At 59.5% G+C, this 57,671-nt stretch carries 46 protein-coding genes, 4 tRNA genes and 1 riboswitch (1 of these 51 running past the window's edge); of the genes, 20 read left to right on the top strand and 30 right to left on the bottom strand.

The features are described 5' to 3' along the window. The 6 genes from OKC41_RS13635 to OKC41_RS13610 form a co-directional block, all read right to left on the bottom strand. On the bottom strand, positions 1-3,292 hold the 5' portion of the coding sequence (locus OKC41_RS13635; RefSeq protein ID WP_270672088.1) for a hypothetical protein. It extends 1,394 nt beyond the left edge of the window; the window shows 3,292 of its 4,686 coding nt (coding positions 1-3,292); the start codon lies at positions 3,290-3,292; its stop codon lies beyond the left edge, outside the window. A 347-nt stretch (positions 3,293-3,639) separates the two neighbouring features. Continuing rightward, positions 3,640-4,989 carry a glutathione-disulfide reductase gene (gene gorA, locus OKC41_RS13630; RefSeq protein ID WP_270672087.1) on the bottom strand — a complete coding sequence of 450 codons (1,350 nt, stop codon included), beginning with the start codon at positions 4,987-4,989 and terminating at the stop codon, positions 3,640-3,642. 76 nt (positions 4,990-5,065) lie between these two features. Then, positions 5,066-7,024, bottom strand: a complete 1,959-nt coding sequence (locus tag OKC41_RS13625) for an ATP-binding protein (RefSeq protein WP_270672086.1) — start codon at positions 7,022-7,024, stop codon at positions 5,066-5,068. Between the two features lie 120 nt (positions 7,025-7,144). Further along, positions 7,145-10,225: a multidrug efflux RND transporter permease subunit gene (locus OKC41_RS13620; RefSeq protein ID WP_270672085.1), complete on the bottom strand. Its 3,081-nt coding sequence runs from the start codon at positions 10,223-10,225 to the stop codon at positions 7,145-7,147. Positions 10,226-10,240: 15 nt separating this feature from the next. Continuing rightward, a complete protein-coding gene (locus OKC41_RS13615; RefSeq protein WP_039040661.1) occupies positions 10,241-11,347 on the bottom strand; it encodes an efflux RND transporter periplasmic adaptor subunit in 1,107 nt (368 codons plus the stop codon). After that, the gene (locus OKC41_RS13610; RefSeq protein ID WP_042016162.1) at positions 11,344-11,934 is read right to left on the bottom strand and encodes a TetR/AcrR family transcriptional regulator; all 591 of its coding nucleotides are present in this window, start codon (positions 11,932-11,934) and stop codon (positions 11,344-11,346) included. Before OKC41_RS13610 ends, OKC41_RS13615 begins: the two co-directional genes overlap by 4 nt. A 263-nt stretch (positions 11,935-12,197) precedes the next feature. On the opposite strand from OKC41_RS13610, the gene OKC41_RS13605 reads away from it, so the two are divergent. The 5 genes from OKC41_RS13605 to OKC41_RS13585 all read left to right on the top strand — a co-directional run bounded on the left by OKC41_RS13605 (position 12,198) and on the right by OKC41_RS13585 (position 13,332). Next, positions 12,198-12,274: transfer RNA gene (locus OKC41_RS13605), tRNA-Arg, on the top strand. Positions 12,275-12,324: 50 nt separating this feature from the next. Then, positions 12,325-12,400 (top strand) — tRNA-His (locus OKC41_RS13600). Positions 12,401-12,420: 20 nt separating this feature from the next. Beyond that, positions 12,421-12,506 (top strand) — tRNA-Leu (locus OKC41_RS13595). Between the two features lie 59 nt (positions 12,507-12,565). Next, positions 12,566-12,642, top strand: a tRNA-Pro gene (locus OKC41_RS13590). Positions 12,643-12,813: 171 nt separating this feature from the next. After that, positions 12,814-13,332, top strand: coding sequence for an RICIN domain-containing protein (locus OKC41_RS13585; RefSeq protein WP_041214197.1), 519 nt, complete (start codon positions 12,814-12,816; stop codon positions 13,330-13,332). A gap of 70 nt (positions 13,333-13,402) precedes the next feature. Here OKC41_RS13585 and OKC41_RS13580 read toward each other — a convergent pair whose 3' ends face one another. The 8 genes from OKC41_RS13580 to OKC41_RS13545 all read right to left on the bottom strand — a co-directional run bounded on the left by OKC41_RS13580 (position 13,403) and on the right by OKC41_RS13545 (position 21,442). Further along, positions 13,403-14,206 (bottom strand): Cof-type HAD-IIB family hydrolase, encoded by an 804-nt coding sequence (locus OKC41_RS13580; protein WP_042016195.1) that lies wholly within the window; start codon positions 14,204-14,206, stop codon positions 13,403-13,405. A gap of 103 nt (positions 14,207-14,309) precedes the next feature. Further along, a complete protein-coding gene (locus OKC41_RS13575) occupies positions 14,310-15,350 on the bottom strand; it encodes an alpha/beta fold hydrolase (RefSeq protein ID WP_270672084.1) in 1,041 nt (346 codons plus the stop codon). Then, the gene (locus tag OKC41_RS13570) at positions 15,347-16,012 is read right to left on the bottom strand and encodes a CatB-related O-acetyltransferase (RefSeq protein ID WP_270672098.1); all 666 of its coding nucleotides are present in this window, start codon (positions 16,010-16,012) and stop codon (positions 15,347-15,349) included. Before OKC41_RS13570 ends, OKC41_RS13575 begins: the two co-directional genes overlap by 4 nt. Next, positions 16,012-16,743, bottom strand: coding sequence for a tRNA (guanosine(18)-2'-O)-methyltransferase TrmH (gene trmH / locus OKC41_RS13565; RefSeq protein ID WP_183149140.1), 732 nt, complete (start codon positions 16,741-16,743; stop codon positions 16,012-16,014). The genes OKC41_RS13570 and trmH overlap by 1 nt, the downstream gene beginning before the upstream one ends. A 107-nt stretch (positions 16,744-16,850) precedes the next feature. Then, the gene (spoT, locus tag OKC41_RS13560; protein ID WP_039040667.1) at positions 16,851-18,968 is read right to left on the bottom strand and encodes a bifunctional GTP diphosphokinase/guanosine-3',5'-bis pyrophosphate 3'-pyrophosphohydrolase; all 2,118 of its coding nucleotides are present in this window, start codon (positions 18,966-18,968) and stop codon (positions 16,851-16,853) included. Between the two features lie 135 nt (positions 18,969-19,103). After that, the gene (gene rpoZ / locus OKC41_RS13555) at positions 19,104-19,379 is read right to left on the bottom strand and encodes a DNA-directed RNA polymerase subunit omega (protein WP_005307060.1); all 276 of its coding nucleotides are present in this window, start codon (positions 19,377-19,379) and stop codon (positions 19,104-19,106) included. Between the two features lie 79 nt (positions 19,380-19,458). Next, positions 19,459-20,085, bottom strand: coding sequence for a guanylate kinase (gene gmk / locus OKC41_RS13550; RefSeq protein WP_270672082.1), 627 nt, complete (start codon positions 20,083-20,085; stop codon positions 19,459-19,461). Positions 20,086-20,341: 256 nt separating this feature from the next. Next, entirely contained in the window at positions 20,342-21,442 is a 1,101-nt protein-coding gene (locus OKC41_RS13545; RefSeq protein ID WP_041201412.1) for a glycosyltransferase family 9 protein, read from the bottom strand. Positions 21,443-21,580: 138 nt separating this feature from the next. Between OKC41_RS13545 and OKC41_RS13540 the strand changes: the two genes are divergently transcribed. Next, entirely contained in the window at positions 21,581-22,294 is a 714-nt protein-coding gene (locus OKC41_RS13540) for a 3-deoxy-D-manno-octulosonic acid kinase (RefSeq protein WP_270672081.1), read from the top strand. A gap of 169 nt (positions 22,295-22,463) precedes the next feature. Then, on the top strand, positions 22,464-23,327 hold the full coding sequence (locus tag OKC41_RS13535; protein ID WP_029313392.1) for a sensor domain-containing diguanylate cyclase: 864 nt from the start codon (positions 22,464-22,466) through the stop codon (positions 23,325-23,327). A gap of 63 nt (positions 23,328-23,390) precedes the next feature. On the opposite strand, the gene OKC41_RS13530 is transcribed toward OKC41_RS13535, so the two are convergent. Then, on the bottom strand, positions 23,391-24,245 hold the full coding sequence (locus OKC41_RS13530; protein WP_270672080.1) for a DMT family transporter: 855 nt from the start codon (positions 24,243-24,245) through the stop codon (positions 23,391-23,393). Positions 24,246-24,287: 42 nt separating this feature from the next. On the opposite strand from OKC41_RS13530, the gene OKC41_RS13525 reads away from it, so the two are divergent. Beyond that, positions 24,288-24,758 carry a DUF6314 family protein gene (locus OKC41_RS13525; RefSeq protein ID WP_029313393.1) on the top strand — a complete coding sequence of 157 codons (471 nt, stop codon included), beginning with the start codon at positions 24,288-24,290 and terminating at the stop codon, positions 24,756-24,758. A gap of 105 nt (positions 24,759-24,863) precedes the next feature. Here the strand turns inward: OKC41_RS13525 and OKC41_RS13520 are convergent, their stop codons facing one another. Both OKC41_RS13520 and OKC41_RS13515 read right to left on the bottom strand, forming a co-directional pair. Continuing rightward, on the bottom strand, positions 24,864-25,025 hold the full coding sequence (locus tag OKC41_RS13520) for a hypothetical protein (protein WP_010672325.1): 162 nt from the start codon (positions 25,023-25,025) through the stop codon (positions 24,864-24,866). Next, complete coding sequence (locus tag OKC41_RS13515; protein ID WP_010672326.1) at positions 25,010-25,909, bottom strand: DMT family transporter; 900 nt, start codon at positions 25,907-25,909, stop codon at positions 25,010-25,012. The genes OKC41_RS13520 and OKC41_RS13515 overlap by 16 nt, the downstream gene beginning before the upstream one ends. 91 nt (positions 25,910-26,000) lie before the next feature. Between OKC41_RS13515 and OKC41_RS13510 the strand changes: the two genes are divergently transcribed. Continuing rightward, a complete protein-coding gene (locus tag OKC41_RS13510; RefSeq protein WP_010672327.1) occupies positions 26,001-26,975 on the top strand; it encodes a LysR family transcriptional regulator in 975 nt (324 codons plus the stop codon). Here OKC41_RS13510 and trpS read toward each other — a convergent pair. Both trpS and OKC41_RS13500 read right to left on the bottom strand, forming a co-directional pair. After that, positions 26,954-27,967 carry a tryptophan--tRNA ligase gene (gene trpS, locus OKC41_RS13505; protein WP_201895169.1) on the bottom strand — a complete coding sequence of 338 codons (1,014 nt, stop codon included), beginning with the start codon at positions 27,965-27,967 and terminating at the stop codon, positions 26,954-26,956. The two genes, OKC41_RS13510 and trpS, sit on opposite strands and share 22 nt — an antisense overlap. A 191-nt stretch (positions 27,968-28,158) precedes the next feature. After that, positions 28,159-28,593 (bottom strand): universal stress protein, encoded by a 435-nt coding sequence (locus OKC41_RS13500; protein ID WP_010672329.1) that lies wholly within the window; start codon positions 28,591-28,593, stop codon positions 28,159-28,161. Between the two features lie 452 nt (positions 28,594-29,045). On the opposite strand from OKC41_RS13500, the gene fabV reads away from it, so the two are divergent. Then, on the top strand, positions 29,046-30,233 hold the full coding sequence (gene fabV, locus OKC41_RS13495; RefSeq protein ID WP_010672331.1) for an enoyl-ACP reductase FabV: 1,188 nt from the start codon (positions 29,046-29,048) through the stop codon (positions 30,231-30,233). A gap of 18 nt (positions 30,234-30,251) precedes the next feature. Here fabV and OKC41_RS13490 read toward each other — a convergent pair whose 3' ends face one another. Then, the gene (locus OKC41_RS13490) at positions 30,252-32,036 is read right to left on the bottom strand and encodes a diguanylate cyclase (RefSeq protein WP_201895179.1); all 1,785 of its coding nucleotides are present in this window, start codon (positions 32,034-32,036) and stop codon (positions 30,252-30,254) included. A 209-nt stretch (positions 32,037-32,245) separates the two neighbouring features. Between OKC41_RS13490 and ftnA the strand changes: the two genes are divergently transcribed. After that, positions 32,246-32,770 carry a non-heme ferritin gene (gene ftnA / locus OKC41_RS13485; RefSeq protein WP_010672333.1) on the top strand — a complete coding sequence of 175 codons (525 nt, stop codon included), beginning with the start codon at positions 32,246-32,248 and terminating at the stop codon, positions 32,768-32,770. A gap of 162 nt (positions 32,771-32,932) precedes the next feature. Next, positions 32,933-34,117 carry an NAD(P)/FAD-dependent oxidoreductase gene (locus OKC41_RS13480; protein ID WP_151027504.1) on the top strand — a complete coding sequence of 395 codons (1,185 nt, stop codon included), beginning with the start codon at positions 32,933-32,935 and terminating at the stop codon, positions 34,115-34,117. A 225-nt stretch (positions 34,118-34,342) separates the two neighbouring features. Here OKC41_RS13480 and OKC41_RS13475 read toward each other — a convergent pair whose 3' ends face one another. Next, the gene (locus OKC41_RS13475) at positions 34,343-35,563 is read right to left on the bottom strand and encodes an MFS transporter (RefSeq protein WP_041214206.1); all 1,221 of its coding nucleotides are present in this window, start codon (positions 35,561-35,563) and stop codon (positions 34,343-34,345) included. A 211-nt stretch (positions 35,564-35,774) separates the two neighbouring features. Here OKC41_RS13475 and leuE point away from each other — a divergent pair, with 211 nt between their 5' ends. Then, positions 35,775-36,413: a leucine efflux protein LeuE gene (gene leuE, locus OKC41_RS13470; protein ID WP_010672336.1), complete on the top strand. Its 639-nt coding sequence runs from the start codon at positions 35,775-35,777 to the stop codon at positions 36,411-36,413. 34 nt (positions 36,414-36,447) lie between these two features. On the opposite strand, the gene OKC41_RS13465 is transcribed toward leuE, so the two are convergent. The 5 genes from OKC41_RS13465 to OKC41_RS13445 all read right to left on the bottom strand — a co-directional run bounded on the left by OKC41_RS13465 (position 36,448) and on the right by OKC41_RS13445 (position 42,574). After that, positions 36,448-37,122 carry a fimbria/pilus periplasmic chaperone gene (locus tag OKC41_RS13465; RefSeq protein WP_234922342.1) on the bottom strand — a complete coding sequence of 225 codons (675 nt, stop codon included), beginning with the start codon at positions 37,120-37,122 and terminating at the stop codon, positions 36,448-36,450. Between the two features lie 14 nt (positions 37,123-37,136). Continuing rightward, complete coding sequence (locus OKC41_RS13460; protein WP_201895171.1) at positions 37,137-38,753, bottom strand: hypothetical protein; 1,617 nt, start codon at positions 38,751-38,753, stop codon at positions 37,137-37,139. Between the two features lie 2 nt (positions 38,754-38,755). Beyond that, complete coding sequence (locus tag OKC41_RS13455; RefSeq protein ID WP_234922343.1) at positions 38,756-41,203, bottom strand: fimbrial biogenesis outer membrane usher protein; 2,448 nt, start codon at positions 41,201-41,203, stop codon at positions 38,756-38,758. Positions 41,204-41,281: 78 nt separating this feature from the next. Continuing rightward, positions 41,282-41,941 (bottom strand): fimbria/pilus periplasmic chaperone, encoded by a 660-nt coding sequence (locus OKC41_RS13450; protein ID WP_010672340.1) that lies wholly within the window; start codon positions 41,939-41,941, stop codon positions 41,282-41,284. Between the two features lie 60 nt (positions 41,942-42,001). Next, positions 42,002-42,574, bottom strand: a complete 573-nt coding sequence (locus tag OKC41_RS13445; RefSeq protein ID WP_010672341.1) for a common pilus major fimbrillin subunit EcpA — start codon at positions 42,572-42,574, stop codon at positions 42,002-42,004. A 584-nt stretch (positions 42,575-43,158) separates the two neighbouring features. On the opposite strand from OKC41_RS13445, the gene OKC41_RS13440 reads away from it, so the two are divergent. Next, complete coding sequence (locus OKC41_RS13440) at positions 43,159-43,782, top strand: response regulator transcription factor (protein ID WP_201895173.1); 624 nt, start codon at positions 43,159-43,161, stop codon at positions 43,780-43,782. A gap of 53 nt (positions 43,783-43,835) precedes the next feature. Then, positions 43,836-47,378 (top strand): transporter substrate-binding domain-containing protein, encoded by a 3,543-nt coding sequence (locus OKC41_RS13435; RefSeq protein WP_270672097.1) that lies wholly within the window; start codon positions 43,836-43,838, stop codon positions 47,376-47,378. A gap of 31 nt (positions 47,379-47,409) precedes the next feature. Here the strand turns inward: OKC41_RS13435 and OKC41_RS13430 are convergent, their stop codons facing one another. After that, positions 47,410-47,850 (bottom strand): hypothetical protein, encoded by a 441-nt coding sequence (locus OKC41_RS13430; protein ID WP_041212096.1) that lies wholly within the window; start codon positions 47,848-47,850, stop codon positions 47,410-47,412. A gap of 161 nt (positions 47,851-48,011) precedes the next feature. Between OKC41_RS13430 and OKC41_RS13425 the strand changes: the two genes are divergently transcribed. From OKC41_RS13425 to OKC41_RS13415, 3 genes are all read left to right on the top strand, one after another. Further along, complete coding sequence (locus OKC41_RS13425; RefSeq protein ID WP_201895174.1) at positions 48,012-49,685, top strand: sensor histidine kinase; 1,674 nt, start codon at positions 48,012-48,014, stop codon at positions 49,683-49,685. A gap of 76 nt (positions 49,686-49,761) precedes the next feature. After that, a complete protein-coding gene (locus OKC41_RS13420; RefSeq protein ID WP_039040685.1) occupies positions 49,762-50,490 on the top strand; it encodes a LytTR family DNA-binding domain-containing protein in 729 nt (242 codons plus the stop codon). A 109-nt stretch (positions 50,491-50,599) separates the two neighbouring features. Beyond that, positions 50,600-51,793, top strand: coding sequence for an MFS transporter (locus OKC41_RS13415; RefSeq protein ID WP_201895175.1), 1,194 nt, complete (start codon positions 50,600-50,602; stop codon positions 51,791-51,793). A gap of 72 nt (positions 51,794-51,865) precedes the next feature. Here OKC41_RS13415 and OKC41_RS13410 read toward each other — a convergent pair whose 3' ends face one another. Both OKC41_RS13410 and purE read right to left on the bottom strand, forming a co-directional pair. Then, positions 51,866-52,990, bottom strand: a complete 1,125-nt coding sequence (locus OKC41_RS13410) for a 5-(carboxyamino)imidazole ribonucleotide synthase (protein WP_201895176.1) — start codon at positions 52,988-52,990, stop codon at positions 51,866-51,868. Continuing rightward, positions 52,987-53,496: a 5-(carboxyamino)imidazole ribonucleotide mutase gene (purE, locus tag OKC41_RS13405; protein WP_029313402.1), complete on the bottom strand. Its 510-nt coding sequence runs from the start codon at positions 53,494-53,496 to the stop codon at positions 52,987-52,989. The genes OKC41_RS13410 and purE overlap by 4 nt, the downstream gene beginning before the upstream one ends. A gap of 207 nt (positions 53,497-53,703) precedes the next feature. Next, positions 53,704-53,882, top strand: a riboswitch (cobalamin riboswitch). A gap of 51 nt (positions 53,883-53,933) precedes the next feature. On the opposite strand from purE, the gene OKC41_RS13400 reads away from it, so the two are divergent. Together OKC41_RS13400 and murI are read left to right on the top strand one after the other, a co-directional pair. Then, positions 53,934-55,799 carry a TonB-dependent receptor gene (locus OKC41_RS13400; RefSeq protein WP_201895177.1) on the top strand — a complete coding sequence of 622 codons (1,866 nt, stop codon included), beginning with the start codon at positions 53,934-53,936 and terminating at the stop codon, positions 55,797-55,799. A 108-nt stretch (positions 55,800-55,907) separates the two neighbouring features. Next, a complete protein-coding gene (gene murI / locus OKC41_RS13395; protein ID WP_010672351.1) occupies positions 55,908-56,696 on the top strand; it encodes a glutamate racemase in 789 nt (262 codons plus the stop codon). A 3-nt stretch (positions 56,697-56,699) separates the two neighbouring features. Here murI and OKC41_RS13390 read toward each other — a convergent pair whose 3' ends face one another. Continuing rightward, positions 56,700-57,191: an RNA-binding protein gene (locus OKC41_RS13390; RefSeq protein WP_029313407.1), complete on the bottom strand. Its 492-nt coding sequence runs from the start codon at positions 57,189-57,191 to the stop codon at positions 56,700-56,702. Positions 57,192-57,671: the final 480 nt, after the last annotated feature.

Raw genomic sequence — 57,671 nt, 5'->3', positions numbered from 1 at the left:
GAACAACTTGCTTGCCTGCTTGACGCCAAGTTTTCCTATTGGTTCTCTCTTTGGGAGTTAAAATCAACTTAGTCCAAGTAAGGTTTGATAAAATATTACCTAATGGAAGTGGTGAAGTTACCATGCCTCCTGAGCGCCTTAAATGGAAAGCACGACAAAAGTCTCTTTCTGTGTATTCAATAAATTTTCTATTCAAAACGCCGATTAACTGATTTGATTTTTCAGAGCGTCTTGATTGCGATAGCTTAGGTAATAAGAAGTATTGAAGCTCACCCCAATATGAATAATAAATACCTTTTCGGCTGCACTCTAAGCGCCATTTATAGTCATCAATAGATCTATTGGGTGTGTAGTTGTAAATTTTTTCTTCTAACTGTAGGAATAAGTCTTCACTACAATGGGGAGAAAATTTCTCAACTAACTCACCTGGTAGTTTCCATTCCGGTTCAATATAGGTATTTCCACAATTCAATCTTTTTTTCGGGGTATAGAGCAACCAACTAACAACTGTGTCGGCTTCACTAGTGGGGTAACATTTTAGAGCTTTTGCTATCAGGTGGTTCAATACTGGGCTTGCAGAGTTTAAGTGTGTAGCAATCGCTTCAGCGAGCTTTTCAGGTTGCTCTTTAAGGCATTCTGCGGATCGCTCTATCACTGAAAAAACACAATGAGTAATGCTTTCAACGGCATCGTAGTTTGATTGCCTGTCTTGGCAAAGCCATGCCTCATGTATTTGCTCATCATCAATATCGCGAACAATAGAATGGACTATATTAAGTAAGCGCTTTAATGCTTCAAAAGGTATTTGGTTTGAAATTTTTCCAATACCTTCTAAGTCAGACTCGGTAAATATATCTCGGTGAGATATAGCATCGACTTTATCTCTAGATGTATATTTATTTTCACCCAAGACTTCCTTGTAATTATTAAGAAGTATTTCGAGAAGATCTAAGGTTCGTATAGGTGTTTTCTTAGCTAACATTTTCCAGTGTATGAAATGAGCGTTTACGCCTGCCGTTAATAGCTGTTTTCGGATCTCAAACATATCATCAGAATCGTTTTCAATATCCCAGCATAAGGACTCATAAACTCTATTGTTCCATTCTTGGGATTTTCCAATGTATGGAACTACCGTTTTCAACACAACGTCAGGCTTTTGATCTGCTATAGACCTTAAGATTCGCAGTGATTTCGATACAAGATCTTTATCTGTAGCATTATCCAACCATTCGTTTAGAGCGCCTTGCTCTGACAAATAATGAACTAACTCAGGATTTGAGTAGCATGTTGATGATAATAGATGGGGTAAAAGTTCAGGTGATTTAACAATGCCTTCAACTAAATTTTTTGCTGGAGCGTTAAAGTTTTTTATTTCTTTAAGTGAGTTAAATATCAAATATTTTAAGTGAAACCTAATGTTTTTACTTTGAAGTAGTGAAGACGCTATTTTGCAAAAATCTTTTTGGCTTTCTGTAAGCAACATGCTCATTGCGTACTTTAAGTGCTCTCTTCTTGTTAATGTTTGTTGGGAAAAGTCACCAATCTCTTCTAGAAGTTTATCGAATGAATCCTGTGCGGCGATAAATAACCTGACACCTACTTGATAATCGAAGAGTGCTTGATGGCTGAAACTTATTTGCTTGTTTTGTTTTGTAACCAAACCGACAGACAGCAATGCGCTCAATGCAGTTAGCGATATATTATGTAGGGATGTTTCTGATACAGATAACTTTGATTTACTGATCATTTGATGTAAAAGTTCATTTATCACCAACAAGTTTTGGTTGGGATCCGTTATTTTATTTGCCTCTGATACTCTGTTGTCCCAATAGCGTTTAACAAGTTCAAGCTTGTTCGTAAAGTCAGGGGCGCGTTCTTCCGAAAGAGCTATAGATATGTATATGCCAAGCCAAAGAGGAATTTTAAGTGTATCTTGTTGCTCTGCTGATAAAGTCTCATATTTCTCATAAGGTTGAACTAATTCTTTAACCGTTTCGTCTGAAAGACTAGATAGTTTTACTGTGTTTAACTTATCATTTATCGAACTTAACCAAGCATTTAAAGCCACATCTTCGCTGATATCAAAATCTCTTGAGGAAAATACTATACTAATATCGACATTAGAATTCCTGAGTGTTAATACTTGTCTTACGATTTCTTGACACACATGAAGAGCATTGTCTGAATGAGCAGCTGTCCACCTAATGGCATCTAATTGGTCTAACACTAGTACAATTTTATTATTCAAAGCATATTTTGCTAGAGAATACGTTGGAGTATATGAAAAACCTAATGCTCGGCCAAAAGCATCAGCACTAGTTTCTACCTTACATCTGTCTAGCCTAATTGGTACAACAATTGCACCTTGCAACTCCAGCTCATTCTTTAATTCGAGCAATAGGGCACTTTTACCCATTCCAGCCTCAGCCATTAAAAGAGTTATTGCGTGGCTTTGCGTAGACTGAATGAGCTCATCTAGTTCAGGTCTATGAATATTGGTATTTGCAATCAAATAAGGGGTTATTGACTGTTCGAAGTTGGCGTTTAAATTGTTAATTATTGGCGATATTCTATCATCAGCTTCAAGTACTTTAGCTTCAAAGCCTGATTTTTGTAGATCTTGAAAAAGGTCGTGAGCGGTTATCTTAGTTCTCAATTTGTCGTCATTGTCAGCGTAGTGTTTTAGAAAGCTGACAAGTTTGACTGGATTTCCTACGAATAGCTTATTTGCATAATCGTTGAGCTGTTCATTAGAGTGGGTGTCGATTGTGTATGGGAGTACATGAAACTTTGCGAGGAATTGACGAGCACTATCTAAATGCAATTCATTATTAGTATTTAATCCTAACTTGTCGCAAATATAGTCAAAGTCTTTTTTACGAGTTTTGCTTGTTGATATTTGATGCTCGTAATATTGATTGACATCTTCTGGACTATTTCGGGAACTATCCTTTAAATCGGACATCTGTTTTGATGGGAGTGGAGAAATTATATAAAACTCTCGTTTTCCTCTTTCAATTTGTTCAAAGGCATTTTTTAGTATCCCTTTCTCATAAAGAAGCGCAACACTCCAATGTTCCGCATCGCCAGCACCAACTTTACATTGATGATGTTCAAGGCTTGCGTCTGAATTTTCAACTATGACATCGGTACCAACTTCATCATTACCTAATGGTTCGACCGTTACAGATGCTATCTTTTCGTCCAACAAACGCAGTAACTGATAAGCAACCCAATTTGCTTCGTAGCGATTACCTAATTTTTCGGCATACCCGCCTGCTTCCATTGCCATGTTAATCTCCAAAGAGCAGTTGCATCGGCTTAACTTATTTCACTCTAAGCCATTAATAGTAGACACTTTGTATCATTACTAAAATTCGGTCAACTCAGTATGCCAGAGTCAGCCTCAAGTTACTCTGCTAACTAGAAATGGGGCATAAACGTGTTAGAAGAGGCAGTAGTGTATCGATGAGTTGATAAATAAAGGCCAGAGAATCTCTGGCCTCTAAGTTTTTCTACAGCACGAACGTGGGTAGGTGGGTTTTCTACATTATCCCCTCATAATAAAAAAATCTTCCGTGCAGGTCGGATGGGTAGTGGGAACGCAGTGGCCGGTTTGACCTCTATGCCCCAGCTCCCTCAACGCATAGTGACAAACTCTTCCGCGCTGGTTGGATGAATGGCGACGCAGTTGTCGAAGTCCGCCTTGGTGGCGCCCATCTTCATGGCGACGCCGAAGCCTTGCAGGATCTCGTCCATGGCGAAGCCGATGCCGTGCAGGCCGACCACCTTCTCTTCCGGCCCGACGCAGACCAGTTTCATCCGGGTGGGCTGGCGATGCTGGGTCAGGGCCGAGTACATGGCGGTGAACTGGCTGCGGTAGACCTTCACCTGATCTTCCCCGTATTCGGCGACGGCTTCCGGCTCGGTCAGGCCGATGGTGCCGATGGGCGGGTGGCTGAACACCACGGTCGGCACCAGATCGTAGTTGAGGTGCTCGTTTGGCTTGTTGTTGAACAGCCGCTCCGAGAGGCGGCGGCCTGCCGCGACAGCCACCGGGGTGAGCTGGATGCGGCCGGTGTTGTCACCGACGGCATAGAGGTTGGCGACGGCGGTGTTCTGGAACTTGTCGGTCGGGATAAAGCCCTTCTCGTCCAGGGTGATGCCGGCGGCAGCCAGATTGAGGTTGTCGGTGGCAGGCACGCGACCGATGGCCCAGATGAGGCAGTCCACGGTGAGGTGGCGACCATCTTCCAGTTGCAGGGTCAGGCTGTCGTCTGCGTTCTTGATGATGGCCTTGGGAATGGCGTGGGTGTGCAGCTTGGGCCCTTCCTGCGCCATGATCTCCACCAGGGTCTCGTGGATCATGGGGTCGAAGTTGCGCAGCGGCGCATGCTTGCGCACCACCAGATGGGTCTCGGAGCCAAGTGCCTGCATCACGCCTGCGATCTCCACGGCGATATAGCCGGCACCTACCACGGCAACCCGTTTGGGCTGGCTTTGCAGGTCGAAAAAGCCGTCGGAGTCGATACCCAGTTCGGCGCCCGGAATGGTCGGGACCTCGGGGCGGCCGCCGGTGGCAATCAGGATGTGATCGGCGCTGTAGTGCTCGCCGTTCACCTCGACGGTATGGCTGTCGACGAAGCGGGCGAAGCCCTTGATGACAGTGATCTGGTTCTTGCCCAGCACGTTCTGGTAGGACTGGTGAATGCGCCCGATATAGGCCTGACGGGATTCGACCAGCTTGGCCCAGCTGAAGTGGTTGAGCGTTGTGTCGAAGCCGTAGTCGGCGCCATATTTCAGGGCATCGGCGATCTGGCCTGCATACCACATGGCCTTCTTCGGTACGCAGCCGACGTTGACGCAGGTGCCACCCAGCTCTTTGGCTTCGATCAGGGCGACTTTCTTGCCGTACATGGCTGCCCGGTTGGCCGAGGCGATGCCGCCGCTGCCGCCACCGATGGCGATGTAGTCAAAATGCTGTGCCATTGCGAGGTTCTCCGCTCGTTAAGAATGCAGTCACAGCATGATGGGGACAAAGCGGCCGGCCCACAAGAGCCGGTGCTCAGTTCTGCTGGATGGGCAGACGAATGTGGAACTGGGCACCCTGGCCCGGTTCGCTGGCGCAGTGGATGCGGCCGCGCAGCAGCTGGACCACCAGGTTGTAGATGATGTGAGTGCCGAGCCCGCTGCCGCCATGGCCCCGCTTGGAGGTGACGAAGGGATCGAAGATGCGCGGCAGTATCTCCGGCGGGATGCCGCGACCGTTGTCGCTGTAGTCGATGACCAGCTCGTCTCCCTGCTGCGCCACCTTGATGGTGATCTTTCTGGGTCTGTCCCAGTCATCGAAACCGTGATGGATGGAGTTGAGGATCAGGTTGGAATAGATCTGGGTGAAGCTGCCAGGGAAGGAGTAGAGGGTCAGCTTGGGATCGCATTGAATGTCGACCTCGCACTGGGCCTTCTTCAGCTTGTAGCCGAGGGAGACCACCACCTGGTGCAGGTTGTCGGCGAGGCTGAAGTTGTAGCGCGCCTCGGACGACTGATCGACCGCCACCTGCTTGAAGCTGGCGATAAGCTCGGAGGCCCGCCTCAGGTTGCCTTGCAGCAGCTGCATCGACTCGTCGAGATTCTGGGTGAACTCGTTGAGGTAGGAGCGGGAGAGCTGCTTGGCCTCGAGGTGCTGCTTGAAGTCGGCGACTCGCTCCTGCAGATAGGAGGAAGCGGTCACGCTGATGCCGATGGGGGTGTTGATCTCGTGGGCCACGCCGGCGACAAGGGATCCGAGGGAGGCCATTTTCTCCGATTCCACCAGGGTCTGCTGGGCCTGCTTGAGATCGTCGTAGGCCTTGCCGAGCTGCTCGTTGGCATCGCTCAGGCTGCGGGTACGCTCCGCCACCTTGCCTTCCAGCTGCTCGTTGAACAGGGTGATCTCCCGCTCCACCTTCTTGAGGGGGGTGATGTCGTAGCCAAAGCCGATCAGGTACTTGAGATTGGGTCCCTCGTAGAAGGGGGCGAAGGTCCACTGCAGGACCAGCTCGTTGCCCTGCTGGTCGTGCATGGTGATCTCCCTGTCCTCCAGCGCCCCCTGTTCGGTCAGGATGGCGGCCAGCTCGTCACGCTGCTCCTGGCTGACGAAGAGATCCAGCCAGTTGTGCTGCAGCAGCTCCTCATGGTGATAGCCGGTCAGCAGTATGGCCGCCGGGTTGATGCTGGCGATGTTGAGATCCGGCTCCATGCAGCAGATGACCATGTTGGCGGAGTTGATCAGGGTGGCGGAGAAGTCCCACTCCTGTTGCAGCTGATCGGCGGCCTGGTGGCGGGCCGTGAATTCGTCGTTCAGCCGGGTGCGCATCTGGTTGAGGGTGGCGGCCAGCGCATCGAACTCGTCCGGATGCTTGCGGGGCAGGGGGCGCCCCTCCAGGGTCAGCTCGACCGCCAGGCGATCCAGGCTCAGTTTCTGGGCGTAGCTGACGATGCGGTTGATATGACGGATCACCAGATAGTAGATGATGACCAGGATGCAGAAGGAGACCACCAGGGTCTTGATGGTCTGGCTGACCAGGATCAGCACGGACTTCTCGATGAGGCGCTGATAGACCTGATCCAGGGAGGCGGCGACGAACAGCTTGCCGACCACTTCCCCCTGGTAGCTGAGGGTGAATTCGCGGGAGATGTCGTACTGGGCCTGCTCCACTCCCTGGGTCAGCAGTGGCACCTCGGAGTTGCCCAGCATCTCCTTGACCATGACGAACTGCATGTTGGGCAGGTTCATGATGCCCTCGATCTTCACCTTGACCTGCTCTTCATCCAGGTTCCACAGGCTGGCGGAGATGGGCTGCAGGAAGGAGGCCTCGATCTGGTCGATGTTGGCCTCGATGACGGTCACGTCCTTGTTGTAGTCCCAGGCGAGCTGCAGCACAGTGATGGCCAGCGCCAGCAACGTGCTGCAGATCAGAATGTAGGAAAGCAGACGATATGAGAGTCCGTTAAGGCCGACGGCCTTGGAGAAGAGTCCTGACATGGCGTCCTTGCGGTCTGGATTGAGAACGGTTTAGTGTAACTGCTTCATGGACTTGTGTCGTGTGTCATCCAATGGATAAAAATAAGGCCCCTTTCGGAGCCTTATTTGTGTGGGCAGGGATCAGTGACCGCCCTTGGCCTTGGCCGGAATGGACTCGTCGAATTCCGGCAGCGGCTTGTGCTCGGATGCCAGGAAGGTGTAGATCACCGGCAGCACGAACAGGGTGAACAGGGTGCCGATGGCCAGCCCCGCCACGATGACGATGCCGATGCTGAAGCGCTGGGCCGCCCCCGCCCCCGAGGCATAGAGCAGGGGGATCAGACCGGCGATCATGGCTGCCGTGGTCATCAGGATGGGACGCAGACGCACCTTGGCGGCCTGCATCACGGCCTGCATCCGGTTCAGGCCGTGCAGCAGCTGCTCCTCCTTCGCCACCTCGCAGATCAGAATACCGTGCTTGGTAATCAGACCGACCAGGGTGATGAGACCGACCTGGGAGTAGATGTTCATGGTGGCCATGCCCCATGCCAGGGCGATCAGCGCGCCGCTGATGGCGAGCGGCACCGACACCATGATCACCAGGGGATCGCGCACCGATTCGAACTGGATCGCCAGCACCAGGAAGATGATGGCCAGGGCCAGGGCGAAGGTGGCGTAGAGCGCATTGCCTTCGGTCACGAACTGGCGGGCTTCCCCCATGAAGTCATAACGATAGCCTTGGGGCAGCTTCTCTTCCGCGGTCGCCTTGAACCAGTTGATCGCATCCCCCATGGCCACGCCCGGTGCCGGAACGGCGCCTATGGTGGCGGAGTTCAGCTGGTTGAAGTGGGGCAGGGCACGGGGCTCGCCCACCACCTCAATCTTGATCAGGCTGCCCAGCGGGATCGACTTGCCGTCGGCGGCACGCACGTAGTAGCCCTTGATGGACTCGGGGTTGAGACGGAACTTGCGCTCCACCTGCGGGATCACCTCGTAGGAGCGGCCATCCAGGTCGATACGGTTGACGTAACCGTCCGCCATCATGGTGCCCATGGTGATGCCGATGTCCTGCATGGTGATGCCGTAGGCACCCGCCTTGTCCTTGTCGATGCTGATCTTCATGGTGGCCGAGTCGTAGTTCAGATCGAGATCCGAATAGACGAACTGGCCGTTGGCCTGGGTTGCCGCCAGCATCTCACCCGCGATCAGGAACAGGCTCTCGAAGCTGTTCGGGGTGGTGATGACGAACTGGATGGGCAGACCGCTCGACGCCCCCGGCAGTTCCGGGAACTGGAAGGTGGTGATGGCCATCCCGGGGATGTCCTTCACCAGACCGGCAACCCGATCCAGCACCTCTTTCTGGCTCGCTTCACGCTGGCTCCAGGGCACCATGGAGGCGATACCGAACGCCTGGTTGGAGTTGAACACCCCCGAGAAGACCTGGGAGTAAGCAATCTCCGGCTGGTCGTCCAGGACTTTGTTCACGTCCGCCATGGTGTTTTCGATGTAGTCCAGGTTGGCGTTGGAAGGGGCCGTCCCCAGCACCGCCATGACGCCTTTGTCCTCGGACGGGGCCAGCTCGCTCGGAATGAACTTGAACAGCAGCGGCAGGCTGGCGAACACGATGACGGCAAACAGGATGACCACGATGCGCTTTTGCATCACCGCATGGAGCATGGCGTCGTAGCGGGCCGTCATCCGGTCCAGCAGATCGTGTACGGTACGCTCGAACTTGCCGGGCTCCTCGTTGGCCCTGAGCATCTTGGCGCACATCATGGGCGACAGGGTCAGGGCGATGATGCCCGAGACGAACACGGCGCCCGCCAGGGTCAGCGCGAACTCCTTGAACAGGGAGCCGGTGATGCCCCCCATCAGGGCGATGGGCGCATACACCGCCGCCAGGGTGACCGTCATGGCGATGACGGGCACGGCGATCTCCCGGGTACCTATGATGGCGGCCCGGAACGGCTCTTCCCCTTCCTTGATGTGACGGTCGACGTTCTCCAGCACCACGATGGCGTCATCCACCACCAGACCGATGGCCAGCACCATCGCCAGCAGGGTCATGAGGTTTATGGAGAAGCCGAACATGTCCATCATCATCACCACGCCGATGAGGCTCAGGGGAATGGTGATGATGGGGATGATGACCGCCCGGAACGAACCGAGGAACAGGGTGATCACCACCAGTACGATGGCGGCCGCCTCCAGTATGGTCTTGATGACCTCGTGGATGGATTCGTTGATGGCGATGGTGGAGTCATACAGGACGTTCACCTGCATGGTGCTCGGCATGTTGCGCTTCAGGCTCGGCAGCAGCTCCAGCACATCGTGGGCGATGTTGATGGGGTTGGCTGTCGGGGCTGCGTTGATGGCCAGAACTACGGCCTCGCGGCCGTTGGCGCTGGCGCGATAGATGTCGTGGCTTTTCTCCAGGGAGACCTTGGCGATGTCGGAGAGACGGATCACCTTGCTGTCGCGGGTGGCGACCACCAGACGCTTGAGCTCTTCGATGTTGCCGACCTGGGTCTCGGCGTTGCCGTTGAACAGGGTGAAATAGCCGGTGGCCTGGCCGGTCGCGGACTGATAGTTGTTGCTGTTGAGCACCGTCATCACGTCGCTTGAGGTCAGGTCAAAGGCGGCCATCTTGGCCGGATCCAGCCACACCCGCAGGGCGAATTCGACACCGCCATACAGATCCACCTTGGAGACCCCGCCCACAGTAAACAGCTGGGGCTTGATGACCCGCTCCAGGTAGTCGGTGATCTGGCTGGAGTTGAGCTCCGGGCTGGTGAAGCCCATGTAGAGCACCGCCGTGGTGGAGCCGGTGGAGGAGGTGACCGAAGGGTCTTCCGCCTCTTTGGGCAACTGGGAACGCACCGAGTTGACCTTGGCCAGGATGTCGGACAGCGCGGCGTTCGGATCGGTGTTGAGCTTCATGTACGCCGTCACCGTGGAACTGCCCAGCTGGCTCGAGGAGGTCATGAAGTCGATGTTGTCGGCCTGGGCGACCGCCTGCTCCAGGGGCTGGGTGATGAAGCCCTGGATCAGATCCGCACTGGCGCCATAGTAGCTGGTGTTGACCGTGATGACGGTGTTGATCACCTCGGGGTATTCACGCACCTGCATCTTGAAGATGGCCTGGAAGCCCAGCAGGGCTATCAGGAAGCTGAGCGAGATCGCCAGCACAGGCCGTTTTATGAATATGTCAGTAAATCGCATCGCAGCTCTCCGCGCTTACAGCATCGGGGTTTGTGCCGGAACGGCAAGGGCATCGTTCTCGACCACGTGCACCTTGGTATCGTTGCTCAGGCGAACCTGACCCGACAGCACGATTTGATCGCCAGCCTTGATGCCGGACAGCACATGGACATCGTTGCCGCGACGCTCACCCGCCTTGACCACCACCTGCTTGGCACGTTTCACGCCGTCAGCCTCGTGAATGACGTAGACGTTCTCGCCATAGAGGGTGAAGGAGATGGCGGACTGCGGGATCACGATCTGGTCTTTCACCGTGGGCAGTATGATGCTGGCGCGGGCGAACATGCCGGAACGGAGCTGGCCGTCGTTGTTCGGAATGTCTGCCTGCACCTGGATCAGGCCGCTCTGATAGTTGACCGCGGGCTCGATGGCCGTGATCTGGCCGTCAAACTGGGTCTGGGGATAGGCATCCACGTTGATCTTGATGGTCTGTCCCAGGGTGATTTTGGAGATGTCGGTCTGGGGCACGGTGAAGCGCAGGCGCATCACGCTGGTGTCTTCGAGGCGCACAATCTGGGTACCCGGTTCCAGATACTGGCCGAGGAAGACGTTGCGCAGGCCCACGGCGCCGCTGAAGGGGGCACGCACCTCACGACGGGCGATGGTGGCCTTCAGACTGTCGATGTCCGCCTCCAGGGAGCGGTAGCTTGCCTCGGCATCATCCAGCTGGTCCCGGGAGATGGAGTTCTTCTGATAGAGGTTCTTGTAGCGCTCGAACTTGGCCCTGGCTGCCGGCAGTCTGGCCTGGGAGGAGTTCAGATTGGCTTTTTCCACACTGGAGTCCAGGCTCAGCAGCAGTTGATCCGCTTTGACATGTGCCCCGGATTCGAACCGGATGCTGTCGATGGTGCCTGACAGCTCGCTGGAGAGGGTGACCCCCTGGTTCGGCTCGATGAAGCCGATGGCTTCAATGGTGGGGACCCAGTCCTGCGCCTTGGTGACCATGGCGGTGACCGGGAACTCAGGCTCGGGCCGATTGGCCATGAACTCTGCAATCTTCTTCTGCTTGAACATATTGAAGCCGATGACACTGCCAAACAGGGCGAGTGCTATCAGCAACATGATGGCCATCCACTTTTTCATGAACAGGCTCCTGTGATGGAAACATTAGGGTTTAAAATGGCATTCCAGCTGGCCCGGATGACCGTCTCCAGCTGTTCCTGCGTCAATTCGAAATCGTGAACCCGGCGCTGCTGTGCCAGGTTGGCCACGCAATCCAGACTCAATGCTTGCAACACCAGAATGGGGAGATCGATGAAGAGTCCCTGTTGGCGTCCTTGCTCAAAGAAGCGCTCAAGTGGCGCCCACGTCGCCATTATGACCGGATCCCGCTCCAATTCAGCCCCCAATGGAGAACTTTCGTACTGCAATTTGCACTTGAGTGCATTGGGGTAGCTGGTGAAGATGGCATCGATGTTGAGCCAGAGGCGCCGATACTGCTCATAGGACACCTCTTCTATCTGCACACCTTCCATGACCAGGGGATGAAACTTGAGGATAGTGTGCTGATAGAGCTGGCGGATCAGGTCATCCTTGTCGCTGAAATAGCGATAGATGGTGCCTGCCGCCACCTTGGCTTTCTTGGCGACCACGGCAATGGAAAGGCCGTAGAAGCCCTGCTCGCCGAGGATCTCGTGAGCTGCTTCGAAAATGCGTTCTTTCTTATCCATGGTTATCAGAGGTCAACGACTGAATGAACGTTCATTCATTCTAGGTGGGCGCAAAGGCAAGTCAAGCATTGCCCATCATCTTTGACCCTATGGGGTGAGGGATTCAAAAAGTAGTGGGGAATTGCTGGATCCAGCCTGAACAAAACAAAAATAGTTGAAAAGGGTCGGAAGTGATTGAAAAACAGGCACTTGATTCTTTGTGTCAAAAAAAGAGTAGACAAGGTCGGCATCATCATCAATAATGCGCCCCGTTCGACAGCGTAGCGCCCGTAGCTCAGCTGGATAGAGCGCTGCCCTCCGGAGGCAGAGGTCACAGGTTCGAATCCTGTCGGGCGCACCATCAAAAGTGCGCCGGTTAAACGGGCGTGTTGAAGAACGAAAACAGCTGTGGTGGCTGTAGCTCAGTTGGTAGAGTCCCGGATTGTGATTCCGGTTGTCGTGGGTTCGAGCCCCATCAGCCACCCCATTTTACAGCTTGTCAGGTACGCGAAGGTGGCGGAATTGGTAGACGCGCTAGCTTCAGGTGTTAGTGCCCCCCGGGTGTGAGGGTTCGAGTCCCTCTCTTCGCACCATACTTGCTGTATGACGAGGATGACCATATGGTCATCTTTGTGTTTTTGGAATACCCCCTCGGTGATTAGCGCAGCCCGGTAGCGCATCTGGTTTGGGACCAGAGGGTCAAAGGTTCGAATCCTTTATCACCGACCACATTTGAAAACCCCGCTCAGGCGGGGTTTTTGCTTTTTGGCATTTCTCTTTCGCTTTTTCCTGTCACGTCTTTTTACACTTCTTCAGGCGCCTGTTCGCCACGAGTTCGCTATGCTGGGGCCCGGAGCCGCGAGACAGGGGACGCTCGGGCACGGACCAGATACAAGGCCTATGCATCACCATATCACTTCTCTTCAACTCTCCGTGCTGGCCATGGCCGCACTGCTGCTGGGTGGTTGCGCCCTGCAGCCGAAACCGGAAGATCTTCTGATGGGCGCCGCCCCCAAGCCAAAGGCCGAACTCGAGGCCACCTTGGTAACCAGTGGTGGCTTCTGCGTGACCTTGAGCGAGCAGGGCCGTCTGCTGACTCAGCCCTGCGATCAGCAATCGAACCAATCATTCAGCTGGGATGTCGGTGCCCTGCAACTGGCCGGGGATTGCCTGGTCGCCAAAGGGGAGGATGGTCTGGGGATGGAGGCGTGCCGGGAGGAGAGCCATCAATGGCTGTGGCAGGGGGATCGTCTGTTCAATCGGCAGGTGTCACTGTGCCTGGATGTGGCGGGTCGCCGTCACAAGCCGGCCGTCCCCCTGCGCCTCGCCGAATGCTATGGCGGCGCCAACCAGAGCTTTGAGTGGACGCCATCCGGCACGCTGTTGAACCGTCTGGTGCGCCCAGCTCTGGCGTGGTGACAAGAGAGCGAGAAACAAAAAGGGTGGCCACATGGGCCACCCTTTTTCGATCCGCGATGGGGATGCCTTATCAGCGGGTCTGGGAGGCGAACAGTTTCTCCAGATAGACGGCAACGCCATCTTCATCGGAAGTGAGGGTCTGTTCATGCTCTGGCAGGGCCTGTTTGAGGCGATCGTGGGCGTTGCCCATGACCACGCCACGGCCCACCATGCTCAGCATCTCGAAGTCGTTCATGCCATCGCCAAAGGCCACTGCCTGGGACATCTCCAGCCCGTGCTGCTCCAGCACGGCGCGCACGGCATTGCCCTTGTGCACGCCGGCGTGCATCACCTCGAGGCAGTCAGGCAGGGAGAAGGTGACGTTGATCCGATCACCATATTGCTGGTTGAGGTGCGCCTCTATCTTCAGCAGCTTGTCGTGGTCACCGATGTAGAACACCTTGTTGACCCTGTCCTTCGGGTGGTTGGCCAGATCCGCCAGGCGGTAGCTGAAGCCGGAGTCGTGATGGAACTGCAGCAACCAGGGCAGCTCCTCTTCCACCAGCCACTCGTCGCCGTAGTAGACGTTGATGTGGATGGACGGGTCGCGTTCCATGGCGATCAGCTCGGCCGCCACCGTGCTCGGCAGCGCCTGGTTGTAGACCAGCTGATCCTGCTTGTCGTGTACCACGGCGCCGTTGGAGGTAATGAGGTAGATATCCAGCCCCAGTGCATCGCGGATGCTGCGTACATCCACATGGTGACGGCCGGTGGCGACCACGAACTTGACGCCCTGATCGACCAGACGGTGCAGGGTATCCCGGGTGCGGGAGGAGATCTGGTGCTGCCCGTTGAGCAGGGTACCATCGAGATCGGACACAACTACCTTGAACATCATTACCTCGACTTCAATTGAACGCCGGGGGAGTGTACCCCAGCGTCTGCCGTCACCCCATTTATTTAGGGATCCAAAAAATAACCAGCCCCTTCTGGTCGCGTCAGTAGCGTGCGAAGAAGGCCAGGGTTGCATTGAGCGCGGCCTGGCGCTGGGGATCCGCCTCGATAAAGAGCTCGTGCCAGGCCCCTTCGATGCGCAGCGGCTTGCTCCCATCACATTGGGCCTTGGCGCAGAAGGCCTCCTGGGCGGCGTTGTCCACCACGCTGTCCTCGCCGGCCTGCAGCAGCAGCAGCGGCGTCTTGATGGCGCCTGCGTCGGCTACGGCCGCGTCCGATCCTGTGATGGCCTGATGGATCCAGTGGGCGGTGGCGCCCCCCAGCCTGACCTGGGGACGCTGTTCGTAGATCTGGCGGAAGGCCTGATAACGCGCCGTGCTGTGGGTCAGCTCGTTGTCGGCAAAGCCGTGATCCTCATAGGGTCCCTGACCCGGGCCGTAGGGGGGCTCGCCCACCCAGCCACCGACCGTGCCGATGGTGGCCGCCAACCCCTTGGCCAGCCACTTGGGCAGGCCGCCGAGGTTGATGCCCATCATGGGGGAGGAGAGCACCGCCGCCTGGATGTCGTTCGGCCAACGTTCCAGATAGCGGGCCGAGATGGCCCCCCCCATGGAGTGGGCCAGCAGGAACAGCTTGGCGGGTTGGTCCTGGGCGATCACTTCGTCATGAAACTGTTTGAGATCGGCGACATAGTCGTCGAACTGGTCGACATACCCCTTCTCTTTGTCGGCCAGCATGCGGTCTGACATTCCCTGGCCGCGATGATCGATGAGGTAGAGGCTGTAACCCTGGCGCCAGAGATCCCAGGCCAGCTCCTGATACTTGAGGTAGCTCTCGACCCGGCCGTTGACGATGAGGATGACGCGATCGATCTTGGGCTGGCGCAGGGCGGCATAGCGGAGGGTGACCCCGTCCTTGCCCTGGAACTCCCCCTCGACGGCATGCTGGCGCCAGAAGTCGGGCAGGGTCTGCTGATAGAGGGCGGGAACGTCGGCTTCAGTGGTCAGCTGGTAAGGATTGTTCACGGCAAGGGCTCCGGCAGAAAACAGGGTCAGGGCCAGCAGGGAAAGGGAGGCAGGTTTCATCGGGCAAGCTCCTCGCGCCAGTGGTGGTAGAGCGCAGTGATATCGTTCGAGCAGAGCAGGGGCATGGCGGCTTGCAGGCTGGGCAGCGGCCAGTCCCACCACTGCATGGCTTGCAGCATGGCGACCTGCTCCTCGTCAAAGCGGGGGCGGATCGGCCTGGCCGGGTTGCCGCCCACTATGGAGTAGGGGGCCACATCCCGGGTGACCACGGCCCGGGTGGCAATGACGGCGCCATCGCCGATGGTGATGCCGGGCATGATCATGGCTTCCGAGCCGATCCAGACATCGTTGCCGATCCGGGTGTCTCCCTTGCGCAGAAAACCGTCCTGCACGCCATCACCGAAGCGGGCGGCATCGAAGGGGAAGGTGGATACCCAGTCCATCCGGTGACCCTGGTTGCCCGCCAGCATGAAGGTGGCGCCGGAGGCGATGGAGCAGAACTTGCCGATGATCAGACGGTCAACTTCCTTACCCCACTGGCCACTGTCCCAGGACTCTCGCGTCGAGCCATCGCCGAGCAGGTAGCGCACGCAATGATCCTCGAACGGCTTGCCATGGTAGTAGCCGGAGTAATAGCTGTACTCCCCGGCCTCGATATTGGGGTTGGTCAGATGATCCCGTATGACCTGGGATTCCAGCCAGCTGCCGAACGGATTCTCCATCACTGATCCTGCCATTCATCTTCTTCCTGTTGTGCGGCCCATCCTTTGCGCGTCAGCTGCATCTGCTGCCACCAGCGTTCGTCCGCCAGGATCTCGCCGGCCGGACCGAGCTGGGGGTAGGGCATCTCTTTCTCCTTGCAGAGCTGGGCATAGACGGGATAGCCCCCCTCGAACAAGATGGTGTTCTGTTCTTCGGGTGTGAGTGGGCAGCCGCGCTGATAACAGCCGGCCAGTTCGCGCTGGCGCTGGGCCTCGTAGAGGATGGCGGCGGCGGCCACCGAGACATTGAGGGACTGCACCATACCTACCATGGGGATGACGATATGGTGATCGGCCAAGGCCAGCGCCTCTTCGCCGATGCCGTGCTTCTCCTGGCCCACCAGGATGGCGGTGGGTCTGGTGTAGTCGATGGCGCGAAAGTCCACGGAGCTGTCGGAGAGGTGGGTCGCCAGGATCTGCATGCCGGAAGCCTTGAGTTCGGTGACGGCACTGCCGATGTCCGGGTGCAGCTTCACGTCCACCCAGTTCTGGCTGCCGCGGGCGGTGCCTTTGCGCTTGTGGATCCAGCTCTTGGGCCAGACCGCGTGCACCCGGTGGATGCCGATGGCATCGGCGGTGCGCACGATGGCGGCCAGGTTGTGAGGTTTATGAACCTCTTCCATGCAGACGGTCAGGTCGAGCTGGCGCTGGGCCAGCATGTCGGAAATGCGTTTGAAGCGTTCAGGAGTCATGTCGGTTTCTATGTCGTGAGGCCGGTGCATGCAACAAGGCTGGTGGCTTGCGGCATGGGGCCCTGGGTATCTCTTGAAAAGCAGCAGGCGGCTTGCGCCGCCTGTGTTCAGTTTTTCTGTCGGCTCACCCTGAGCACGTTGGGCATGACCCGGATCTTGCGCATGATGTTGGCGAGGTGGATCCGGCTCTTGGTGGTGATGAGCAGGGTGACCACATAGACCCGGCCATCCTTCTCCTCGGTGCTGATGGCGTGGATGTTGGCGCCGGTGGCGGCAATCACGTTGGCCAGCTCCGCCAGGGCGCCCTGGTGGTTGACGATCTCGATGCTGATGCCGGTGCGGAATTCCTGCTCCTGCTCCTTGTCCACCTCCCACTGCACCGGCAGGTATTTGTCCGGTTCGCGGCTGTAGCCCTTGATGTTGCGGCAGGACTCCTGGTGGATCACCAGTCCCTTGCCCGGGCTGATGTGGGCGATGATGGCGTCCCCCGGGATGGGGCGGCAGCAGTTGGCGAAGGTGACCAGCATGCCGTCGGCCCCCTTGATCGGCATCTTCTTGCTGGTGGATTTGGGCTGCTCTTCCGGCGGCAGCTCATCCCCGAGCATGCGGCGGGCCACCATGACGCTCATGGCGTTGCCAAGGCCCACATCGGCCAGCAGCCCCTGCAGGTTCTCGTGTTTGGTATCGGCCAGCACCTGCTTGACGCGGGCTTCCGGGATGTCTTCGATGTTCTTGGCGCCGAGGGCGTGGTTGAGCAGGCGGCGGCCCAGCACCACGGACTCTTCGGTGCGCAGATTCTTGAGGAACTGGCGGATCTTGGAGCGCGCCTTGGTGGTCACCACGAAGTTGAGCCAGGCCGCGTTCGGGCGGGCGCCGGGGGCCGTGATGATCTCCACCGTCTGACCGGAGTGCAGCGGGCTGCTCAGCGGATAGGGGTGGCGGTCGACCCGGGAACCGACGCAGGCGTGACCGATGTCGGTGTGCACCGTGTAGGCGAAGTCCACCGGGGTGGCGCCGGCGGGCAGCTCCATGATGCGGCCCTCCGGTGTGAAGACGTAGATCTCGTCGGGGAAGAGGTCGGTCTTGACCCCCTCGATGAACTCGAAGGAGCTGCCGGCGCTCTGTTGCAGCTCCAGCAGGCTCTGCATCCAGCGCTGGGCGCGGATCTGGGCCGTGGTGCCCGAGCTGTCCCCATCCTGCTTGTAGGCCCAGTGGGCGGCGACGCCCTTGTCGGCCATCTGGTCCATGAACTCGGTGCGGATCTGCACCTCCACCGGTACCCCGTGGGGGCCCACCAGGGAGGTGTGCAGGGACTGGTAGCCGTTGGTCTTGGGGATGGCGATGTAGTCCTTGAAGCGACCGGGGCGCGGCTTGTAGAGGCTGTGCATCTGCCCAAGCACCCGGTAGCAGGTGTCTATGTCTTTCACTCTCACTCTGAAAGCATAGATATCCATCACTTCGTGGAATTGCAGTTCTTTCTTCTCCATCTTGTTGTAGATGGAGAACAGGTTCTTCTCGCGTCCGCTTACCTGGGCATCGATGCCGGCTTCCCGCAGACGCCCCTCAATCTCGCTCTGGATGGAGTCGATGATCTCGCGCCGGTTGCCACGGGCGCGGCGTACCGATTCCCGCAGTACCCGGGAGCGCATGGGGTAGAGCGCCTCGAAGCCGAGCTCTTCCAGCTCGTTCTTCATGGTGTGAATACCGAGGCGGTTGGCGATGGGGGCGAAAATCTCGAGGGTTTCCCGGGCGATGCGGCGGCGCTTGTCCGGTCGCAAGGAGCCGAGGGTACGCATGTTGTGAGTGCGGTCGGCCAGCTTGATCAGGATGACCCGGATGTCCTGGGTCATGGCCATCATCATCTTGCGGAAGTTCTCGACCTGGGCTTCCTTGCGATCGCGGAACTTCAGCTTGTCGAGCTTGGAGACACCGGAGACCAGCTCGGCGACGGCGTTGCCAAACTGCTCGGCAAGATCGTCCTTGGTGACAGGGGTATCTTCGATGACGTCGTGCAGCACGGCAGCCATCAGGGTCTCGTGATCGAGGCGCATGTCGCCCAGGATGCGGGCCACGGCAACGGGATGAGTGATGTAGGGTTCACCACTGGAACGCATCTGTCCCTGGTGAGCATCACGGGCTACCACATAGGCTTGCCTGAGCTTCTCAACCTGCTCGGGTGGCAGGTAGGAACTGGCTATTTCTTTAAGATTTTCAAATAAATACAAGACAGTCCCCGCAGCGGTTAAACGGCAATCCGTGAAATTGAGGGTATGCCCTCGAGTTTGCGAGGTTTTCGAGCGGTTGTAAATGGGGAGAACAGCCGGCACCCGGGCGGGCGCCGACTATGGGAAGCGACTGACTTAGCCGCGACCTTCTGCGATGGCAGCAACGGCAGCCAGCTCGGCGGCTTCCTGCTCTTGCTGCTCGTAGCGGTCCTGAGTATCCATCACCTGGTTGTTGACCAGACCCAGTTCGATCTCGCGCAGGGCGATCACGGTCGGCTTGTCGTTCTCTTCGTCGACCAGGGGATCCTTGCCTTGTACCGCGATTTGACGAGCGCGGCGCGCGGCGACCAGCACCAGGTCAAAACGGTTACCTACCTGTTTTACAGCATCTTCTACAGTAACGCGGGCCATGCGGGACTCCAGTGTTTGGGCTTTCTGTGATTGAAAAAGCGGTGTTTAAAAATGACGCAAAAGTTTACTTGTTTTTGGCTTACTCTGCCAGTAGCTGTTTCAGCAAGTTTTGCTGGGCCTGCTGTTGCTGACGCATTTCCAGGCGCTGGCACTCGATGACGGCCCTGAGCTGGAACAGAGCCAGCTCAAAGTCTTCATTGATGATGACATAGTCATACTCGTCATAGTGCACCATTTCGGCAATGGCTTTCTCCATCCGGCCCTTGATCACCTCGGCGCTGTCCTGGCCGCGGCCGATCAGGCGGCGCTCCAGCTCCTCGCGGCTGGGAGGCAGGATGAAGATGGACTTGGTCGGCATCTGTTCGCGGATCTGGCGGGCGCCCTGCCAGTCGATGTCGAGGAAGACGTCGATGCCCTGCGCCAGGCAGGCCTCGATGGCGGCGCGGGAAGTGCCGTAGTAGTTGCCGAAGACTTCTGCCCACTCGAGAAAGTCACCGCGCTCGATCAGCGCCTTGAACTCTTCCACCTTGACGAAGTGGTAGTGCACCCCGTGCTCTTCACCGGGACGGGGGGCGCGCGTGGTGTGGGAGACCGAGAGTTGCATCTTGCCGGCGGCGTTGTGCTGGGTCAGCAAGGCATTGAGCAGGCTGGACTTACCGGCCCCGCTCGGGGAAGAGATGATATAGAGAGTGCCTTGTTGCGCCATGTCTGTACCTTTAAGCGATGATCCGCGCTTTGGTTGTAGCAGAGGCCGCCGTCTTGTGCCCGATAAGGGAGACGGTTGCTCGCAATGCGCGGAGGAATCAGAGTCAGGAGGATGTAAAGGCGGCGAATGTTAGCAGATGGGGGCGGATAAAAAAACGGCCGGAATCATATTCCAGCCGATCAAAATATCCGTAGCTTGCTGTGCGGGCGTTACCCGCATAGAGGGCCATTCTGCCCACGGAGCCGGGGCCGGGCCATCAGATTATCCCTGCGCCAGGGCTCGGAATTTCCGAGTTGCCCTGGGTCGGTAGAAGATGCTTGTCGGCACAGAGGCGGTCGAAGGCGGCGATGACCCGCTCGCGGCTTATCTTGGCCATGGCGTCCGGATCCTTGAGGCGGGTGCGCCAGCCGAGCTCGGCCAGCGGCTTGCCGGTCTCCTGCTCAATCAGCTCCTGATAGACGCTGACCAGATAATCCCGGCACAGATAGGGGCCGGTACGCTCCGGGTTGTGGTGGGCGTAGAGGCCGATCACGGGTGTCCCCACCAGGGTGGCCATGTGGGCAGGGCCGGTATCCGGGGCCAGCACCAGGCTCGCCTCGCCAATCAGCGCCAGCAATTGCTTGAGGCTGGTCTGCCCCACCAAATCTGCCGGCTTGCTCTGGCTGAGGCGCTGGATCTCGGCGGCGAGATCCCGCTCCAGCCTGGCCGGTCCGCCGCACAGATAGACCTGAAAGCCCTTGTCTGCGGCGTGATCCGCCAGCGCGGCGTAGCCGGCTGCAGTCCAATTCTTGAATGCCTTGCTGGCAGCGGCGCAGATGAGCAGGGTCGGCTGGCCACCCACCTTCTCCCGGGCCCAGGCCTGGTGCTCGGCGCTGATGGGCAGTTGCCAGTCCGGGGTCAGATCCTTTATCCCTAGCTCTTTGGCGAAGGCGAGAAAGCCGTCCAGCACGTGGGGGGAGGCGGGTGAGGGGACCCGATGGTTGGTGAACAGCCACTGACCGTCGCTGGCGCGCTCCCGATCAAACCCGAGTTTGACCTTGGCCTTGATGCCGAGGGTGGCGATGCTGGCGCGCATGGCGGCCTGCAGGTGGAGCAGGGCATCGAACCTGCGCCCCTTGAGGGTCTGCCAGAGATCGCGATAGCCGCGCCACCCCTTGCTCTTGTCGAAGGGAATGACCTCGACCCCCGGCAGATCGGCGAACAGGGTCGCCTCAATCTTGCCGGTGATCCAGGTGATGCGGGTCTGGGGCCACTCCCGCTGGATGACGCGCACCAGCGCCAGCGCGTGGCAGCAATCTCCGATGGCGGAGAGCCGCAGGATGCAGATGGAGGAGGGCGGCGTTTGGAACAGCGGCATGATGTGGCGCAACGATGGCAAAATGGATGGATGGCATTATGCAAACTCCCCTGTGGATTGTAAAATTGCGCCGGTTGCCCGACCGGCACGGCTTTCTGAATGGATGCCCTGCACCCACTATCGACCGGAATTCTCATCATGCTGACACACACCACCCACAACCAGGTCTGCTGGTATGCCGACGGAGTCTTCCGCGATCCTTCCCCTGCCTTGTTCGATCCTGTCTGGTGGCAGACCCATCGCCAGGTGGTGGGCTCTTCCATCGGCCGCGGGGTGACCTGGTTCGTGAAGGATGAATCCCGTCACTTGGTGCTGCGTCACTACTACCGTGGCGGCATGGTGGGCAAGCTGGTGCGTGACCGGTTCTGGTTTGAGGGGGTGGAGAGCAGCCGGGCCATGGCTGAATATCGTCTGCTGGCGACCCTGAGTGAACAGGGGCTGCCGGTGCCGCGCCCCTTTGCGGCCCGCATGGTCAAGCAGGGGCCCTTCTATCGGGCCGACATCCTGATCGAGCGCATTCGCGGCGCCAAGGATCTGGTGGCCCTGCTCAAGCAGGGGCCGATCGTCGGTGAGGTGTGGCACAAGATAGGCAAAACGGTGCGCCAGTTGCACGATGCAGGGGTCTATCATGCGGATCTCAACAGCCACAACCTGCTGCTCGACAAGGAGGGCAAGGTGTGGGTGATCGACTTCGACAAAGGAGCCATCCGCTCCCCCGGCAACTGGCAGCAGGCCAACCTGGAGCGGTTGCTGCGCTCCTTCAACAAGGAGTCGCAACTGCACACCAGCTTCCACTTCGTGCCGGAAAACTGGCAGGCCCTGATGGCAGGCTATCAGGGCAAGGTGGCGTGACGTCGAGCTTCACTTCGTATCTGGAGGCTGGCAAGCCCTGATGGCGGACCACCAGAGGCGAGAGGTGCGAGGCCAGCGATGCTGGCGCGGTTGCTCGGCGCCAGCACCAATGTTACTTATTGAGTGTGATTGCTTGGACAGATATTCAGATCCGGTTTCGAGGCGCGTGATGGAAAGGTATGAGACTGCCGGGGTTGAGGTCACCACTCCCCTTGAGGTGACGCTGATGGCACAGGCCATGGCGATGTTGGAGGCCGGGATCTGGACCTGGTCGGCCGGGCAGGGTCTGAGGCGGGACCCTTCCTGTCTGCAACTGCTGGGTCTGGAGGGGGGCGAGTTGGGGGATCTCGGCTGGCTGGATCGGGTACATCCGGATGATGCTCCCCGTCTGGCAGAGGCCCTGGAGGCCTGCCAGCAAGGGCGCAGTAACGGGCTTCGACTCGAGTACCGCATCCTGCACCATCAGGGCCATTACATCCGGCTGGAGGAGCGGGTCCGTCGCGACGAAGGAGGTCAACTGCTGGGGGTGGTTCGCCATCTGGATGCCGCCATGGCGCCCCTGGAGGATCGCCACGACACGGATCCCCTCACCGGCCTCGAGAGCCGCAGCCACTTCGAGCTGCTGCTGGATGAACGGCTGGCCAGCGAGAGCGGCAGTTTCTGTCTGCTGCAGTTCAGCGTGGATCACCGCAGCAAGATCCTGCAGTTGTTCGGGGAGGCGGCCTGCGACGCCATGCTGGCCAAGCTGGCCCGCATCGTGCGCCGCGAGCTGCGTCGGGAAGATCCCTTCGCCCGTTGGGACGAAGACGGCTTCATCCTGATGCTCTCCCAGACCGATCGGTTGAGCGGCCTGGAGATTGCCGAGCGGCTGCGTCTTGAGATCGCCGACGCCAGCCTGCTGCCCCAGCGTCCGGTGACCGTGAGCATCGGCCTGGTGCAGAGCCAGAGTGCCGAGCAGCTCGATCACCTGCTGGCCCGGTTGGCCTCCTGCCACGGTCAGGCGAAGCGGGAACACAACGCCGTGGTCGGCTGACGGCCAGTCACTGTCCGCGAACCCATTGACGCCGATGGACCCATCAGCGTCAATGGTTTTCAGTCAGCGCTCACTGAACTGCTGACGCTGGCAGACCCAGAGAGAAGCCAGCATCAGCAGGGCGCCCAGACCGAGCCTGAGCAGGTCGGTATCCTTTCCCCAGAGCACCAGATTGACCAGCAGACCCGCGGGGATCAAGGCGTTGTTCATGATGGCCAGCACGCCGCTGCTGACCAGGGTCGCCCCCTTGTTCCACAGGAAGTAGCCGAGCCCGGATGCCCCGACCCCCAGCCAGAAGAGGATGCCCCATTGCAGGGGGCTGGCGGGATATTGAGGTTTGCCCAGCAGCCACCAGGCGGGCAGGGCGATCACCAGGGCGCCCAGATAGAAGCAGCCGAACACCGCCAGCTGGGGCGGCTGCTCAGCCTCCCGGGCCAGCAGCACCTTGTAGCCTACCTGACCCAGGGCGAAGCAGACGTTGGCGCCCTGCACCACCAGGAATCCCAGTACATAGCTTTCGGTCAGGCCGTCGAAACGGATGACGGCCGCCCCCAGCACCGCCAGCAGGGCCCCCCACAGATAGACAGGCTTGAAGCGCCCTTCCAGCAGGTCGTGGATCAGGGTGACATAGATGGGGGTGAAGATGGTGAACACCAGCACTTCCGGTACCGTCAAGAGCAGGAAGGAGTGGTAGTAGAAGAGATACATGATGCCGAGCTGGATGGCACCGAGGGCCATCAGCTTGGCCACCAGATCGGGGCGCAGCCAGCAACGGCGCAGGAAGGGCAGAAACACCAGGCTGGCGAGCACGATGCGGGTCAGTACCGAGAAGTAGGCATCCACCTGACCGGCAAGGTAGACCCCGATCAGGCTGAAGGAGAAGGACCAGAGCAGGGTAACCCCTATCAAGTAGTTCATGTGATTGAATTGTCATCAGTTGTCAATTTGGAGGGCGCTATGATGGCCGAGTTGGAAGGCGCGATCCAGCGTTTATGGGAAGGGTTGTCACAGATCGGAGCATTTGCCTTCGAGGCGAGCAACGGGGCCGGATCCGCCACCGACTGGTGCGGTCGCGGGGAGGGGGCCGTGGTGGTGACCGATCACCATGGGGGGTGGCTGTATGCCGAGACGGGTCGCTACACCACGCCCCATGGCCGGGAGCTGACCATGCACAACCGCTTCTGGTGGCAGCGCACCGCACGGGGGATCATGCTCTCCCACCTGCGCTACGAGCAGCCGGTGATGCTGTTCGAGCTGTTGCCCCGGGGGGACGGGCACTGGGTCACGGCCGAGCCTCACCTGTGCGGGCAGGATCACTACAGCGCCGAGCTGACCGAAACCGGCGAGGGTTTCCTGCTCGCCTGGCAGATAACGGGGCCGCGCAAGAACGAGCGGTTGAGTTATCGCTACGGACCAGAGGCGCAGAGATAAAAAAACCGGCGCAGGGCGCCGGTAGAGGGGACAAATCGGAGGTTTTGTTAAAACGGTCCCAAAAACAGGAGAGATACACTCTCGTCACACACGCAGAGAGGGTCTTCAGGCATTCAGTGCATAGTTCAGCATGGCTTGCAGCTTGCTGTCGAAGAACCAGGGCAGCAGCACCATCAGCAGACCCAGCACCCCGGCCAGCCGGTGGCGATACTGCCAGCCGGCTATCAGTACCAGACCGCCGCAGAGGGTGGTCAGGATGCCTGACATAGGGCAGCCTCCCGCTGTTGGCGGCGCTGCTGTGCCCACTGGTTGAGGGCGACCGAACCCAGGATAAGGGCCAGCGCCACGCCCGTGGTGGACTGGATCTGCTCGCCGAGGAACAGGGCTCCCAGCATGACGCCGAACAGCGGCACCAGGTAGTTGCTGAAGGAGGCGAAGGTCGGGCCCGCCTTCTGGATCAGCGCCATGTAGAGGAAGTAGACCAGGCCGGTACAGAAGATCCCCAGCATGGCGACGGCGCCCATGGCCTGCTGGCTCGGCAGGGTGAGGCTGCTCAGGTCGGCCACGAAGGGCGCGGCCAGCAGCAGCTGGATGGCCGAGGAGATCAGGATGTTGCGGGCCACGACCACAGGATGGTCCTTGGCGAAGCGCTTGATCATCAGCAGGCCGATGGCGAAGCAGCTGGCACCGAACAGGATGGCCATGGCACCGAGCAGGCCGGCATTCATGCCGCTGGTCAGCTTGGGCCAGAACAGTACTAGCACGCCGACGAAGCCGATGATCACGGAGACGAGGCCGCCCTTGGTGATTCTTTCACCAGAAATAAACAAGGGTGCCGCCAGAATGGTCACAAAGGGGATACAACCCATGACCACGGCCGCGATGGCGCTGTCCACATACTGTTGTCCCCAGGCCACCATGATGAAGGGGATGGTGGCGTCGAGCAGGGCGATCAGCATATAGGTTCGCCAGGGCGTGTGCTCACTCTTGAGGCGCATGAACAGGCAGAGCAGACCCAGGGTCAGGCTGCCGCACAGGGCGCGTCCGGCGGCCACCATGATGGGGGGCAGTTCAGCCACGGCCTGGTGCATGAAAATGAACTGGGAGCCCCACAACAGGCCGATCGCCAGCAACAACAGATAGCTACGCATTTGAATCTCCGATGTAATTCGCCTGCGCATTCTATGCAATCTGCTACTATGCCAAAAATGAATTGTCGTCATTCAACTATGGCCAATATCGATGGAGCTGCCCCTCTCCCGCCTCGACCTCAACCTGCTCACCGTGTTCGACATGCTGATGCAGGAGCGCAACGTCACCCGTGCCGCCGAACGGCTGCACCTCTCCCAGTCCACCGTCAGCCATGCGCTGGGGCGGCTGCGAACGGCGCTGGATGACCCGCTGTTCGTGATGAGTCGGCGCGAGATGATGCCGACCGAACGGGCCAAGGCGCTGGCGAGCCCGGTGCGCCAGGCGCTGGCCATGCTGGAGCAGGGGCTGCGTCAGGCCAAGGGATTCGACCCGGCAAGTGCCCGGCGGATCTTTCGCATCGCCACCCCGGGCTCGGTGGAGCACGGCCTGGTGCCGGTGCTGGTGGAGTGGATGGTGCAGCAGGCTCCCCACTGCCGACTGGAAGTGTGCGAGCTGGCGGACAGCGACTACGAGCGGGAGCTGGAGAAGGGGGAACTGGATTTGGTGATCGGGTTTGCCGGTGCCAACCATCTCTCGCCCCGGTTGTGGCGCGAGGAGTGGTTCAGCAATCCGCTGGTCTGTTTGTCGCCCCTCGGCAGCGCTCTGCCCGACATGCTGGGGCCGGGAGAACTGGTCAGCCGCCCCCATATCCACACCTCCAGCTGGGGCCACAGCCAGGCCATGGTGGATCTCTGGCTGGCCCGTTTCGGGGTGGAGCGGGAGCTGGGGGTCAGGCTGCCGAGCTTTATGGCGGTACCGCCGCTGATGGCGACCGGCCGCTACCTGGTGGTGGTGCCCGAGATGATCGGGCGCCACTTCTGTCGCCACTATCCGTTGCGCCTGCACCAGCTGGAACCCGCCATCCCCATCGTCTACCTGATGGCGGGCCACCCGCTCAGTGCCCATGACGAGGCGATCGGCTGGTTCAAGGGGTTGTTGCACCGGCTGGCGAGGGAGCGCTACGGCGCGGATGCGCTCGGCCATCCCGCGCCGCAGGAGGCAGATCACGCCAATCCGGAGAAGTAGTCCAGCCCCATCGCCCCCTTCACCTCGGCCAGCACCTCGTCGGTGAGGGCCCGGGCCTGCTCGGTACCCTGCTGCAACAGGCGCAGCAGCTGGCGCTTGTCGGCGATGGCTGCCTCGCGCCGCTCCCGCATCGGAGCAAGCAGGGTCTGCAGGCAGTCGTTGAGTACCTGCTTGCAGCGCATGTCCCCCAGACCACCGCGCTGGTAGTGGGCCTTCATCTCGGCCACCAGGGCCTTGTCGGAGTGGAAGGCATCCAGATAGGCGAACACCGTATTGCCCTCCACCTGACCCGGATCGCTCACCTTGAGGTGATTGGGGTCGGTATACATGGCGAACACCGCCTGCTTGATCTCGTCGCTCGACATGCCGAGTTCGATGGTGTTGCCAAGGGACTTTGACATCTTGGCCTTGCCGTCGATGCCGGGCAGGCGGCCGGTGTCGCTCAGGATGGACTGGCACTCGGTCAGCACCTCTTTGCCCACCAGGGTGTTGAAGCGGCGCACTATCTCGTTGGTCTGCTCCAGCATGGGCAGCTGATCCTCGCCCACCGGCACGTGAGTGGCACGAAAGGCGGTGATGTCGGCGGCCTGGCTGACCGGATAGACGAGGAAGCCGGCGGGCAGGCTGCGCTCGAACCCTTTCTGCTGGATTTCGGCCTTGACGGTGGGGTTGCGCTCCAGCCGGGCGACGCTGACCAGGTTGAGGTAGTAGGTCGTGAGTTCGGCGAGGGCGGGCAGGGCGCTCTGCAGGCAGAAGGTGGTCTTGGCCGGGTCGAGGCCGGCGGCCAGGTAGTCGGCCATCACCTCCAGCACGTGATCGGTCACCTTAGCCGGGTTGTGGCCGTTGTCGGTCAGCGCCTGCAGATCGGCGATCATGACGAACTGGCGGTAATGGTGCTGGGCGGCCACGCGCTGGCGCAGGGAGCCGACGTAGTGGCCAATGTGCAGTTTGCCGGTGGGGCGGTCGCCGGTCAGGATCACGGGGTTGTGCATGTCACTCTCTCCAGTTGGGTGAGCCGGGAGGCGACAAAGGGATGAAAACAATGACCGCCTCTCGGCGGTCACGGTGTTTTCTTTGGGAAATTTTACATAGAAAAGCAGTGCCGCCTGTTTAGAAGCAGCACCACCAGTAGTTGTGATTTAATGAGGTCATATTCATGGCAAATCACACTACGCCTGTTCGATCACTTCTGCAAGGGCACGACCAGCATGTCGCAGGGCACGGTATTCATCAGCTGGCGTGCGCTCGAGGTGAGCAGGCTCCAGAAGCTCTGGCGATGGCCGCACACCAGCAGGTCGATCTGGTAGTCCTTGACCGCCTGGTTGACCCGCTCGCTCAGATCGCCGCAGATCACCAATTTCTTCTCGATGGGGTAGTCCACCGAGGCGAGGAAGGCTTCCAGCTTCTCCTTCGCTTCGGCGATCACCTGGTCCTGCACGTTGTCGATGTCGATGTCGATCATCTCGGTGTAGAGATCCTTGAGGTCCACATCCACATGGATCACCGACAGCTTGGCGCCGTTGGAGCGGGCCCGGTCGACCGCCTTCTCGATCACCTTGCGGTTGTCTTCCGACAGATCGATCGCGGCCAGTACGTGTTTGTAATAGGTTCCATTCATGGGAGTTCTCCTCACTGATCCTGGGTCCACTATACCAATGTCTGCTGAAACTAAAACGGCATCGTCGCCACAGTTTCAGGATTTGCCTGACCCCGAATCGGAAGGCGTAGAGGTGCAGGTGGCCGGGGAGTGCATATTTTGAACAGGAGTTTGACGCCGGTCACAGGCGTGCTATTGCCCCCGGGAAGGTGGGGGAATAGGATGTGCCCGTGCTTCGCAATGAACACAAAACAACAAAAAGCATCTGAATACCGCTTTGGGGAGCCTCGCGCTCCCTTTTGTTTTTCTGCCCTCTTCCAGCCCATATCCCGTCCGACATCAAGGTAATCCCGTCCCCCTTGGTTATGCTGTAGCCAGTTCCCTTGGCAAAACGGCCAGGGCCCCTCACCTGCAACCGGGTGATACTGTCATGGCCGTTTCTCATGTCCCACCGATGCACCGGAGAGTCCTTCATGATCATTCATCCCCAGATCCAGGGTTGTGTTGCCCGCAATTGCCACCCCATGGGTTGTCGCGCCGCCGTGTTGCAACAGATCGAACAGGTGCGGGCGGCGGGGCCGTTCAACGGGCCGAAACGGGTGCTGGTGCTGGGGGCATCGTCCGGTTTCGGGCTGGCGTCCCGGATCGCGCTCACCTTCGGCGCCGGGGCCGATACCCTGGGCGTCTCGTTCGAGCGGGGTCCCTCCGACAAGGGGCTCGGCAGTGCTGGCTGGTACAACAACATCTGGTTTCGTCAGGCGGCGGAGCAAGCCGGTCGCATCGCCGTCAACCTGATCGGGGATGCCTTCTCCGACACCATGCGCCAGCAGGCCATCGACGTCATCCGCCAGCGACTCGGGCAGGTGGATCTGGTGGTCTATTCGCTGGCGAGCGGAGTCAGGGTGATGCCGGATGGCACACAGGTACGCTCGGTGCTCAAGACCACAGGCCAGCCGCTGCAAGGCTGGGGGCTGGATCTGGAGCACGATGCGCTGGTGCAGCAGTCGCTGGTGCCAGCCACCCCGGAGGAGATCCGCGACACCGTCACCGTGATGGGGGGCGAGGACTGGCAGCGCTGGATGCAGGCATTGCAGCAGGCGGATTGTCTGGCCCCCGGCGCCCGGACCGTTGCCTACTCCTATATCGGCCCCGAGTCCACCTACCCCCTCTATAGAGACGGCACCATCGGCTATGCCAAGGAGCACCTGCACGCCACCGCCGAGACCATCAACCTGCAACTTGCCGGGATTGGCGGTCATGCCTGGGTGTCGGTTTGCAAGGCGCTGGTGACCAAGGCGAGCGTGTTTATTCCGGTGCTGCCTGTCTATCTGGGCCTGTTGATGGGGGTGATGAAGGAGCGTGGTGTCCACGAGGGCTGCATCGAGCAGATGCAGCGGCTGTTTGCCGACAAGATGTACGGGCCCAGAGGGGTCGTCGCCGATGGCAACCGGCTGATCCGGATGGATGACCACGAGCTTGAGCCAGCGGTGCAGGCCGCCGTCTCGGCACTCTGGCCCAAGGTGACGCCGGAGAACTTCCGCATCCTGGGGGATTTTGCCGGGTTGCGCCAGGAGTTCATGCAGCTCAACGGCTTCGAGCTGCCGGGGGTGGATTACGGTGCGCCGGTGAACGTGGCGTCACTCACTGAGCTGGCGCCCTGACACCCGCACGAGGGGCCATCAGGCGACGTTGCAGGCCAGTTCAGGGGAAAGATTGGGAGACTGGGCCAGCACGGTCTGGTTGCGCCCTTGGCGTTTCGCCTGATACATGGCCATGTCGGCCCGATGGATGAGCTGGCTCAGGCTGTCATCCTGCGTCGAGCGTTCCGCCACTCCGATGCTGATGGTCATGTGGGGGGCGGCCAGGTAGGCGATCCGGCTTCTCAGCTGCTCCGCCCGCCGCCAGCAGGTGGCCCCGTCCTGGGTCATGGCCACCAGAAATTCTTCCCCGCCCCAGCGCCCGATCAACTGCTGGTCCGGCGCCCAGCTCTTGAGCTCCCTGGCCAACTGCCGGATAGCCTGATCCCCCGCCTGGTGACCATGCTTGTCGTTGATCTGCTTGAAGTGATCGATGTCGATGATGAGCAGGGTCAGGGGCGTTTCGTGCAGCCACTGTTGACCCAGTCTCTCCAGCAGGGCGCGTCGGTTGGGCATCCCGGTCAGCTGATCGAAGGTGGCTAGCTTGTAGAGGTGGCGCGAGCTGCGGTGGAGCCTGCGGGTGGTGAGCCCGAGCAGGATCAGGGCGACGGCCAGCAGCACCAGCAGCAGCAATTGGTAGTAGCGGGCACTCTGCTGGTAGAGCAGTTGCTGGCGCTTGTTCTCGTTCTCCTGCTGCAGCGCGCGATTGCTGGCCTCGCTGCGAGCCAGATCCATCTCGACCTGGAAGGCGGCCGCGTGCTGGCTCAGGGTCTGGTTGAAGTGCTGCTTGTAGTACTGCATGTAGCGGGTCATGGCCCCGTAGGCCTCGGGGTAGCGGCCCAGATCGGCCAGTAACCTGGCCTGCATCGCCCGACCATCCATGGAGAGAGGGGCGGTGTGCTCCATCAGCAGTTGCAGGGCCAGCTGCTTCTCGCCACGACCCAGCAGGGTTCTTGCCCTGATCTCGGTCAGACGGGAGGCCGCCTGCGGGCTATCCAGCCTGTCATAGATGGCTTGTGCCTCCTCCAGGCTGCGCCAGGCTGAGTGCCAGTCCGCCCGTGCGTTGAACACCATGGCCTGGTAGCCGAGGACGATGGCACGATAGTGGGGTGACAGGCTCGGCGTGGCCAGCAGGGTATCGAGCAACTGGCTGGCTCTGGCAGGCTGGCCCATGTCGATGTAGAGCCTGGCCATGTTGGCCCGGATGATGGCCTGGCTGTTGGGTTCGTTGAGCTGCACCATCTGGCCGAGGGCATCCTGATAATAGGTCTCGGCCTCACGGTAGAGATTGAGGTCCGCATAGAGATTGCCGAGGGTCATCAGCAGACGGCCGCACTGCAAGGTGGAGAGGATGGAACCCGGCTCTTTCTGCTTGAGGTGATAGGCGGTCTTGAGCTCGAGGATCGCCTCTTTCATCTGCTGGGTACGGTAGAGGGCGAGCCCGTTGAGGGCATGCCACTCCGAGACCTGCCTGGGGTGATGCCGGACCGCCGGCCAGAGCTGGGTGAGCAGCTCGATCGCCTGATCCGGCGTATCGGCATCCAGGGTCAGGGCAATCTGCTGCAACCGGAAGTCGAGCAGGCGAAGGGTCTCCTGCTGGGCATTGGCCAGACCGCGGGCGCGGGCATTGTCGCGCTGTGCCTGGGGATAGCGGCCTAGGGCTGCCTGGGCCAGGGACCTGGCGTAGAACAGTTCCATATCCTGCTGGGGACTGGCGTCGAGGCGCTGCAGATAGCCGACGGGATCGCGCGCCGCCTGCAATTCAGCCTCTTTCAGCAAGGAGGGAGCTGCCTGCAACTGGGTCATCCAGAGCAGCGCCAGTGCCATTATGAATCTCATTGAATCCTTTCCCCGACCAATGGCGCCATCATAATGGCTGATGTCACTTACACCATGTTTCTTTGCTTCTCTATAACCGTATGGGGGAGAGGATGAGGTGAAAAGTCGTCGCAACTGCGGGGTGCGTCGGTTGTCTCTGGTTGCGTCAGGATGCAACAGTGGCGACAATCGTGGGCAAATCACAGTGGAGAATCATCATGTTGGCCAAAGCCATGATCGAGAAGTTGAACGAGCAGATTAATCTTGAATTCTATTCCTCCAACCTCTACCTGCAGATGAGCGCCTGGTGCGAGGACAAGGGCTTCGAGGGGGCCGCCACCTTCCTGCGCCAGCATGCGGTCGAGGAGCGCCAGCACATGGAGCGCCTGTTCACCTACGTGAGCGAGACCGGCGCCATGCCGGTGCTGGGGGCCATCGAAGCGCCTCCCCACGAATTCAAGTCCCTGGGTGACATCTTCCGCACCACCCTGGAGCACGAGTATCACATCACCAAGTGCATCAACGGTCTGGCCCACGTCGCCTTCACCACCCAGGATTACTCCACCTTCAACTTCCTGCAGTGGTACGTGGCCGAGCAGCACGAAGAAGAGAAGCTGTTCAAGAGCATCGTCGACCGTCTGAGCCTGGTGGGCGAGGATGGCAAGGGCCTCTATTTCATCGACAAGGAGCTGGCCGAGCTGGCCAAGGGCGCCCCGGCCAGCATCATGGACGGCAACGCCTGATAGTCGTGGACACTTAGTGTTCAGTCAGTACAATGACGGCCCCTTGTAAAGGGGCCGTTTTCTATTTGTAGGTGTCCTTGTACCGCTGTGCTGGTGTCTGCCGGGTACAATGACGGTCCTTTAAGGTAAAGGGGCCGTTTTTCTTTTGATGGGTGAGTGACGATGAAACAGGTGGATGTGGTGGTGATCGGTGCCGGGGCGGCCGGATTGATGTGTGCGGCCCAGGCTGGCTACCGGGGTCGCTCCGTGCTGGTGCTCGACAACGCCAAGAAGCCGGGCCGCAAGATCCTCATCAGCGGCGGCGGTCGCTGCAACTTCACCAATCATCAGGCGGGTCCCCATGCCTTCCTTTCGGCCAACCCCCACTTCTGCAAATCGGCGCTGGCGCGCTATACCCAGCAGGATTTCATCGATCTGGTGGACAGGCACGGCCTGAACTACCACGAGAAGACGCTGGGCCAGCTCTTCTGCGACGACAGCGCCAAGGATATCGTCGACATCCTGCTGACAGAGTGCGACTGGGCTGGCGTGACCCTGCAGTTCCAGACCGAGATCCTCACCGTCAACAAGACAGATGAAGGCTTCGTGCTCGACACCAGCAAGGGGGAGATCGCCTGCTCGTCGCTGGTGGTCGCCACCGGCGGCCTCTCCATGCCGAAACTCGGTGCCACCCCTTACGGCTTCAAGCTGGCGGAGCAGTTCGGCCTCACCGTGTTGCCGACTCGCGCCGGGCTGGTGCCCTTTACCCTGCATCAGGCCGACAAGGAGGCCTTCGCCGATCTGGCGGGGGTCAGCCTGCCGGTGGCGGTGACCGCCGAGGATGGCACCCGCTTCAAGGAGGCCATGCTGTTCACCCATCGCGGCCTCTCCGGCCCCGCCATCCTGCAGATCTCCTCTTTTTGGCTGGCGGGGGAGAAGATCCACATCAACCTGCTGCCGGATCTTGACATTCCAGAGACCCTCAAGACCTGGGCCCAGGCCCATCCTGCCCAGGAGCTGAAAACCGTGCTGGGGCGCGAGCTGCCCAAGCGCTTCGTCGACAAGCTGGTGGAGCTGGGATGGCTGGTGAGCAAGCCGATGCGCCAGTACAACGAACGGGAGCTGGAGGCGGTGGCCACCCTGCTGGGGGATTGGCAGATCCTGCCCAACGGCACCGAAGGGTATCGCACCGCTGAAGTGACCCTGGGGGGAGTGGATACCAACGCGCTCTCCTCCAAGACCATGGAGGCGCGCACCGTGCCCGGCCTCTACTTCATCGGCGAAGTGGTGGACGTGACCGGCTGGCTCGGTGGTTACAATTTCCAGTGGGCCTGGTCGTCGGGCTGGGTGGCAGGCCAGTACTGCTGAGGGATGCCGCGGCCCTGCGGTGAATGGCCCCGTCAGCGGCCTCTCGGGTGACAACTTCCAGTTGACCCGGTCGTCGGGCTGGGGGAGAAGCCGTATTGCTGACAAAGAGGCTCGGCGGATGAGTCCGAGCGGATATGGCCGTGTCAGGCGGCCCGAGTGATGGAACCAGACGCGGCCTGCTCAGGCCGCGTTTTTTATGGTCGGTCGCTGGCTGCCGGTTGGCCTCTAGCCTCTCCTGATATTGGGCAGGAAGGCGGTCAGCAGGCCAATAAGGGGCAGATAGGCGCAGACCTGATAGACGGTTTCGATGCTGGTGGCATCGGCCAATCTGCCCAGCAGGGCGGCCCCTATCCCTCCCATGCCGAAGGCGAAGCCGAAGAAGAGGCCGGAAATGGTGCCGACCTTGCCGGGTACCAGGTCCTGGGCGTAGACCAGGATGGCGGAGAAGGCCGACGCCAGGATGAGGCCGATGACGATCGACAGCACCGAGGTCCAGAACAGGTCGACGTGGGGCAGCAGCAGGGTGAAGGGAGCGACGCCGAGGATGGAGATCCAGATCACCCGCTTGCGCCCGATGCGATCGCCGAGTGGCCCGCCGAGCACGGTCCCAGCCGCGACGGCAAACAGGAAGGCGAACAGATAGAGCTGGGCGCTCTCCAGCGACAGGTGGAACTTGTCCATCAGGTAGAAGGTGTAATAGCTGCTCAGGCTGGCCATGTAGAAGAACTTGGAGAACATCAGCAGACCGAGGATGGCCAGTGACCAGCCAATCTGGCGGCGGCTCAGGCCGGTGCCGGCATGGGCCCTCATCCGCCGATGGAAGCTGGCAGCATGGTGGCTGGACCAGCGGCCGACGAAGCTGAGCACGATGACCCCGATGAGTGCGAACAACGAGAACCAGGCCGCACTACCCTGTCCCTTCGGCACGATGATGAGCGCCGCGAGCAGGGGGCCGATGGCCGATCCCAGATTGCCGCCGATCTGGAACAGAGACTGGGCCAGACCAGGCTGGTTGCCGGCCGCCATGCGGGCGACCCGGGAGGATTCCGGGTGGAAGACGGAGGAGCCCATGCCGATCAGCATGGCCGACAACAGCACGGCGCCAAAGCTGCCTGCCTGCGACAGGTAGAGCAGCCCCACCAGCGTGAAGCCCATGCCCAGAGGCAGGGAGTAGGGCATGGGTCTGCGGTCGGTATAGAGGCCGATCAGGGGTTGCAGCAGCGAGGCCGTGAACTGGTAGGTGAGGGTGATGAGACCTATCTGGGTGAACGACAGATCGAGCCCCAGCTTCAGGAGGGGATAGATGGCCAGCAGTACCGACTGCATCATGTCGTTCAACAGGTGCGAGAAGCTGATGGCGGCGATCACCGGATAAGCGGTGGTAGTCGGGTTGTCCACCGCGGGCGGGGCGGTGATCGGGGTGTCGGTACTCAAGGTCTTGTCCATGGCAGGGGGATCACTCCCTCTACCATGCCCTATCCCGGCGCATCTGGACATAACCAAAGTGGGCGAACGCCCGGATTGCGTTCGCGTGGCGCGCAGGCCGTTCATGCTGACGGCGTGTGGATGGCAGGTCAGATCTTGTGCTTGGCGCGGGGCGGATTAGTATAGAAGGCCTGCCGCCGTTATCCGGCCCATCACCCGCCATGGAGGGAACATGTTCGAAAGCCTGGGTGTCATCAACGTCTGGACCTATCTGGTCGGTCTCTTCTTCATCATCATTGCCCCGGGCCCGAACTCCCTCTACGTGCTGCGAACCGGTGCCGTGCGCGGCATAGGCCCGGGTTATCGCGCCGCCCTCGGCGTCTTCGTCGGCGATGCCATCCTCATTTTCTGCGCCTATCTGGGGATCGCGTCCCTCATTCGCACTACCCCCTTGCTGTTTACTCTGGTGCGCTATCTGGGCGCCATCTACCTGCTTTATCTGGGGGTGAAGATCCTGCACGCGAACTTCATCGCCAAAAAGGCGGGACCGGCGTCCGAGATGGATCCCGGTGAGCGCTATTTTACCAAGGCCCTCACCCTGAGCCTCACCAATCCCAAGGCGATCCTGTTCTACGTCTCTTTCTTCGTGCAGTTCATCGACTTCAGCTATGCCCACACCTGGATCTCCTACCTGGTGCTGGCTGGCATGCTGGAAGCGATGAGCTTCGTCTACCTGACCCTGCTGATCTTCGGCGGTACCCTGATGGCCCGCTTTTTCCGTCAGCGCCAGACGGCGGCCCGTCTCGGCAACGGTCTTATCGGCCTCTTTTTCATGGGTTTTGCGGCCAGGCTGGCGACGCTCTCCTCCTGACCCTGGGGATTGCTGACCGTCCGGTGTCGGGCACCTAGTCTGGCCAGCAATCCTTGCCCACCGGGATGAAGCGGGACTGGTAGACGATGAGCTTCTGGTTGCCCGGCTGATTGATCCCGGGATTGTGGTAGGTCTCCCCGGGCAGCAGGTACTTGCTGTCCGCCTCGCTGTCCGCCTGCTGGCAGCCCTGTTTCACCATGAACTCGAAATAGGTGTTGCCGGTATTGGTGATGGCGCTCTGTACCGGGTCCAGCTGGTATGCAAAACGTGACTGACGCGGGCGCACCACCAGGATGGACTGCAGGGCCAGCTTCACCTCGACGGTTCCCCGGTGCTGCGTCTGGCTGCCTTCATCCACCTGGGCTGCCGGTGACTCGGTGAAGGTGATGCGGTAGTAACGCTCATGGTCATCGGCGGGCCCCTTGTAGTAGAACTTGACGTTCTGGGCATGTCTGGCGTGCAGGGTGAAGCGCCTGGGGGCAAACAGCAGCTCACCGGGGACGGTGGGCAGTGTCCTGCCTCTGGCCGTGGGGTCGCTGATTTTTTCCATTTGTATGTCGTACAGCTTGGGTGAAGCACTGTTGTTGGTCAGGGTTCTGGTAATGAACTCCTGCTCTGGCGCCATGGCAAGAGTCATGGCGCCGATGTCGAGGGCGGCGGCCTGTGAGGCCAGCAAGCCGCCCAGCAAGGGCCAAAGTAGACGATGCATGTTGTACTCCATGGTCAGCGCCAGGTCCCCTTGATGGTGATGGTGCCGCTTTGTTCCACCTCGCCTTCCCACATCTCGTCGCCCATGGTGCGCTGCACCATGGGATCGGTCAGGTCGAATTCCAGCGCCAGTTTGTAAAACCGGGTGATGCCCTGGCCGTTGACGGGATCATTCCACTCCTGCGGTGGTTGATTGTCCTGTATTCCGAGGGTGCGAATATCCACCGGTGTGCGATCGCAGCGAATGGCGTGCCGTGAACCCGCGCCATGAGCCACCGAATCGAATACCAGCCTGGTAGGGATGGGGACGGCCTGTTCAGGAGCTGAGGAGCCTGCCGGATAGAAAGTGCAATATCCCCGATAAGGCGACCCTCTGTCCTGTGAAATAGAAATTTCCAGCATATCGGCACTGATGGGGCCGCTATCAGAGATATTGTATGAGAAGCTCAGAATGTCTTTTCCGACCTGCCCCTCCCTGTAAGGATTACTGACGCCCTCCGAAGACAAGATGGATACGCTGAAGTCCCGTGGCTTTATCACGATTTCAGTGGTGCCACTGAATTCATAAAACCCACTTTCTGGTGCTTTGACATTTCGCATGTTGAAGTTAATCAAACTTCTTGTCAGTTGATCCTGAAGCCCGAGTCTGACCACCTGTTTGAAAAAATTACTGGAGAGAAACAGATAAATAGACGATTGCCCATTGAGATAGCCGATCTTGTAGTCAGCACCCTTGCTTGCCCAATTGGTGAGATTTGCGCTCATTTGCACATCTGCACTGGCAATGGCGCTGTTCAGGGCCGCATTTTTTATGTTTGTGTATACATAGGGATCGGAAAATGACTGGCTACCATCCTGACTGAAATCGTAGTCAAGAAAACGGCAGAGAATACCATCACGGGTACCCAGCCGATAATTCTCGCAGCCTTGTGAACCGGGTAACACATAGGGGGCTCCATTGCTGTCCACGATCACTTCACTGATGGCATTGGTCTGTATAAAGCGCAGATGACCCGCTTTCTTGTGCTGTACCTTTCTCACATACCAGGTGCCGCTGCTTTGAGCTATGCAACGCTCACCCGAGGCTGCATCATAGGCTCTGGTGGTCCTGCAGAGGTTCATTTCCCTGTTCAGGATGGCTCCAACCGGCATGGTACGCAGGTAATCAAAGAAGCTGGCGCTCAATTTTGCATGAGCATATCCAGTTGCCGCCTTCGTTAATCCAAAGAAACCTGTTTCATTGACGACGCCCGGCTTGTTGACCGCTTCTGCCGTTTGCGGGTCACATCCAGACCAGCTCTTTATGCAACGCTGATTGATATAAGGATACCGAATCGGGCCGTTTTCCCACATGTCGATATTGTCGTTGGTGACTGTGTAGTTATAGCCATTGTCAGCATATGCCAGGCTGACCTGTCTGGAGTCGGACGTCCAGGCATTGCCACCCGACAGGCGAGGGTCCAGATAATCGGTTGGGGTAATGAATAAATTGTTGTCCTCCTGATTTTCAATAAACAGCAAATGACGAAGATCGGCATCAGCCAGATTATATTTTGTGACAGCCGCACTGCCTTGCTGTGCCCAGCCGGCGCCAAGTGCAATGACCAGCAGCAATCGGTGTGTGATGTTCATGTTCAATACTCTCTCACCATGGCGTAGGTGGGCAGTCCCTGGCAGGTCACGATGCCGACCCAGGCCGCGCCCGTGTGTTGTGCAAGATCCAGGTCGGCTTCACAGAAGTCGCTTCCCCGGCGGAAAGTCAGCATGGGGTTGGCCTTGTCCACGTCCAGGGTGAACTCGCCGACCTCGTTGGTCACCGTGGTGCCGATGTGGTTGTCAATGCGGGCGTTAGCAAGCAGCGAGCCATCTTCTGCCCTGAGTACGCCAAACACGGTGACCATCTCCTTGATGCTGCTGCCGGCATCCAGAGTGGCGACGTTGCCGGGGAACAGGGTGTAGCGCTGCTTGCCGGTGTTGATGTCATAGCTGTCCTTGCCCGTCTTGCTGTTGAGCAGTTCCACCTCGTATTCCTGATAAGGCGGGAGCGCCAGGAAGGTCTGTTCCCCTTGCAGGGGGTAGTCCTGTCCATTCACCTTGGCGAGCATCTGTCCTTCCCGGTGGATGCCGGTATTGATGATGAGGCCTGAACCAGAGGTGCTCCGGCTGGATGCGATCACGTCGTTCTCCGTGGTGATCAGGGCACCCCGTGCAATCAGGTTGCCATTCACGTCGCCGCCATGACCGCGACCCAGCGTCATGGTGCCGCCGATGACCCTGTTCTCGAACCCCAGGGTGCCGGAAAGCGCCATATTGTGTGTGTCGCTTCCGTGCATCATGCGGGAGGCATTCAGCGCGGCCAGGTTGATGGCTCCCTCCATGCGCTTCTGATAGTTGAGGTTGGCCGTGGTCTGGCCCTGCTCGTTGCTGCTCATGCCGAAGCTGAACAGATTGTCGAACGGGATGGCGTAGTCCAGGGTGATGTTCTTGTTGCTGAATCCATTGAGTGTGCCACTGTCGCTTTGCAGGCTGGCGCGCATGGAGAGGTTGCCGTATCGGCCCGCATAGAGGTGCTGGTAGTAATCCGCATAACTGCGATCGCTGTTCATCTGACGGTCGTGCGTGGTGTTGAAGGTCAGCTGGCCCATGCCGCTGACCCAGCCACCCAGATTGATCGTGATGCCGGCAGAGTAGAGCTCGGTTGCACTCACTCCCAGAGCATCGCCTGCATGCAGTTTTTCCTGGCTGACCCACAGGGAGGCATTGTCATGGGCTTGCCAGGAAAGGCTGGACGCCAGCCGCCAGGAGTGATCGGTGGACAGCATGCTTTGCAACTGGGTGCCGAGGCGATCCGTGACCTGCCAGCTTGCGCGTGCCTCGCCGACTGCCGCATCCCTGAACGCATAGGTGGTCGTCGCCAGATCAAGGGTATCCAGCGAGCGTGCCAGCGACAAACCGAGCAGGGGGGAATCGCCGCTGTGCTGGCTGTTCTCCATCATGCCTCCCCACCATTGCCATCCCCACTCCCGGGTAAAGCCCTGATTGCCGCCCAGCTTGGTGACTCGCTGGGTGGTCGTGCTGGTCAGGCGGCCGTCGACATAGACTTCGACCGTGACGTTGTAGACCCCGTTGGGGAACGCGGAGGTGTCGATGTGCTGGTTGCCGATCGCCAGGTTTTGCAGGCCTATCAGGCGTTCATCCCGATAGACCCTGACCTCGCCGTTGGCGGGCATGAAGACTTGCACCGGAGTGGTCGATTCGTTGGTGGTCTGTTTTCGAGATTGCGCCTGGTTGCCATAGGATGCGCCGTAGAGGCGACCCGTGGTCAGGCCCGTCACCCCCCCCAGGGTCTGCAGATCCCATGTCGAGACCATGCCTGCTGCGATGCGGCGATCATCGAGATCCCGTTCGTACATGGCGCGGTAGATATCGCCGCTCTGCTCCGGCTCACCCAGGTTGTAAAGGGAGGCATCCACGGCGACATGGTGCGCGCCCAGCCCAACGGTACTCTCCAGCTGCAGGAAATTGGAGTCCTGGTGTCCGCTCTGGGGGGTATTGATGAAGGAGTAACCCAGGTTGTAGCGCTGTACGCCCGTCAGGGTGTCCACCGTCGGGGTCAGTGCGACACGGTTGTCAGATTGCCTCGCCTGGCCAAAGGCATCCCGTGACACCCGGATGGTGAGCAGCATGGCGACGAGGTCCAGCTGCATGCTGGCATCGGCATCGATCTGCAAGTCGCCATCGGCAGAAAAGGTGCGTCTTTGCTTGCTGGAGAGCAGAGTGGTAAGGGCATCGTTCAGCACGCCTTGCTGCTGACCGGCAGTGAAATCAAGGTGCAACAAGTGCAGCTTGCCGTCTTGCAGCAGCAGGGTGGCATTGCCGATGGTGTCGTCGGTCAGGGTGTCGATCCTGTTGTCCTCATCCGTGTATCGCAGGCGTACCGGTACCGCTAGCCCCTCTTCCAGCGCCTTGGCAAAACTGGCAGGAATGATGACGTTGGCAATTTTGAGAGGGGCAGCAGTGCTGGCCGAGGCTGACATCGCAATCAGCCAGGAGAGCGGCAACAGCCAGGCTTTTTTCAACATATCGAGCACCATGGTTCCGGGTGTGGAGAACGAGAGCCGTCACCCTGCAAGAGGGTGGGGCGGTACCGTGATTGGGGATTACTTGATGACGACGAATTCTTGACCCAGCCAGAGTCCCAGGTGGCTCTTTGGATCACGCATATTGACCTGTTTGAACCGGCGTTGCTTGCCCGGCAGGTCGTAGTAGGTTTCCTTGCACAGCTCCTCGCCTTTCAGGCAGGGGCCATACGCTACCGTGCGATAGGAGGCATTGCCCTGGTTGGTGAGCGTGTCGTCCTTCAGGTCGTAGGCGAACCGGTGCTGGCGTGGTGTTACCACCAGAATGGTGCCTATCTGTGCTGACGTGGTGGCAACCGCCTGGCGGCGTTCATTGCGCTGATCGTCGACGGAGAGCGCCGTGTCCAGCCAGCGGATGCGGTAGTAACGCTCCTTGTCATCCTGCGGGCCCTTGTAAAAGAACCTCACGTTGTTTCTGGCATTGGCGGGCAGCATCAGCCGACTGGGTGACAACATCAGCTCGCCGCTGACTTCCATGGGGATCTCCTGCCCTCCCTCTTCCGGTGAGGTGATGCGTGTCACGCTGATCGTGACCAATCTGGCCTGGTCGCTGCCATTTTCAATCTGTTTGGCGACCTCCTGGCTGCCCGCATCAATGAAGGTGGTGACGGCGCCGACATTGATCGCCTGGCTGATACCGGGAATGAGCAGCAGCCAGATCGCTGCAATTTTCAGGTTCATGATGTGCCCCTAAGAGAACAAAGGGCCCCGCAGGGCCCTCAATGGTACGCGGTGGATGAGTTAGCTCCAGTTCGCTACGAACTCGACGTTGACTTCACCGCTCCACAGGCCGTCCGGCAGAGCGTCAAAGGTGGTGGGGGTGCCGCTGGCAGTGGCACTTTCAATGTTGAAAGTGAAGGAGCCCTGCGCCGTGACGCGTTCGGCATCGTTCTTGAAGCCGTTGGCAAGAGGAGACAGATTCCCCCCCGTGATGCCGGCAGCGGTGTCGATCAGGGTGGTGTAGGCGGTGGTGCTGACCGGTGCGCCGCCCCACAGCACGCCCACATCGACGGTGGAGTCGCCACCCAGGTGATTCAGTGTGCCGTTCAGCTTCTTCGCCTTCAGGGTAAAGTCGGTCGCGCTGGCATCACCCTTGATGGCGACATCGAACAGGCCGTTGACGGTGTTGAACCCCTTGATCCCTTCGGCATATTGGAAGGAGAGGCTGGAGAGCGGGGTGACCACCAGCTCGGAAGTGGTGTCTTTCTTGGCAGTGGCCTGCCAGGTCGCGACGGCAGACGCTTCTACGGCGGCTTGAGCGGTGGCGGCAAAGCCCAGGGTAGCCACGGACAGAGCAATCAGAGTCTTCTTCATTACGGTATTTCCTACATATTTTCTGGATGGTCGTGACCACCCGGTTGGTTCATTGCCCGTCAGGGGCATGCCTTGCCACGTTGGTGACGATTCGACCAGTCGTGGCAGCCGGACCTGGAACAGGTTGCTCCTCGGACCAGCTTGTTTTTTCGTCGATCAAGATAGCGATCGGATCTGTCTTGATCGACCGAATGGTGTGTAGGAAAAATCCCAAAGGAAAGTGGGTGTAAACCCTTATAAAATAAAATTTTTTCTTTTTCTTTCAGTGGCTTGTCTCTTCCCATGTATTTGATTTATATGTTTTTTTGGTCTTTTTTTCGTAGGAGGAAGACAGTTGGAAAAACCGGGAAGGGGGGAAATCAGCAAGGGAGGAAAATTGGCAAAAAAGGGCCTCATACGAGGAAATGTAAGTGCAATGTATTGATAAATATATGAAAAATTAGTGAAGCTATAATGATGATTAACTTGAAAATGCCATTTTTATATTCATTTAACATATGTAAAACAAAAATGGGTTGTATGGTGTCGTTGCTTGATTTGTAGTTAATATGCTCGTCGGACAGGGCTGAATAACGGATCTATATATGGCGAAGGTATTGATAGTAGATGATCATCCAGCAATAAGAATGGCCGTGAGCATGTTGTTAAAGCAGGATGAACATCATATTTTAGGCGAGGTTGATAATGGTGTTGATGCCATCGCCATGGCCAAGAAAACCCATCCGGATATTGTCATTCTTGATATTGGAATACCTCAGCTTGATGGCATCGAAGTGATAAAAAGAATCAAGATGCTGGGTATTGGCGCCAAGATTCTGGTGCTGTCTGCACAGTCCACCCACCATATTATGGTGCGGTGCCTGCAAGCCGGTGCCGAGGGGTTCTTGTCCAAGCTGGATGATTTGTATTTGCTGAAAAATGCGATCGAAAAAATAGAGAAGCGGCAACTCTATTACCCCCGTGACGTCATCGCCGGCGCCAGGCATGCCCATACGGTCGATCGGGAAGATCTGCTGTCGACCCTCTCTTCCCGCGAGATGAGTGTGCTGCTGCAGATTTGTCAGGGCCATGCCAACAAGCAGATTGCCCAAAGCATGCTGCTGAGCGAGAAAACCGTCAGCACCTACAAGACCCGGTTGATGAAGAAACTCAACATCACCAATATCGTCGATCTGATCAGTCTGGCCAGACGGCAGAAACTGCTGTGAACAGGGGGAAACCGCTGCTGTTCCTGCTGGCGCTGGTCTGGGCGTGGCCACTGGTGGCCCAGGAGCCGGAAGAGCCCCTGCTGCAAGTCTATTCGCGGGATGGCGGTGAATACCTCGATGCCAGCCCCTTGCCGCTGCATGGGGAAGAGTGGCGCTGGTTGCAGGAGCGCGAGCGGCTGATCCTGGGGGTGCCCAGACCCGACAATCCCCCCATGGACATCACCCTTAGGGCCAATGCCTATGAGGGGGTGACGGCCGACGTTGTCGGCATGCTGACCCATCTGCTGCACATCGAGATCCTGGTGAAGGGATATCCCTCCAGGGAGGCTGCCATCGAGGCGCTCCAGCGGGGGGAGATCGATCTGCTGAGCACCTCCAACTCCTATGAGCGGGAACAGCATCTTCTGCTGACGGACAAATATATTGCTGATGACCCTGCCATCTATAAAAATATCCAAGTAAAAAATCGTGAAATAAGAACAATAGCCGTGCCGGAGTATTATTTGCCATTTACGGATATTATGCGTTATCTATCTGACTACCAAATTAAAATATACCCGTCCCGTTATAGTGCATTGTCCGCAGTGGCATATGGTCAGGTTGATGCCGTCATGGTAGACATGATCTCCGGCAATTTCATCGTCAACAAGTTCTATCAGAACAGCATTCAATTATTGAAGCCGCTCTATATCGATACTGCCGGTTTTGCCTTTGCCCTCAATCCCAAGGAGCGGCGACTCAAGAGGATCATGGATATCGCGCTGGGGGAGATCCTCGATGGCAAGCGAGCGGAAGTGGCCAAACGCTGGAATGGGGGCGGTCTCTCCATCGGTGCCAGCAGGATCGACCTGAGCCGCGAGCAATGGAAATGGCTGGGCAAGCGGGAGAAAATCCGGATTGCGGTGAACAGCGGCATCCCGCCCCTCAGTTTCTATGACGTCACCGGTACCATGCACGGCGTGGTCGCCGATCTGCTGCAGGTCATGCGAGCCAAGCTGGGAGTGGAGCTCGAGGTGGTGCCAGTGAAGACACCGGAGCAGATGACCCAGTTGCTGGATAGTGGCCAGGCGGATGCGGGGGTGTTGAGCCCCTCTGCCGAGCGCAGGAACCGCTATCTGTTCAGCCGGGCCTTTGTCCTCGATCCCCTCTCCTATGTGGTGGGGCTGCGCCACCGGGAGGTCCCCCCTGCATCGCTGCTCAAGACCGGCACCGTGGCCATGGTCAGAGGCTTTATCTCGACCCAGGCCATCGAGGCGGAATACGGCAAGCTGACGTCGCGGCAGTTCGATACGATTGAAGACGCCATGCGTTGTGTGGCGACGGAAGTGTGTGATGTGACCATACTGCCGCTGCGGGTGGCCAAGTACTACGTCAACAGCAAATTCCCCGATAGCCTGCTCATCACGGGAGAGCTGTTCGATTCCATCCCCATCGGTGCCGCGTTTGCGGTCACCCCCGCGCATCCCGTACTGAGGGACATTCTGGACAAGGTGATTGCCATCATTCCGCCGGATGAGCTGGAAGGGCTCTCCAACCGCTGGCGGGTCAATGTCAAACAGGAGAGTGTCTCCTGGCAGGAGTTGATTCAGGAGTTCGGGGTCTTTATCGCCTTGATCTTGCTGCTGACCCTCTGGGTTGGCCTGTGGGGCCTGTCCCTGCGCAAGCAGATCCGCGAGCGGCGGCTGGTGGAGGGGGCGCTGAGCACCCAGCTCAAGTTCATCGCCGATCTGGTGGACGGGACACCTCACCCCATCTATGCGCGGGATCTGAACGGGATCCTGGTGCTGTGCAACAGCAGCTATGCCAGCTTCCTTGGCGAGCCCAAGGTCGGTCTGCTCGGCACGGGCCTGGACGACGCGCGCACGCGTTGGCCTTTTCTTGCTCCCCTGCACGGGGATCTGATGCTTTCCTGTGACAGCCGCCGCGCCCAGGAGGGGGATCACCGTCTGGTCCTGCCGACGGGCGGGGTCGACGTCTATCACTGGGTTCAGCCTTACTACGATCTGGACGGCAATGTGCAGGGGGGGGTGGGAGGCTGGATCGACGTCAGCGAACGGGTACGCCTGCTCGATGAGCTGGCGGTGGCCAGCCAGGAGGCCCAGGAGGCAAACCGTGCCAAGAGCACCTTCCTCGCGACCATGAGCCACGAGATCCGTACCCCCATGAATGCCATCATCGGCTTGCTGGAACTGGCGCTCAAGCGGGGTCGGCTGCACGAGGAGGATCAGGCCTCCCTCGCCATTGCCCATGGCTCTGCCAGCGATCTGCTGAGCCTCATCGGCGACATCTTGGATATTTCCAAGATCGAGTCTGGCCGGTTTGAACTGGCCCCCGAGCCCCATGACATCGTGACCCTGACAGCGTCGGTCATCACCGTATTCACTGCGCTGGCGAGGCAGAAAAGCCTGCGGCTGGAGCTCGTCACGGGCGATCCGTCCTGGGTGCAGATCGATGGTCTTTGTTACAAGCAGATCGTCTCCAACCTGATCAGCAACGCCATCAAGTACACCGATTGCGGATCGGTCACGGTGACGCTGGCTTCCCGGGTCAGCGATGGCTGGTGTACCGTGCAGCTCACCATTCTGGATACCGGTATCGGCATCGATCAGGCCGAGCAGGCCAGGCTGTTCGAGCCCTTCAGCCAGGCCAGCCAACCCGAGAAAATCCAGCAGTCGGGTACAGGCCTGGGTCTGATGATCTCCCGCTCCCTGTGCGAGACGATGGGCGGCTCCTTGAAACTGGAGAGTACGCCCGGGCAGGGGACCCGGGTCAGTGTCGAGATGAAGCTGCCGGTGGCCAATGCCGTGGCGATGTCCGCTGCGCCTGCACAGGACCCGGTGGTGGAGCCGGGGCGGCGACTGAAGATCATGGTCGTGGATGATCATCCAGCCAACCGGTTGCTGGTCAGCCAGCAGCTGGCCTATCTGGGCCATGACGCCACGGCCGTCGAGTCGGGAGAAGAGGCGTTGCGGCGGCTGATCGAAGCCAGGTTTGATGTTGTCATGACCGACTTCAACATGCCCGGCATGAACGGCTTCGAGCTGGTTCGCCAATGCCGGGAGCTGGAGCGGCTGCACGGCTGGCGACGCACCGTGATCCTCGGGCTGACGGCCGATGCGCGGCAGGAGCAGATCAATGAAGGGCAGGCGGCAGGGATGGATGACTGTCTGTTCAAGCCCGTCGGACTGGAGGCGCTCGATCACTGCCTGCGTCGGCACATGCAGCGGGAAGAGCAGAGTGAGATGGCCGCCTGCATGGAGGAGATCCGGCGGTATCTGGGGCCGCTGACTGCACACCAGTCGACCCTGATGGTGCCTCTGCTGGCGGAGTTCGTGCGGGCCAGTGACGACGATATCGCGGGATTGCAACGGGCTGCGGAGGAGGGGCATGTTGGCCAGTTCATCGACCGCATACATCGCCTGAAAGGGGGCGCCAGAATAATGGGCACTCTGAAACTGGTGGCGACCTGCAGCGAAATAGAATCCTGGGAGCTCGATCAGGCCAGGCTGCCCGAGGCGCTGGCCCGTTTGCAGCAAGAGTACGAGGTCGTTCGGCTGGCAGCGACCCAACTACAGGTGATGGACGGGGAGGAATGAAGGCATGGGAACATGCCTTCGGCTCCTGTGGTCAGCCCAGCCAGTACACCATCAACTCATAGGCGGCGTCGCCCACCTGGTCCGGTCTGGCTGACGGGGCCTGATAGCTGAGGTAATAGCGGGTCGCCTGCGCCAGGGGGAGGGCGCGGCTTGCTTCCAGGGGTTGTCCGTTGAGCGCCAGCGTGATCCGGAGATCATCCTGCTGTGGCAGGGAGCCGTAGAGTGCGCGGGCTTGCAAACGATAGGTGGTGTTGAAATCCGGGTGGCTCAGGTCTGCTGCCAGGATCTGGACGGGAGCCTGTGCCGGATCCGAATTGATGGCCTGGAGGCCTGGGTGGGTAAGCGCTACTTCCATGTTGGTCTCTTTGCTGGCGGTGGTCTGCCAGTTCAGCTGGCTCACCTGCGTATTGGCGTGAACGGCGGCACTGCTGCAACCGATCATCACTGCCAGCACCATGCTTTTTTGAAACATAGTTATCTCCTTTGTCGGACTGGGCCCTCCTTGGCGAGGGCCTCCTCTTATCGGCGTTTTCCCCGAAAGCTGAACCGCTCTCCCCGGATTCGCCCATGAGTCGGCGGCAGATAAGGGGTATGATCCGCCCCCTGGCGCCATGCCATTGACGGAGGAGAGCCATGCTCGAAAATCAGATGATGTTGTTGGCGGTGTTTGAGCGGGCGGCGCTGATGCTGATGACGCTCTTTTTTCTCACCCGCACCCGGCCGTTCCAGCGACTGTTCCAGAAGCGTGACCACACCCCGGCCGAGCTGGTGCTGGTGGCAGCTATCTTCTGTCTGTTCGCGGTGTTCAGCACCTACACCGGCATTCCGGTGGAGGGGGCCCTCATCAACGTGCGGATCATCGCCATCATCTCGGGCGGCATCCTGTTCGGCCCCTGGGTCGGCATTCCGGCCGGAGTCATCTCGGGGCTGCACCGTTATCTCATCGACATGGATGGCCACACCTCCATTCCCTGTCTCATCGCCAGCATCATCGCCGGCCTGCTCGCCACCTGGCTGCACCTGCGCTGTCGCAAGTCGCGGCTCTGGCTCTATGGCATCCTGGCGGGGATGGCCTGCGAGGGGCTGACCATGCTGCTTATCTGGCAACTGACCGAGCCCCATGCGGTAGGTGTGGAGATTGTCAGTCATATTGCCTACCCGATGATCGCCGGGGCGCTCTGTATCGGGCTCATCATCAAGCTGGTGCAGGACCTGGACGACGAGAAGGAGCTGATTGCCGCCAAGCAGGCCAAGCTGGCGCTCGACATCGCCAACAAGACGTTGCCGTTTTTCCAGAACATCGATCGCCACTCCCTTAGCCAGGTGTGCGGCATCATTCGCAGCGAGATCAGCGCCGATGCGGTGGCCATCACCGATACCCGCGACGTGCTGGCCTATGTGGGGGTGGGCAAGGATTACTACGAGCTGGACGAGCACCACGCCATCAGCGACATGACCCACAGAGCGGTGCTGCTGGACCAGATCATCATCAACAACGATCTGCGCCAGTATCACCTCTCCGATTTCCACTCGGTCATCATTATTCCGCTGCGGGAAAACGGCGCCGTCAGCGGCACCCTCAAGATCTACTATCGCCGCACCCACAGCATCACCAGCTCCCTCAAGGAGATGGCGGTGGGTCTCTCCCAGCTCATCTCCACCCAGATGGAGGTGTCGCGCATCGAGCAGCTCAAGGAGATGACCCGCAAGGCGGAGTTCACCGCGCTGCAGAGCAAGATCAACCCCCACTTCCTGTTCAACGCCCTCAATGCCATCTCGTCGCTGATCCGCATCCGTCCACAGCAGGCACGCCAGCTGATCGCGAATCTCGCGGATTACCTGCGCTACAACCTCAACAAGGGGGACACCCTCATCGACATCCAGGAGGAGCTGCAGCAGGTGCGCGACTACGTGGCCATCGAGCAGGCCCGCTTCGGCGACAAGCTGGAGGTGGTGTTCGAGGTGGACGACGTGCATATCCAGGTGCCGAGCCTGCTGTTGCAGCCGTTGGTGGAAAACGCCATCCTGCACGGCATCCAGCCCCGCAGTGCGCCGGGTCGGGTCACCATTGAGGTGAAGCAGCTGGCGGGCGGCATCCGGGTCGCGGTGCGCGACACCGGCTACGGCATCAGCCAGGCGGTGATCGACGGGGTCGCCGCCGGTCGGGTGGAGAGCCGCAGCATCGGTCTGATGAACGTGCATCAGCGGGTCAAGCTGCTCTATGGCGACGGCCTGCACCTCAAGCGGCTGGAGCCGGGGACCGAAGTCTGTTTCTATCTGCCTGATCAGGAGGCAATGCCATGCTGAAAGCGATCATTGTGGAAGACGAATGTTTGATACGGGAGGAGCTGGCCTCTCCTGTGCTCCTTATGGGGGCAATGTCATGCTGAAAGCGATCATTGTGGAAGATGAGTATCTGGCCCGCGAGGAGCTGGCCTTTCTGGTGGGGCAGCACAGCAACATCGAGATAGTGGCGAGCTTCGAAGACGGGCTGGAGGCGTTCAAGTATCTGCAGGATCACGAGGTGGACGTGGTGTTTCTGGATATCCAGATCCCCGCCATCGACGGCCTGCTGCTGGCCAAGAACCTGCACAAGTCCAGCCACCCGCCCCACATCGTCTTCGTCACCGCCTACAAGGAGTTTGCGGTGGAGGCGTTCGAGCTGGAGGCATTCGACTACATCCTCAAGCCCTACAACGAGCCGCGCCTCATCAATCTGCTGCAAAAGCTCGAACTGGCGGGCAAGTCCCAGCCCCAGGGTGCGGAGTCCGGGACGCCACAGAACCGCACCGTCAATCTGGTGAAGGGGGAGCGCATCATCGTCACCCCCTGCGAGCAGATCTACTACGCGGAAGCGGACGAGAAGCTGACCCATGTCTACACCCGTACCGATCGCTACGTGATGACCATGACCCTCAGCGAGTTTGTCAGCCGGCTGCCGGCCGAGGGGTTCTTCCGCTGCCACCGTTCCTACTGCGTCAACATCAACAAGATTCGCGAGATAGTGCCCTGGTTCAACAGCACCTATCTCATCCGGCTCCATGACCTGCCGTTCGAGGTGCCGGTCAGTCGCAGCAACATCAAGGCATTCCGTCAGCTGATGCGGCTCTGATTGTCATTCATTCCCGCCGATCTGCATTTCATGCCGTAATCGGTCGGCGGGAGCGGCGTCTTGCCTATAGTGGCCCCAGTTTCCTTAAGGCCATTCCTCGAGACGCATCATGACCAGAGAGCTGAATCGCACCCGCTACCTCACCCTGTTGGGGACCATCATCACCCAGTTCGCACTGGGATCCGTTTACACCTGGAGCCTGTTCAACGCCCAGCTTTCCGACAAACTGGACGAGCCGGTCAGCCAGGTCGCCTTCGCCTTCGGGCTGCTCAGCCTCTCCCTGGCGGTGGCCTCCTCCCTGGCGGGCAAGCTGCAGGAGCGCTTCGGGGTGCGCAACGTCACCCTGGGCGCCGGCGTGCTGCTCGGCATCGGCTTCTTCCTCACCGCTCATGCCAGCAACCTGGCGATGCTTTACCTCTGCGCCGGCATTCTGGTCGGTTTTGCAGACGGTACCGGCTACCTGATGACACTCTCCAACTGCGTGAAGTGGTTCCCGGAGCGCAAGGGGCTCATCTCCGCCTGCTCCATCGGTGCTTATGGCCTCGGCAGCCTCGGCTTCAAGTACATCAACCTGCTGCTGCTCTCCAGCAACGGCCTTGAGACCACCTTCCAGCTGTGGGGGCTGATCGCCATGTCCATGGTGCTGGTGGGTGGCATGCTGATGAAGGATGCGCCCAAGCAGGCCGCCGCCGTGCAGCAGAGCGAGAGCCGCGACTTCACCCTGGCCGAGGCGATGCGCAAGCCCCAGTACTGGATGCTGGCTCTGATGTTCCTCACCGCCTGCATGAGCGGTCTCTACGTCATCGGCGTGGCCAAGGACATCGGCGAGAAGATGGTGGGCCTGCCGGCCGTGGTCGCCGCCAACGCCGTCGCCATCATCGCCATGGCCAACCTGGGCGGCCGGCTGGTGCTGGGCATCCTCTCCGACAAGATGTCCCGTATCCGGGTCATCACCATCGCCCAGTTGATTACCCTGGCGGGCATGGCGCTGCTGCTGTTCGTGCAGCTCAATGCCAACTTGTTCTTCGTGGCAGTGGCCTGTGTAGCCTTCAGCTTCGGCGGCACCATCACCGTCTACCCCTCGCTGGTGAGTGACTTCTTCGGCCTCAACAATCTGACCAAGAACTACGGCGTCATCTATCTGGGCTTTGGTCTGGGCAGCATCATCGGCTCCATCGTGGCCTCCCTGTTTGGCGGCTTTATGGCGACTTTCAACCTCATTTTGGTGTTGCTGGTGGTGGCCCTGGTGCTCTCCCTCACCATCCGCCTGCCGGCTCCTGTTGCGGCTGTCGACAGGGCTTGATCCCTCTCGCTTCTCAAGTCATAAAAAAAGACCCGGGCCTTGGCCCGGGTCTTTGCATGTCAAGGGGTGGACTCAGCGTGGGGGCAGACCCAGCAGGGCGCGCAGCTGGTGCGCGGTGGCCTCGACCGCCGGCCAGTCGCGGCCAGTGACGGTGACGTGGCCCATCTTGCGGCCGGGGCGGGCCTCACCCTTGCCATAGAGGTGAAGGTGGACCCCGGGCAGGGCCAGAGCGCCGGCCCAGTCCGGCGTGCCGTCTTGCCACAGATCCCCGAGCAGGTTGAGCAGGATGGCGGGCTGAACCTCAGCCTGTACCGGCAACGGCAGATCGCACAGGGCGCGCACCTGCAACTCGAACTGGCTGCAACCGGCGTTGTCGATGCTGGGGTGGCCCGAATTGTGGGGCCGGGGGGCCATCTCGTTGACCAGCAGCTCACCGCCGACCAGGAAGAACTCCACCGTCAGCACGCCCACATAGTCGAGGGCGGCGATGATGTGCTCGGCGATGCGCTGGGCCTCGCGCTCCAGGGCGGGCACATTGGCCGGGGAGCGGGTCTGATCCAGGATGCCGCCGCTGTGCCAGTTCTGCACCAGGGGCAGTGCACTGATGGCACCGCTCGGACTGCGGGCCAGGGTGAGGGCAAACTCCCCCTCCAGCGGCAGGCGCTTCTCCAGCACGCAAGGGACACCGCTGGCGGCCAGGGCCGCTGGCAATTCGCCCGCATTGTGGATAGTCCACTGCCCCTTGCCATCGTAGCCCTCGCGGGCGGTCTTGAGGATGGCGGGGAAGAGGTCGCTTGGCAGAGCGGGCAGCGGCTCGCCGGGCAGCAGGGTCAGGTTCGGGGCGACCGGTACGCCGGCGCGGGTCAGGAAGGCTTTCTCTTCCCGGCGATCCTGACAGACACGTACTGCGCTCGCGGCCGGGCGCACCGGCTTGTACTGCTCCAGCAGGGCCAGGGAGGCGGCGGGCACGTTTTCGAACTCGCAGGTGATGGCGTCGCAGCGGCTGGCCAGATCGCGCAGGGCATCGGCATCGTCATAGGCGGCCACAATCTGCTCGTCGGCGGCTGCACCGGCGATGCTGATGGGGTCCGGGTCCAGCACGATCACCTTGTAGCCGAGACGGTGGGCAGACATCACGAAGTAGCGGCCGAGCTGGCCGCCACCGAGCATACCCAAAGTGGCGGGGGGCAGTATCATGCCGGCTCCTCCAGGGTGAGCGCCAGCACCCGGTCGCGCTCCTTGGCGCGGAAGCCGTCGAGCTGCTGGTGATAACGGGGAGCGTCGCCATCTTGGGCGACAGAGAGCAGGGACACGGCGAACAGACCGGCATTGGCGGCACCCGCCTCGCCGATGGCGAAGGTGGCGACCGGCACGCCCTTGGGCATCTGCACGATGGAGAGCAGGGAATCCATCCCCTTGAGCTGGCGGGTGGGGATGGGCACGCCCAGCACCGGGATCGTGGTCTTGGCGGCCAGCATGCCCGGCAGGTGAGCGGCACCGCCGGCGCCGGCGATGATGGCGCGCAGACCGCGATCGCGCGCACTGGCGGCATATTCAAACAGGAGATCCGGGGTGCGATGGGCGGATACGACGCGCGCTTCATAGGGCACGCCGTGCTCCTTGAGGATGCGGGCGGCGGCCTGCATCACGGGCCAGTCAGAGTCGGAGCCCATTACCAGGCCGATCATAGGGGGGGTCGTCATTACGGCTTCCTCGGATGTCAAACGTTTGCCGCATGTTACCAAAAAGCCGTGGGATCTGGCTCAACATTTCTTGTGTTTGACCCGCTCGAATGACGGTCAACGAGCCTCAAGGTACGAGAGGGGGCGAGGATCTGCGCCACTTGGCACCGGCTTTGGGTAAAAACGACATTAGAAATCCAGATGGCTATACATCCAAGGCGGCTCTGCCTATAATCCCCCCGCTTTGGCGCATCATGCTTAAAAGGGAATCCGGTGAGAATCCGGAGCTGGCGCGCAGCGGTAAGGGGGAACGAAGCGACATCAGGGCACTGCCGTCAGGTGGGAAGCCGTCGCCGTAGGCCATCAGCCCCCAAGCCCGAAGACCTGCCAAAGTTCGTATTTCGGGCCGAGAGAAACCGGCCACGAAGTAGATGCTTACGCGAACTTAAGGATCTCTCATGTCCAAGACATTATTGGCGGCTGCCCTGTTGCCAACGGCGGCCTTTGCCCAACAACTGACCATCCCCGTCAATCCCACCATGGTGGTGACCGCTACCCGTTTCGCCCAGCCTGCCTCCAGTGTGCTGGCTCCCGTCAACGTGGTGACCCGTGACGAGATCGATCGCCTGCAAGCCCAGACCGTGACAGACGTGGTCAAGACCCTGCCCGGCGTGGAAGTGGTCAGCAACGGCGGCCGTGGCCAGCTCAGCTCGCTGCGGGTACGTGGTGGCACCTCTTCCCAGACCCTGGTGCTGGTGGACGGGGTGCGTAGCGCCTCTCTGACCGCCGGGATGACCGAGCTCAACAACCTGCCCCTCAACCAGGTGGAGCGGATCGAATATATCCGCGGTGCACGCGCCACTATTTATGGGTCCGATGCCATCGGTGGGGTCATCAACATCATCACTCGCCCGGACCAGGGGACCAATCAGCACAAGTTCAACCTGGGCGCGGGCTCCCACAAGCAGCGTCAGGCTGCCTTCAGCAGCGCCAGCCAGGTGGGTGATGCGGGTCAGATCAAGGTCGCTGGTGGTTTCGATGACGAGACCGGCTACAACGTGCACCCCATCGCCGGGGTGAACGATGGCGACAAGCATGGCCACCGGGGTTATAACGCCATGGTGGATTATCAGCAGGCGCTGGCCAGCAACTGGGATCTGTTCGGTACGACCCGCTGGTTCCGCAACATTGCCCAGTACGACAGATCCTCTGCCGCTTCCGCCTGGGGCCCGGCGTTTCATCAACGCAACGAGACCTGGACCGAGAACCAGAGCTACCAGATCGGCTCCCGCTATCATGACGAGCGCTACCTGAGCGAGCTGCGCGGCGCCTTCTCCAAACAGGATGCCTACGACTACCCGGATACCAGCGGCCGCGATCAGTCCGCTGATCGGCTCTATACCCGTCAATACACCCTGAACTGGGTCAACAGCGTCAAGCTGGACGAGAGCTGGGCCCTGGGGGGCGGCGCCGACTGGCAGCGCGACATGCTGGACGATAGTTCCCGCTCCTCTGGCGTCGCCTTCCCGAGTGACGCCGGTGAGCGTGACAACACCGGGCTCTATGCCCTGGCCCAGTTTGACAACCAGGTCTGGCAGGCCGAGCTGAGCGGTCGCAGCGATGACAACGAGCAGTTCGGACGTCACAACACCTGGCAAACCGGCGCTGGCTGGCGCTTCGTTGAGGATTATCGCCTCAGTGCCCGTTACGGCACCGGTTTCCGTGCCCCCTCCTTCAACGATCTCTACTACCCGGGGTCCGGCAATCCTGACCTGAAGCCGGAAGAGTCGAAAAGCCACGAGTTGATGCTGGACGGACAGACCGCTGGTGTGGAGTGGCGCTTGACCGGTTATCGCAACGACTTCGAGCAGATGATCCAGTGGGCACCGGACAGCCAGGGCATGTGGACGCCGCAAAACGTCGGCAAGGCGCGGATTGAAGGGGTTGAGCTGGAAGGGGAGTTCGAGACCGGTTGGCTGAGCCATCGCGTTTCCGCCGAATACAAGGATCCCAAGGACAAGGTCACCGACAAGCAGTTGCAGTTGATCTCCCGCAAGGGGGCCAAGTGGGTGAGCCAGGCGCAGTGGCAGCAGTTCGATGGCTCCCTGAGCTGGATCTACCAGGGTGAGCGTTATGGTGACGCGGCCAATACCACCCAGCTGGGCGGCTACAGCGTGTGGAACCTGGCGGTGGGCTACCGGGTTGCACCGTCCTGGAAGGTCTCCGGCAAGATCAGCAACCTGCTGGGCAAGGAATACCAGACCTCGGTGGGTTACCCGGCTGACGAGCGTGCCTACTATGTGACGGTGGACTACGCACTCTGATCCCCTTGTCTGGATCTGAAAAATCAGGGGCCCTGCCATTGGCAGGGCCTTTTCTATTGGCGCCGGGCGGGAGTATGATCGCGGCCTCGCATTCAAGGGGGAGCTCAGGTGGCCAATATTCTCGTGTTCGACTCCGGTATGGGCGGTCTGACTGTCTATGGGGAGATCCGTCGCGCTCTGCCGGAGCACAACTATTTCTACAGTTTCGACAATGCCCACTTTCCCTATGGCGAGCTGAGTGAGGCTGCCCTCATCGAGGCTTGTACCGGACTGGTCAGCCACATGGTGGCCGAGCACGCCATCGATCTGGTGGTGATCGCCTGCAATACCGCCAGCACCATTGCCCTGCCATCCCTGCGCACCGCACTCAGCATTCCTGTGGTCGGCGTGGTCCCCGCGATCAAGCCTGCCGCCGCCCTGACCCGTAACGGCTACATCGGTCTGCTGGCAACGCCCGGCACCGTCAGCCGTGACTATACCCATGAACTCATCGCCCAGTTCGCCCCGGGCAAGCATGTGCTGCTGAAGGGGGCCACCGAACTGGTTATCGAAGCCGAGCGCAAGCTGGCGGGGTTGCCGGTCAATATGGCCCTGCTCAGAGAGGTGCTCGCAGACTGGATGGAAGGGGAGGAGAGGCCGGATACCCTGGTGCTGGGATGTACCCACTTCCCCTTGCTCAACGAAGAGATCAAACAGCTGATGCCGGAATGCCAACTGGTCGATTCGGGTCTTGCCGTGGCAAGGCGGGTGGCGCATCTGCTTGCGACACTGCCGGTCCAGGCGCCTGGCGAGGGGACGGGACGTGCCTACTGCACGCGACTGGATGCTGGGGCCCAGAAACTGACAGCCCCCTTGCAAGCTTGGGGGCTGTCGTCACTCGAAGAAGTGGTGTACTGAATATCAGGCGTCGACGTCGTTGACGTCCTTCTCATCCCGGTCCCGCTTGTCATTTGCTTCACGCACTTTCAGGGTGCGCTGCTGATACTCCTTGTCATTGAGCGCGGCGATGGCCTTGGCCGCATCGGCGACAGGCATCTCCACAAACCCGAAGCCCCTGCGTTTGCCGGTGGCCTTGTCCTTCATCAGACGAACTGACAGTACCTGACCTTGCTCGGCAAAGAGTTCGCGCACCGCAATCTCGTTGGCGCGATAGGGCAGGTTGCCTACATATAAGGTACAGGTCTCCTGGCTGGTCGCCTGTTCGAGGGCGGTGGCAGGCGCACGGTTAAGGAAGAGCGGTACCACGAAACCGCCAATGGCCAGACCGGCGGCAAAAATGACTTCGACTTTCAGAGAGAACTGCAGGGCCTGGGCAACCAGATAGCCGAGCAGCGCCAATACCAGAGCAAGAACTGCTGCCTGCACATAAACGGGAAACTTGGATAAATTCATCTTTAAAGACCTTTTGTAAATGAAAGCAAAAAAGGTGCAACACTCTATTCACCTTCATGGTAACCAGCTTTACGACCAGACGCTACCATGGACCACTTGAGGCAAATTATCCGCTTCAGTATGGCATTCCTTCAGCCAGGAAGATCCTGATAAATGCCAATAAAAGAGGGCTGAAATCATCAGCTTGTGGATAACATTGTATATATACACTGGGTAAGTTGTTTCTAACTGGATAATTTGAAGTTTCCGTGACTTTCTTCAAAAATTCCCTTGTCATCGTAACCGGCCTCCCTATAATGCGCCCCTACCAGCACGGCGGACCACGCCAACCTGATGAGCCAGCTTCCTTAGGAAGTGGCGCCGAAAGAAAAGCGAAAACAACCGCTTGACTTTCGAAGTGAGGAGCGTAAGATGCGCCTCCTCAACGCGATAAGCGTGACGCTCTTTAACAATTTGAATCAAGCAATCTGTGTGGGCACT

Origin of the sequence: Aeromonas sp. QDB17, from assembly GCF_027705305.1 — a bacterium.
Lineage (GTDB): Bacteria > Pseudomonadota > Gammaproteobacteria > Enterobacterales > Aeromonadaceae > Aeromonas > Aeromonas caviae.
Note: the sequence above shows the minus strand (reverse complement) of the source record. Positions and strands in the feature narration are given on the sequence as shown.

Excerpts from the sequence above, each read along its gene's own strand:
- OKC41_RS13625 (WP_270672086.1), bottom strand. The coding sequence starts at position 7,024 with ATGTCAGGACTCTTCTCCAAGGCCGTCGGCCTTAACGGACTCTCATAT.
- OKC41_RS13475 (WP_041214206.1), bottom strand. The coding sequence starts at position 35,563 with ATGGACAAGACCTTGAGTACCGACACCCCGATCACCGCCCCGCCCGCG.
- trmH (WP_183149140.1), bottom strand. The coding sequence starts at position 16,743 with ATGACTCCTGAACGCTTCAAACGCATTTCCGACATGCTGGCCCAGCGC.
- leuE (WP_010672336.1), top strand. The coding sequence starts at position 35,775 with ATGTTCGAAAGCCTGGGTGTCATCAACGTCTGGACCTATCTGGTCGGT.
- OKC41_RS13455 (WP_234922343.1), bottom strand. The coding sequence starts at position 41,203 with ATGTTGAAAAAAGCCTGGCTGTTGCCGCTCTCCTGGCTGATTGCGATG.
- ftnA (WP_010672333.1), top strand. The coding sequence starts at position 32,246 with ATGTTGGCCAAAGCCATGATCGAGAAGTTGAACGAGCAGATTAATCTT.
- OKC41_RS13480 (WP_151027504.1), top strand. The coding sequence starts at position 32,933 with ATGAAACAGGTGGATGTGGTGGTGATCGGTGCCGGGGCGGCCGGATTG.
- purE (WP_029313402.1), bottom strand. The coding sequence starts at position 53,496 with ATGACGACCCCCCCTATGATCGGCCTGGTAATGGGCTCCGACTCTGAC.
- OKC41_RS13520 (WP_010672325.1), bottom strand. The coding sequence starts at position 25,025 with ATGTCAGGCATCCTGACCACCCTCTGCGGCGGTCTGGTACTGATAGCC.
- OKC41_RS13500 (WP_010672329.1), bottom strand. The coding sequence starts at position 28,593 with ATGAATGGAACCTATTACAAACACGTACTGGCCGCGATCGATCTGTCG.
- OKC41_RS13610 (WP_042016162.1), bottom strand. The coding sequence starts at position 11,934 with ATGGATAAGAAAGAACGCATTTTCGAAGCAGCTCACGAGATCCTCGGC.
- OKC41_RS13620 (WP_270672085.1), bottom strand. The coding sequence starts at position 10,225 with ATGCGATTTACTGACATATTCATAAAACGGCCTGTGCTGGCGATCTCG.
- OKC41_RS13510 (WP_010672327.1), top strand. The coding sequence starts at position 26,001 with ATGGAGCTGCCCCTCTCCCGCCTCGACCTCAACCTGCTCACCGTGTTC.
- OKC41_RS13525 (WP_029313393.1), top strand. The coding sequence starts at position 24,288 with ATGGCCGAGTTGGAAGGCGCGATCCAGCGTTTATGGGAAGGGTTGTCA.
- OKC41_RS13400 (WP_201895177.1), top strand. The coding sequence starts at position 53,934 with ATGTCCAAGACATTATTGGCGGCTGCCCTGTTGCCAACGGCGGCCTTT.
- OKC41_RS13535 (WP_029313392.1), top strand. The coding sequence starts at position 22,464 with ATGGAAAGGTATGAGACTGCCGGGGTTGAGGTCACCACTCCCCTTGAG.
- OKC41_RS13530 (WP_270672080.1), bottom strand. The coding sequence starts at position 24,245 with ATGAACTACTTGATAGGGGTTACCCTGCTCTGGTCCTTCTCCTTCAGC.
- OKC41_RS13575 (WP_270672084.1), bottom strand. The coding sequence starts at position 15,350 with ATGAAACCTGCCTCCCTTTCCCTGCTGGCCCTGACCCTGTTTTCTGCC.
- OKC41_RS13425 (WP_201895174.1), top strand. The coding sequence starts at position 48,012 with ATGCTCGAAAATCAGATGATGTTGTTGGCGGTGTTTGAGCGGGCGGCG.
- OKC41_RS13515 (WP_010672326.1), bottom strand. The coding sequence starts at position 25,909 with ATGCGTAGCTATCTGTTGTTGCTGGCGATCGGCCTGTTGTGGGGCTCC.
- OKC41_RS13460 (WP_201895171.1), bottom strand. The coding sequence starts at position 38,753 with ATGAACATCACACACCGATTGCTGCTGGTCATTGCACTTGGCGCCGGC.
- OKC41_RS13570 (WP_270672098.1), bottom strand. The coding sequence starts at position 16,012 with ATGGAGAATCCGTTCGGCAGCTGGCTGGAATCCCAGGTCATACGGGAT.
- OKC41_RS13465 (WP_234922342.1), bottom strand. The coding sequence starts at position 37,122 with ATGCATCGTCTACTTTGGCCCTTGCTGGGCGGCTTGCTGGCCTCACAG.
- OKC41_RS13490 (WP_201895179.1), bottom strand. The coding sequence starts at position 32,036 with ATGGCACTGGCGCTGCTCTGGATGACCCAGTTGCAGGCAGCTCCCTCC.
- OKC41_RS13580 (WP_042016195.1), bottom strand. The coding sequence starts at position 14,206 with ATGTTCAAGGTAGTTGTGTCCGATCTCGATGGTACCCTGCTCAACGGG.
- fabV (WP_010672331.1), top strand. The coding sequence starts at position 29,046 with ATGATCATTCATCCCCAGATCCAGGGTTGTGTTGCCCGCAATTGCCAC.
- gorA (WP_270672087.1), bottom strand. The coding sequence starts at position 4,989 with ATGGCACAGCATTTTGACTACATCGCCATCGGTGGCGGCAGCGGCGGC.
- rpoZ (WP_005307060.1), bottom strand. The coding sequence starts at position 19,379 with ATGGCCCGCGTTACTGTAGAAGATGCTGTAAAACAGGTAGGTAACCGT.
- OKC41_RS13430 (WP_041212096.1), bottom strand. The coding sequence starts at position 47,850 with ATGTTTCAAAAAAGCATGGTGCTGGCAGTGATGATCGGTTGCAGCAGT.
- OKC41_RS13410 (WP_201895176.1), bottom strand. The coding sequence starts at position 52,990 with ATGATACTGCCCCCCGCCACTTTGGGTATGCTCGGTGGCGGCCAGCTC.
- OKC41_RS13540 (WP_270672081.1), top strand. The coding sequence starts at position 21,581 with ATGCTGACACACACCACCCACAACCAGGTCTGCTGGTATGCCGACGGA.
- gmk (WP_270672082.1), bottom strand. The coding sequence starts at position 20,085 with ATGGCGCAACAAGGCACTCTCTATATCATCTCTTCCCCGAGCGGGGCC.
- OKC41_RS13545 (WP_041201412.1), bottom strand. The coding sequence starts at position 21,442 with ATGCCGCTGTTCCAAACGCCGCCCTCCTCCATCTGCATCCTGCGGCTC.
- OKC41_RS13445 (WP_010672341.1), bottom strand. The coding sequence starts at position 42,574 with ATGAAGAAGACTCTGATTGCTCTGTCCGTGGCTACCCTGGGCTTTGCC.
- OKC41_RS13420 (WP_039040685.1), top strand. The coding sequence starts at position 49,762 with ATGCTGAAAGCGATCATTGTGGAAGATGAGTATCTGGCCCGCGAGGAG.
- OKC41_RS13585 (WP_041214197.1), top strand. The coding sequence starts at position 12,814 with ATGCATCACCATATCACTTCTCTTCAACTCTCCGTGCTGGCCATGGCC.
- OKC41_RS13415 (WP_201895175.1), top strand. The coding sequence starts at position 50,600 with ATGACCAGAGAGCTGAATCGCACCCGCTACCTCACCCTGTTGGGGACC.
- OKC41_RS13390 (WP_029313407.1), bottom strand. The coding sequence starts at position 57,191 with ATGAATTTATCCAAGTTTCCCGTTTATGTGCAGGCAGCAGTTCTTGCT.
- OKC41_RS13450 (WP_010672340.1), bottom strand. The coding sequence starts at position 41,941 with ATGAACCTGAAAATTGCAGCGATCTGGCTGCTGCTCATTCCCGGTATC.
- OKC41_RS13615 (WP_039040661.1), bottom strand. The coding sequence starts at position 11,347 with ATGAAAAAGTGGATGGCCATCATGTTGCTGATAGCACTCGCCCTGTTT.
- OKC41_RS13440 (WP_201895173.1), top strand. The coding sequence starts at position 43,159 with ATGGCGAAGGTATTGATAGTAGATGATCATCCAGCAATAAGAATGGCC.
- trpS (WP_201895169.1), bottom strand. The coding sequence starts at position 27,967 with ATGCACAACCCCGTGATCCTGACCGGCGACCGCCCCACCGGCAAACTG.